53 protein-coding genes (1 of these 53 running past the window's edge) are annotated in these 57,671 nt (G+C 34.3%); 17 read left to right on the forward strand and 36 right to left on the reverse strand.

Translation table 11 applies throughout. From position 1 onward, the window contains the following. Positions 1-19 precede the first annotated feature (19 nt). Positions 20-397, forward strand: a complete 378-nt coding sequence (locus tag BST93_RS08975; protein WP_105018891.1) for a LysM peptidoglycan-binding domain-containing protein — start codon at positions 20-22, stop codon at positions 395-397. 36 nt (positions 398-433) lie between these two features. On the opposite strand, the gene BST93_RS08980 is transcribed toward BST93_RS08975, so the two are convergent. Then, positions 434-1,039, reverse strand: a complete 606-nt coding sequence (locus tag BST93_RS08980) for an acyl carrier protein phosphodiesterase (protein WP_105018892.1) — start codon at positions 1,037-1,039, stop codon at positions 434-436. Positions 1,040-1,099: 60 nt separating this feature from the next. On the opposite strand from BST93_RS08980, the gene glmM reads away from it, so the two are divergent. Then, positions 1,100-2,494 carry a phosphoglucosamine mutase gene (gene glmM, locus BST93_RS08985; protein ID WP_105018893.1) on the forward strand — a complete coding sequence of 465 codons (1,395 nt, stop codon included), beginning with the start codon at positions 1,100-1,102 and terminating at the stop codon, positions 2,492-2,494. Here the strand turns inward: glmM and BST93_RS08990 are convergent. Then, entirely contained in the window at positions 2,454-3,365 is a 912-nt protein-coding gene (locus tag BST93_RS08990; protein ID WP_105018894.1) for a lysophospholipid acyltransferase family protein, read from the reverse strand. The genes glmM and BST93_RS08990 overlap by 41 nt on opposite strands. A gap of 58 nt (positions 3,366-3,423) precedes the next feature. On the opposite strand from BST93_RS08990, the gene BST93_RS08995 reads away from it, so the two are divergent. After that, positions 3,424-4,050: a rhomboid family intramembrane serine protease gene (locus BST93_RS08995; protein ID WP_308736867.1), complete on the forward strand. Its 627-nt coding sequence runs from the start codon at positions 3,424-3,426 to the stop codon at positions 4,048-4,050. On the opposite strand, the gene BST93_RS09000 is transcribed toward BST93_RS08995, so the two are convergent. Beyond that, positions 4,047-5,171 (reverse strand): TlpA disulfide reductase family protein, encoded by a 1,125-nt coding sequence (locus BST93_RS09000; RefSeq protein WP_105018896.1) that lies wholly within the window; start codon positions 5,169-5,171, stop codon positions 4,047-4,049. The two genes, BST93_RS08995 and BST93_RS09000, sit on opposite strands and share 4 nt — an antisense overlap. Positions 5,172-5,286: 115 nt before the next feature. Between BST93_RS09000 and BST93_RS09005 the strand changes: the two genes are divergently transcribed. Beyond that, positions 5,287-7,647, forward strand: coding sequence for a GAF domain-containing protein (locus BST93_RS09005; RefSeq protein ID WP_219843745.1), 2,361 nt, complete (start codon positions 5,287-5,289; stop codon positions 7,645-7,647). On the opposite strand, the gene BST93_RS09010 is transcribed toward BST93_RS09005, so the two are convergent. Beyond that, complete coding sequence (locus BST93_RS09010; protein WP_042278761.1) at positions 7,628-8,827, reverse strand: Pycsar system effector family protein; 1,200 nt, start codon at positions 8,825-8,827, stop codon at positions 7,628-7,630. The genes BST93_RS09005 and BST93_RS09010 overlap by 20 nt on opposite strands. Positions 8,828-8,866: 39 nt before the next feature. Between BST93_RS09010 and BST93_RS09015 the strand changes: the two genes are divergently transcribed. Beyond that, positions 8,867-12,583 (forward strand): metallophosphoesterase, encoded by a 3,717-nt coding sequence (locus BST93_RS09015; protein WP_105018898.1) that lies wholly within the window; start codon positions 8,867-8,869, stop codon positions 12,581-12,583. 194 nt (positions 12,584-12,777) lie between these two features. On the opposite strand, the gene BST93_RS09020 is transcribed toward BST93_RS09015, so the two are convergent. The 9 genes from BST93_RS09020 to BST93_RS09060 all read right to left on the reverse strand — a co-directional run bounded on the left by BST93_RS09020 (position 12,778) and on the right by BST93_RS09060 (position 20,532). Next, positions 12,778-13,638 (reverse strand): hypothetical protein, encoded by an 861-nt coding sequence (locus tag BST93_RS09020; protein WP_105018899.1) that lies wholly within the window; start codon positions 13,636-13,638, stop codon positions 12,778-12,780. A 78-nt stretch (positions 13,639-13,716) separates the two neighbouring features. After that, a complete protein-coding gene (locus tag BST93_RS09025; protein WP_042278762.1) occupies positions 13,717-14,208 on the reverse strand; it encodes a Dps family protein in 492 nt (163 codons plus the stop codon). A 213-nt stretch (positions 14,209-14,421) separates the two neighbouring features. Continuing rightward, the gene (locus BST93_RS09030; RefSeq protein ID WP_105018900.1) at positions 14,422-15,306 is read right to left on the reverse strand and encodes a DUF1853 family protein; all 885 of its coding nucleotides are present in this window, start codon (positions 15,304-15,306) and stop codon (positions 14,422-14,424) included. Further along, the gene (locus BST93_RS09035; RefSeq protein ID WP_085774627.1) at positions 15,307-15,939 is read right to left on the reverse strand and encodes a WbqC family protein; all 633 of its coding nucleotides are present in this window, start codon (positions 15,937-15,939) and stop codon (positions 15,307-15,309) included. Between the two features lie 5 nt (positions 15,940-15,944). After that, positions 15,945-17,531, reverse strand: a complete 1,587-nt coding sequence (lepB, locus tag BST93_RS09040) for a signal peptidase I (protein ID WP_105018901.1) — start codon at positions 17,529-17,531, stop codon at positions 15,945-15,947. Between the two features lie 44 nt (positions 17,532-17,575). Next, positions 17,576-18,277, reverse strand: a complete 702-nt coding sequence (gene dapB, locus BST93_RS09045; RefSeq protein WP_105018902.1) for a 4-hydroxy-tetrahydrodipicolinate reductase — start codon at positions 18,275-18,277, stop codon at positions 17,576-17,578. Position 18,278: 1 nt separating this feature from the next. Beyond that, on the reverse strand, positions 18,279-18,875 hold the full coding sequence (locus BST93_RS09050) for a DUF5683 domain-containing protein (protein WP_181072584.1): 597 nt from the start codon (positions 18,873-18,875) through the stop codon (positions 18,279-18,281). Further along, positions 18,868-19,764: a ParB/RepB/Spo0J family partition protein gene (locus BST93_RS09055; RefSeq protein WP_105018903.1), complete on the reverse strand. Its 897-nt coding sequence runs from the start codon at positions 19,762-19,764 to the stop codon at positions 18,868-18,870. Before BST93_RS09055 ends, BST93_RS09050 begins: the two co-directional genes overlap by 8 nt. 3 nt (positions 19,765-19,767) lie before the next feature. After that, complete coding sequence (locus BST93_RS09060) at positions 19,768-20,532, reverse strand: ParA family protein (RefSeq protein ID WP_042278694.1); 765 nt, start codon at positions 20,530-20,532, stop codon at positions 19,768-19,770. A 137-nt stretch (positions 20,533-20,669) separates the two neighbouring features. Between BST93_RS09060 and BST93_RS09065 the strand changes: the two genes are divergently transcribed. Continuing rightward, the gene (locus BST93_RS09065) at positions 20,670-21,875 is read left to right on the forward strand and encodes a glycosyltransferase (protein ID WP_105018904.1); all 1,206 of its coding nucleotides are present in this window, start codon (positions 20,670-20,672) and stop codon (positions 21,873-21,875) included. Between the two features lie 199 nt (positions 21,876-22,074). After that, a complete protein-coding gene (locus BST93_RS09070) occupies positions 22,075-26,688 on the forward strand; it encodes a DUF8693 domain-containing protein (RefSeq protein WP_105018905.1) in 4,614 nt (1,537 codons plus the stop codon). A 93-nt stretch (positions 26,689-26,781) separates the two neighbouring features. Here BST93_RS09070 and lysA read toward each other — a convergent pair whose 3' ends face one another. From lysA to BST93_RS09100, 6 genes are all read right to left on the reverse strand, one after another. After that, positions 26,782-28,005 (reverse strand): diaminopimelate decarboxylase, encoded by a 1,224-nt coding sequence (gene lysA, locus BST93_RS09075; RefSeq protein WP_042278695.1) that lies wholly within the window; start codon positions 28,003-28,005, stop codon positions 26,782-26,784. A gap of 121 nt (positions 28,006-28,126) precedes the next feature. Beyond that, on the reverse strand, positions 28,127-28,798 hold the full coding sequence (locus tag BST93_RS09080; protein ID WP_105018906.1) for a YggS family pyridoxal phosphate-dependent enzyme: 672 nt from the start codon (positions 28,796-28,798) through the stop codon (positions 28,127-28,129). Continuing rightward, positions 28,791-30,017, reverse strand: a complete 1,227-nt coding sequence (locus BST93_RS09085; RefSeq protein ID WP_105018907.1) for a DUF1015 domain-containing protein — start codon at positions 30,015-30,017, stop codon at positions 28,791-28,793. The genes BST93_RS09080 and BST93_RS09085 overlap by 8 nt, the downstream gene beginning before the upstream one ends. A 12-nt stretch (positions 30,018-30,029) precedes the next feature. Then, positions 30,030-30,917 (reverse strand): 3-hydroxyacyl-CoA dehydrogenase family protein, encoded by an 888-nt coding sequence (locus BST93_RS09090; protein ID WP_105018956.1) that lies wholly within the window; start codon positions 30,915-30,917, stop codon positions 30,030-30,032. A gap of 4 nt (positions 30,918-30,921) precedes the next feature. After that, a complete protein-coding gene (locus tag BST93_RS09095; RefSeq protein WP_105018908.1) occupies positions 30,922-32,193 on the reverse strand; it encodes a serine hydrolase domain-containing protein in 1,272 nt (423 codons plus the stop codon). Next, a complete protein-coding gene (locus BST93_RS09100; RefSeq protein ID WP_060522560.1) occupies positions 32,190-33,158 on the reverse strand; it encodes a Gfo/Idh/MocA family protein in 969 nt (322 codons plus the stop codon). Before BST93_RS09100 ends, BST93_RS09095 begins: the two co-directional genes overlap by 4 nt. Before the next feature lie 109 nt (positions 33,159-33,267). On the opposite strand from BST93_RS09100, the gene BST93_RS09105 reads away from it, so the two are divergent. Beyond that, positions 33,268-33,909: a protein-L-isoaspartate(D-aspartate) O-methyltransferase gene (locus tag BST93_RS09105; RefSeq protein WP_060522559.1), complete on the forward strand. Its 642-nt coding sequence runs from the start codon at positions 33,268-33,270 to the stop codon at positions 33,907-33,909. A 204-nt stretch (positions 33,910-34,113) separates the two neighbouring features. On the opposite strand, the gene BST93_RS09110 is transcribed toward BST93_RS09105, so the two are convergent. From BST93_RS09110 to smpB, 8 genes are all read right to left on the reverse strand, one after another. Further along, the gene (locus BST93_RS09110; RefSeq protein WP_042278701.1) at positions 34,114-34,308 is read right to left on the reverse strand and encodes a cold-shock protein; all 195 of its coding nucleotides are present in this window, start codon (positions 34,306-34,308) and stop codon (positions 34,114-34,116) included. Between the two features lie 645 nt (positions 34,309-34,953). Continuing rightward, positions 34,954-35,163, reverse strand: coding sequence for a hypothetical protein (locus BST93_RS09120; RefSeq protein ID WP_060522557.1), 210 nt, complete (start codon positions 35,161-35,163; stop codon positions 34,954-34,956). 28 nt (positions 35,164-35,191) lie between these two features. Then, a complete protein-coding gene (locus BST93_RS09125) occupies positions 35,192-36,550 on the reverse strand; it encodes an NAD-dependent succinate-semialdehyde dehydrogenase (protein WP_105018910.1) in 1,359 nt (452 codons plus the stop codon). A gap of 84 nt (positions 36,551-36,634) precedes the next feature. Beyond that, a complete protein-coding gene (locus BST93_RS09130) occupies positions 36,635-37,594 on the reverse strand; it encodes a phosphoribosylaminoimidazolesuccinocarboxamide synthase (protein WP_105018911.1) in 960 nt (319 codons plus the stop codon). Between the two features lie 93 nt (positions 37,595-37,687). Continuing rightward, positions 37,688-38,434, reverse strand: coding sequence for a DUF1835 domain-containing protein (locus tag BST93_RS09135; RefSeq protein ID WP_105018912.1), 747 nt, complete (start codon positions 38,432-38,434; stop codon positions 37,688-37,690). An 8-nt stretch (positions 38,435-38,442) separates the two neighbouring features. After that, positions 38,443-38,733 carry a hypothetical protein gene (locus BST93_RS09140; RefSeq protein ID WP_105018913.1) on the reverse strand — a complete coding sequence of 97 codons (291 nt, stop codon included), beginning with the start codon at positions 38,731-38,733 and terminating at the stop codon, positions 38,443-38,445. Positions 38,734-38,816: 83 nt separating this feature from the next. After that, the gene (locus BST93_RS09145; protein WP_105018914.1) at positions 38,817-41,288 is read right to left on the reverse strand and encodes a DUF5686 and carboxypeptidase regulatory-like domain-containing protein; all 2,472 of its coding nucleotides are present in this window, start codon (positions 41,286-41,288) and stop codon (positions 38,817-38,819) included. A gap of 126 nt (positions 41,289-41,414) precedes the next feature. Next, a complete protein-coding gene (gene smpB / locus BST93_RS09150; protein WP_105018915.1) occupies positions 41,415-41,876 on the reverse strand; it encodes an SsrA-binding protein SmpB in 462 nt (153 codons plus the stop codon). A gap of 54 nt (positions 41,877-41,930) precedes the next feature. Between smpB and BST93_RS09155 the strand changes: the two genes are divergently transcribed. Further along, positions 41,931-42,671, forward strand: coding sequence for a DUF6503 family protein (locus BST93_RS09155; protein WP_105018916.1), 741 nt, complete (start codon positions 41,931-41,933; stop codon positions 42,669-42,671). Between the two features lie 39 nt (positions 42,672-42,710). Here the strand turns inward: BST93_RS09155 and BST93_RS09160 are convergent, their stop codons facing one another. Beyond that, positions 42,711-43,487 carry a M90 family metallopeptidase gene (locus tag BST93_RS09160; RefSeq protein ID WP_105018917.1) on the reverse strand — a complete coding sequence of 259 codons (777 nt, stop codon included), beginning with the start codon at positions 43,485-43,487 and terminating at the stop codon, positions 42,711-42,713. 151 nt (positions 43,488-43,638) lie between these two features. On the opposite strand from BST93_RS09160, the gene BST93_RS09165 reads away from it, so the two are divergent. Genes BST93_RS09165 through BST93_RS09180 form a run of 4 tightly spaced genes read left to right on the forward strand, consistent with a single transcriptional unit; the run spans position 43,639 to position 46,339 of the window. Beyond that, positions 43,639-44,967: a histidine kinase gene (locus BST93_RS09165; protein ID WP_181072586.1), complete on the forward strand. Its 1,329-nt coding sequence runs from the start codon at positions 43,639-43,641 to the stop codon at positions 44,965-44,967. A gap of 2 nt (positions 44,968-44,969) precedes the next feature. After that, positions 44,970-45,263: a 2TM domain-containing protein gene (locus tag BST93_RS09170; protein ID WP_042278710.1), complete on the forward strand. Its 294-nt coding sequence runs from the start codon at positions 44,970-44,972 to the stop codon at positions 45,261-45,263. A 4-nt stretch (positions 45,264-45,267) separates the two neighbouring features. Beyond that, entirely contained in the window at positions 45,268-45,555 is a 288-nt protein-coding gene (locus tag BST93_RS09175) for a 2TM domain-containing protein (RefSeq protein WP_060522549.1), read from the forward strand. Continuing rightward, entirely contained in the window at positions 45,551-46,339 is a 789-nt protein-coding gene (locus BST93_RS09180) for a LytR/AlgR family response regulator transcription factor (protein WP_105018958.1), read from the forward strand. Before BST93_RS09175 ends, BST93_RS09180 begins: the two co-directional genes overlap by 5 nt. Before the next feature lie 43 nt (positions 46,340-46,382). Here the strand turns inward: BST93_RS09180 and BST93_RS09185 are convergent, their stop codons facing one another. Together BST93_RS09185 and BST93_RS09190 are read right to left on the reverse strand one after the other, a co-directional pair. Then, positions 46,383-46,871, reverse strand: a complete 489-nt coding sequence (locus BST93_RS09185) for a YdeI/OmpD-associated family protein (protein WP_105018918.1) — start codon at positions 46,869-46,871, stop codon at positions 46,383-46,385. Between the two features lie 3 nt (positions 46,872-46,874). Then, a complete protein-coding gene (locus BST93_RS09190) occupies positions 46,875-48,086 on the reverse strand; it encodes a bifunctional alpha/beta hydrolase/OsmC family protein (RefSeq protein ID WP_105018919.1) in 1,212 nt (403 codons plus the stop codon). Between the two features lie 77 nt (positions 48,087-48,163). On the opposite strand from BST93_RS09190, the gene BST93_RS09195 reads away from it, so the two are divergent. Both BST93_RS09195 and BST93_RS09200 read left to right on the forward strand, forming a co-directional pair. Continuing rightward, positions 48,164-48,685: a SixA phosphatase family protein gene (locus BST93_RS09195; protein WP_105018920.1), complete on the forward strand. Its 522-nt coding sequence runs from the start codon at positions 48,164-48,166 to the stop codon at positions 48,683-48,685. Between the two features lie 3 nt (positions 48,686-48,688). Next, on the forward strand, positions 48,689-48,901 hold the full coding sequence (locus tag BST93_RS09200; protein ID WP_042278719.1) for a VF530 family protein: 213 nt from the start codon (positions 48,689-48,691) through the stop codon (positions 48,899-48,901). A 405-nt stretch (positions 48,902-49,306) separates the two neighbouring features. On the opposite strand, the gene BST93_RS09210 is transcribed toward BST93_RS09200, so the two are convergent. The 3 genes from BST93_RS09210 to prfB form a co-directional block, all read right to left on the reverse strand. Beyond that, positions 49,307-49,795, reverse strand: a complete 489-nt coding sequence (locus BST93_RS09210) for a hypothetical protein (protein ID WP_060522544.1) — start codon at positions 49,793-49,795, stop codon at positions 49,307-49,309. 90 nt (positions 49,796-49,885) lie between these two features. After that, positions 49,886-52,315 (reverse strand): TonB-dependent receptor, encoded by a 2,430-nt coding sequence (locus tag BST93_RS09215; RefSeq protein WP_258150510.1) that lies wholly within the window; start codon positions 52,313-52,315, stop codon positions 49,886-49,888. A gap of 83 nt (positions 52,316-52,398) precedes the next feature. Next, the gene (prfB, locus tag BST93_RS09220; protein WP_105018922.1) at positions 52,399-53,505 is read right to left on the reverse strand and encodes a peptide chain release factor 2; all 1,107 of its coding nucleotides are present in this window, start codon (positions 53,503-53,505) and stop codon (positions 52,399-52,401) included. Positions 53,506-53,653: 148 nt separating this feature from the next. Between prfB and BST93_RS09225 the strand changes: the two genes are divergently transcribed. Then, on the forward strand, positions 53,654-54,673 hold the full coding sequence (locus tag BST93_RS09225) for a threonine aldolase family protein (protein ID WP_105018923.1): 1,020 nt from the start codon (positions 53,654-53,656) through the stop codon (positions 54,671-54,673). A 137-nt stretch (positions 54,674-54,810) separates the two neighbouring features. Further along, positions 54,811-55,917, forward strand: a complete 1,107-nt coding sequence (locus BST93_RS09230) for an OmpA family protein (RefSeq protein WP_042278724.1) — start codon at positions 54,811-54,813, stop codon at positions 55,915-55,917. 49 nt (positions 55,918-55,966) lie between these two features. Here BST93_RS09230 and BST93_RS09235 read toward each other — a convergent pair whose 3' ends face one another. The 3 genes in view from BST93_RS09235 to BST93_RS09245 are tightly spaced (each overlapping or abutting the next) and all read right to left on the reverse strand, a layout consistent with a single transcriptional unit that may run on beyond the window. Beyond that, a complete protein-coding gene (locus BST93_RS09235; RefSeq protein WP_181072589.1) occupies positions 55,967-56,911 on the reverse strand; it encodes an alpha/beta hydrolase in 945 nt (314 codons plus the stop codon). Further along, positions 56,883-57,506, reverse strand: a complete 624-nt coding sequence (locus tag BST93_RS09240; RefSeq protein ID WP_042278726.1) for a response regulator transcription factor — start codon at positions 57,504-57,506, stop codon at positions 56,883-56,885. The genes BST93_RS09235 and BST93_RS09240 overlap by 29 nt, the downstream gene beginning before the upstream one ends. Further along, positions 57,506-57,671, reverse strand: partial view of an ATP-binding protein gene (locus BST93_RS09245; RefSeq protein WP_105018925.1) — the final stretch only. 1,595 nt of this gene lie beyond the right edge of the window; 166 of the gene's 1,761 nt are visible here — the last part of the coding sequence; its start codon lies off the right edge, out of view — the gene reads right to left on this strand; its stop codon occupies positions 57,506-57,508. Before BST93_RS09245 ends, BST93_RS09240 begins: the two co-directional genes overlap by 1 nt.

The raw sequence follows: 57,671 nt of genomic DNA on the forward strand, positions 1-57,671 counted from the left end.
ATTTAAAAATGAATTTAAAATGGTAAAGCAAAAATATCAGAGCGTTCTAGATTTAGGTGAAAAACTAAATATCGAGAACGGCGACGTACAAGTGAACGGCGACAAATTAGAAGTAAGAGGTACTGCAAAAACTCAGTATGAAAAAAACTTACTTTGGGATGAGATTAAAAAGGTAGGAGGAGAATCACCAGCTGATATAATGGCTGATATTAAAGTTGCAGATGAGTCTGTATATGCTTATCACACAGTAGAAAGTGGTGAGTCTTTAAGTAAGATTGCAAAACACTATTACGGTGACCCAATGAAATACCACCAAATTTTTGCTGCAAATGATGATGTTCTTAAAAATCCAGACGTGATTCATCCAGGTCAAGAATTGAAAATTCCTAATCTATAATTGTATTAGATAGAATATAAATATTAAAACCGCTCTTTAAGAGCGGTTTTTTGTTATCAATCCTTCTTGAATTTTCATTTGAGTGAAACTCTCTAATTCTTCCATAAAAGAAAAGAAATGAGATTTTAAAAGATCATAATGTTCCTCAAGTTCAATAGGAGCAAAGTTCATTTTACTTTTTCCTTTTGTGCGTTTGTTCATTTGATAGAATATACTGGAAATACCATCTATTGTTGCGTACTGTAACAGCCAGTTGTGCTCCATCATAATAGGTAAAAATCGTTGAACTTTCGGTGGTAGCACTGGATAATATTCCTTAAGATCTCGATAAAACTCTAGACTAAACTGCTCTAAAGGTGTAGTGTGAAATTCTTCCCAATTTGCCGCTAAAAAATGATCATAATATAAGTCAACAATTACACTGCTCCAAAGACCATATTGTTCTCTAATAAGTGATTTACTTTCCTTAACTATTGGGTGTGTATCGGTATACGTATCTATATGTCTATGTAGAATAATTCCAGCAGCAACCTCCTTTGGAAACATTTTGAAGTTTTTACCGCGCACGGAATCTGCTATAAAATTCCCTATTCTAAGCTCAGTATTTTCGCCTGATAAATAAATATGTGCGAGATAATTCATGTTCAATTTTTGAAAGCGTATAGACTAGCTTTACTTTTGCAGTAAATGTAAGGCTTTAATATGACGTTAATAAAATCAATATCAGGAATCAGAGGAACAATCGGTGGTAAACCCGAAGATAATTTAACACCACTAGATGCGGTAAAATTTGCTAGCGCCTATGCTATGTGGTTAAAGGATTATTCAGGAATTGATGCTCCTACAGTTGTCATTGGAAGAGATGCTAGATTAAGCGGTTCAATGATACAGGCCTTGGTGCAAAATACAATTATAGGTTGTGGTTGTAATGTTATAGATTTAGATTTAAGTACAACTCCTACGGTAGAAATTGCCGTACCACATTTTAATGCAAATGGTGGGATTATTCTAACAGCAAGTCACAACCCAAAACAATGGAATGCTCTTAAACTACTTAATAGCAAAGGAGAGTTCCTAGATGGTATTGAAGGGCAAAAAATATTGGATATTGCTGCTGCCGATGATTTTGAATACGCACAAGTTGACGACCTAGGTACGGTAACACGCGTAGATAATTTCATTGATGTTCATGTAAAGGAAGTGATTAACATGCCAATAACTAAGGTTGATGCTATCGCTTCTAAAAAGTTTAAAGTAGTAGTAGATGCCGTAAACTCTACTGGCGGTATTGCAGTTCCTGCCTTATTAAAGAAATTAGGAGTTGAGGTAATAGAAATGTACTGTGAACCTACAGGGCATTTCCCTCACAATCCAGAACCTCTTAAAGAACATTTGACAGAATTATGTGCTGCAGTAGTAGAACATAATGCAGACTTTGGTATCACCGTGGATCCAGATGTTGACCGATTAGCATTTGTAGATGAAAAAGGAGAAATGTTTGGTGAAGAATACACGCTTGTGGCATGTGCAGATTACATCCTAAGTGAGAAAAAGGGAGATACTGTTTCTAATCTTTCAAGTTCAAGAGCACTAAGAGATATAACTCAAAAACATGGTGGCACGTATCATGCAGCAGCAGTAGGTGAAGTAAATGTGGTAACCAAAATGAAAGAGGTTAACGCGGTAATAGGTGGTGAAGGAAATGGTGGAATTATTTATCCAGAATCTCATTACGGCCGTGATGCATTGGTAGGTATTGCTATGTTTTTATCCTTGTTATCAGGTAAAGAAAGCACTGTAAGTGAATTAAAAGCATCTTATCCAGCTTATTTTATGGCAAAAAAGAAAGTTGAACTGACTAAAGGAATGCCAGTAGATGCGATTTTACAAGAAATTCAAAACAACTATCAAAACGAAAACATTACCTCTATTGATGGTGTAAAAATTGATTTTCCAGAAAATTGGGTACATATGAGAAAGTCAAACACTGAGCCTATTATACGTATTTATACAGAAGCACAATCACAAGAAGTTGCTGATAAGTTAGCCGATAGATTTATCTCTGAATTGAAGGAGATAGCTCAACGTCACGTTTAACATCTTGAAGGGATGTCTTCCATCTTTTATGCGACCAGAGGTAATACTCTGGTTGCATTTTTATTTGATCTTCTAGTAAAGAGAAAAACTTATCCGTTACCAACCACTCTGGTTCTTTAGAGGCGTCGTCCGTAATTTTATGAAATGTTGTTTCATAATAACCTCTTTTAATTTTTTTAATTGCAAGGAAAAAGACAGGAAGACCATGCTCGGCAGCAATGCGTTCTCCACCTCTGAAAACAGCGCTAGGCTTGTTGAAGAAATTGGTAAAGTATTGAGATCTTGCTCGTTTTGGAGCTTGGTCTGCTACCAGCGCAAATAAACAACGCTCGTTATCTGCCTTTTCAGACATTACTCGAGTAGCATGTCTCATTGGAACCATGGTAGACCCAAATTTCTTTCTAATATCTGTAATCAGTTGATTAAATTTTTTATTCTTAATAGGTTTATAAATAGCATACACATTAAAATGTAAAACCTCGTCCAGTACCATGGACCATTCATAGCTACCTGCATGACCAAATAAAGCTACAATTGATTTGTCCGCTTTCGCGAAAGCGTTAACCATCTCAGCATTTGTACAAGTAAATCTTTTATGCATCTCTTCCTTACTTATATGTAAGGATTTCATCATCTCAATAAAAATATCACAAAAGTGTCGAGTACTTGCTTTAGCGATTCTGGTAACTTCTTTTTCATCAAAATGAGGAAAGGCCGTTCGTATGTTACTCTTTGTAACCTCTTTGCGATATCCTATAATGTAGTAAAGTATAAAATAAATGAAATCACTTAATCTATAAACCAGCCAAAATGGTAAGACAGATACCAATCTAATTAATGCATAAGCTATATAGAATAAGAGGTTTTGCATGTGCGTTATTTTTTAGCAAATATACTATCTTGTCCGTTCTCAAGATTTAATGAATTCTATGGATTTAGTCACTTTATTTGTTATTGGCGTTACATCATTAGTCAGCTTTAAGGCTTTTAATGATCGGTATTTCTTTGATCGCTTTAAATTTAATATTGCTGGAATAGAGCGTGGTGAACAATGGAGGTTTTTTACAAGTGGTGTTTTACATGCAGATTTGCAACATTTGTTTTTTAATATGTTTACCCTTTTCTTTTTTGCCGATGAAGTTGTAGGTTCTTTTAATAGCGTGAAATTTTTAATTATCTATTTGGCTAGTATGTTAGGTGGTAGTTTTTTAAGCTATATCATTAATAGAAATAATTATGCCTATAGTGCTGTAGGGGCAAGCGGCGCAGTTTCTGGAATTATATACAGTGCTATATTGTTGGATCCGTCAATGCGTATTTATTTTGGTATTCCAGGATGGATATTTGGAATAGGATACATGATTTATAGTATCATTGGAATGCAGCGCAAGGCCGATAACATTGGACACGATGCGCACATCGGTGGTGCCATTACAGGTTATCTTATTACTCTTCTATACGATTATAATATTATCCTCGATCGACCTTTTGTGGTAGGAGCGATGCTGTTACCCATTGTTGCCGTAATAATTCTTATAAAAATGAATAAGGTTTAAGAGCCCAATAGCTCTTCTAGTTTATTGTGCAACTGTTGGCCGCGTAAATCTTTGGCCACTATAACACCATTTTCATCCAATAAGAAAGCTGCAGGAATAGCATTAACATTGTATTGTCTAGCAATAGGACCAAAGTATTGAAGTCTACTTATATGATCCCACGTTAGATTATCTTTTTCAATGGCTTGTTTCCATTGTTCTTCAGCTCCTGGTTTATCTAAAGAAACTCCTAGTATACCAAAACCTTTGTCCTTATATTTTTGATAAGCATTTACAATATTAGGATTTTCTCTACGACATGGTCCACACCAACTTGCCCAAAAATCGATAAGTGTAACCTTATTTTTTGCAATTACTTCTTCAAGTTTTATGACCTTACCGTCAGGATTCTTCCCTTCAAAGTTAGGTGCTTTTCTTCCAATTCCTACAGACTCTATTTTACGTAAATAATCATCAATCCTAATTGAAAGTTCTTCACGTTGAACATCTGCACTGAACTTATTGAATTCTTGTCTTGCATCAATAGGATCGATTAATTTTGAACTCATTAAGTCACCTAAAATTATAGGACCTAATAGAGTGTTTTTATTTTCTGAAATATATTTTTTAGCTTCAGAAACATAGAGTTTTTCTTCTTCCTTCCATTGTTGCATTAACGTGTTTAATTCTTCTAATTGACCAGATCTTTGAAAATTAGAACGCTGCTGACTAAAGGTTTTTGACTCTGCTCGGTATTCATCCTGTATTGCTTTATAGGTATTAAACTGATCATTAAGTTTACTTCCCTTAACAGTACTACTAAATATAGAGTCTTTATTCACTTTAACTTCTACCGGATTATTATCATGTAAATAAACAATACTTCCATTTGAACCATCTACATTTAAAAAACGAATTTCCGGTTTTTCCACTTCGTCAACGGGATCAAAATGAAACGTTTCATTTATTACGACTGCTGTATCTATAAACTGTTGCTTTCCATTTTCACCTACTTTACCGTAATACACTCTCATACCATTTAACACACCTGGAGCATTTCCATTTATCATATGTTTATCGGTAGTTTCTTTATTACAACTTACCAATATGGTTACAATCATTAAACTGTATAAAAACTTCATCTTTTTATTTTAAGTGGCACAATATACAGAGCAAAGTTAAAACATGGGTTAAACTTATCTAAAACATCATCCTATTCTCACAAGTAAGATTAGCAAAAAAGTTAACTTTGCAATAATGAAAGAGGAAAAGGAATTTTTTCAAATAAAACTTAATTTTAAGTCTTTGCTTGATACTTATGTAGAAAAACTGGAGTTAGAAAGTTCTAATTTCAAAAGGCTGTATTTGTCCTCATTAATTCAATTTGTTGAGAAAAATGAAGCCCTTTATACTGAGGTACCTATTGATAAGATCGCTCATTATGAATCTGATATAGATACTGTTCTTACAGATCTTTTTCCTACCGCATTGACTTTAAATGAAATTAAAGCGGCAACCGTACCTTTTTCGGATCAGATTTTCAATTTGACTACAAGATTTAAAAATATTATCAGTGAAGCTGGTGATGATTTTAAATTTGATGTAATGGAATCATTTTCCCAGGATAAATACCGAATGGCATGCGGTGCGATCCTTAAAATTTTCTACGGAAGATTTGTAAATTTTTCCAAACCCTTACAAGTAAGTATTAAAAATGCATCGGGAGCACTTAGAACTTATCGCATTACTTATAATGCCGATTTTGTTAGGATTAGTCTCAATGATGAGAAATACAGGTTGAGTGAAACACAAATAGCTCAATTATTAAGAGAACATGATAACATGGAACTGTGGAAAGAATATTTTCCACCGCAAGCATATTCTTTTGAAGGTTTTGGAATCATTTCTCTTACCGATGTTACCATAGATAATGCAATTTCAGAATTAAAAACCATTTTCCTTAATGGTAAATCAATGGGTGATACCCAAAATGATAAAGTAGAATCAATTTTTCGAACTATGTTTGGAATTGAGGATTTAAGAGCTGGGTTTACAAGCTTTAATCACTACGATAAATCATTTGAAACATTAATGTACGGTGATGTAGTAAGTTATTTATTGGGTCAAAGTCATGAGAAAAACTGTGAAAATGCCTTATGTAGAGGAGCTTATAAAAATTTAATCAACGATTTCACTCCACTAGTCATTTCTGATGTTGAAGAGTACTTGAACACAGTTCAAAATACTTTCCTTGCAGAAAACCTTATGAATAATGGCATTAAAAGTGCCACCTTTTATCCTGTTCATGAAAACGATCGCTTACTAGGTATTTTAGAATTAGTTAGTGGTAAAGAATACGAACTCAATAACTTCAATGTAAGCTTGTTAGATGCCGTAGCTCCTTATCTTAAGGCGGTTTTATTAAACTCTGAACGTGAATACGAAAATAGTATTAATGCCATAATTCAAACAGAATGTACATCCATTCACGATAGTGTAAAATGGAAATTTGAAAATGAAGCCAGGCGTATTCTTAAATCACGTAGCGATGGTGGATCTGCACAATTTGAAGATCTAAAGTTTGAAGACGTTTATCCTTTATACGGTCAAATTGACATTGTTGGTAGTAGTGACACGCGTAACAAAATGATCAAGGATGATCTTTTGAGTCAACTTGAAGAGGTTGAAGATATTTTCGCTTTCGCGAAAGCGCAGCAACCATTACCACTTTATGAACAGCTTGAATACCGAGTACACAAATACGTGAAAGAGCTAAGAAAAAAAGAGCTAGATGCTAATACAGAAAGAAAGATCATAAAATTTCTAGCAGAAGAAATTCATCCTGTATTTAATCACTTCAAACAAATAAATCAAGAGATAAAACAACAGATTGAAACTTATGAAAGTTTCTTGGATCCTAACGAAAATGTAAAACATAGTCGTAGAATTGATTATGATAAATCAGTTCAAATTATGAATGATGCAGTAGCTGGTGTTTTGGATAAAAGACAAGTAGAAGCACAACGTATCTATCCTCATTTCTTTGAACGTTTTAAGACTGATGGAGTAGAACATAACATTTACGTAGGTAACAGCATTACCACTGAAAATGACTTCAATCCAGTATATCTTTATAATTTAAGGCTATGGCAACTACAAGTTCTTGTGGAACTTGAAAACAAATTTTACGAGCTTCAAAAGGAATTACCTGTAAAAATAGAAGCAGCTTCCATGATACTGGCATTTGAGAATACCCTTACTATACGCTACCGAATTGATGAGAAAAGATTTGATGTTGATGGTTCATACAACGCTCGTTATGAAGTTGTGAAAAAAAGAATAGACAAGGCTTTAATCAAAGGAACTAATGAGCGTATTACACAACGTGGTAAAATAGCTATTGTTTACGCAAGTAAGGATATGGAAAGAGAGTATTTACGCTACATAGATTTCCTTAAACACAACAACCTTATTGAAGATAAAGTTGAAAAGCTAGAACTTGAAGATGTTCAAGGAGTTGCAGGATTAAAGGCATTACGGGTAAGTGTACTCTATAACTTTTCAGACAGTCAGACTACACTTACCTATAACGATCTTATTAAGGAATTGCAGTTCTAATTTGTTGAAAATCGGTTGTATAAAAGGCAATTACAAATGATATTACGCTCACGATAATTCCAACCATGAAGATGGTATAGGTCCATCTTAATAAGGTATACTTTCTATTAAGAACGACACCTAGTAGCCATAAATCTTTAAGCAAGCTTTCATAGACCTCTTCCTTGTTATCTAAAAGCCCCATTAACGCCTCTCTATATTTTTTAAAAGGGACCTTATGAAAATTACCAAAAAATAATAAGTTCACTTCTCTATTACGGACTTGTTCGTCAGTAAACTCACCTGATGTGACATTAGGTCGCGTACTCATAATAGATAGTATAATACTCGCGACAGAGAATAGTATCAATATTAATGTAGGAAACAACAAGTGTCTATTTGTTGGGGCGTCTAGCTTTGGAATTATATTAGCCAGTGCAAGAGATATAATAATGGCATTGACTGATAATAGAATATTGGCTTTAGTATCTGCTATATCAGATAATTTGATATGATTACGTAACGTCGTTCTAAAAAGGGTTTGGATAGCTCTTTCTGGAGATTGATTTTTTAAATCCACCTTAAGCTGCTCCTTTTTAATTTTATTTTTACTCTTCTTTTTCTTTTTAAGCAGCCTAAGCAGGTTTTCATTCTTTGATTTATTCCAATTTTTAATAGCGTAATCACTATAATATCTATGAAACTGTGTAAAAAACTTAATGTTTTCTGCTCGCCACTCTTTATTTGTATATAATTGACCTCTTAATTCTAACTCCTTTTTTAATAACTCGCTCGTTTCCTTATAATAATCCTTGGCAAAATGCGAGCTGTCGGCATCTAGAATGATTTCCTCTAATTTATTTTGAGGTAATCTATCGCACTTTGTGACCTTTATAAGTGTTACAATTTGTTCAATAATAGCCTGATCGACGTTATGTTGTTTCAGGTAAGCCTCTGCCATTTCAGCACCAACTTCCTCGTGATTTTCATCACTTTGAGTATAACCTATATCATGAAGTAACGCTGCTAAAGTAAGTATCTGGGCTTCTTTAACATCTATTTCGGAATTGTCAATGATTTCCTTTATACTTTTAACTACGCGTTTGGTATGGGTATAGTTGTGATACACATATCTTTCGTCTAGGTTTTTCTTGAATAAATTCAATACGTAATCGTCAGTAATTTTAATCAGGTCATCCATAAAAAGTGTTTGCATAAAAATAGTAGTAATATTCACTGCATGAAAAAAAATAACATATTCTTAGGTCTTATAGCTTTAATACTCGCCTCATGTGCTAGTTTCAAAGCTCAATATAAGGAAGAAAATCAATCAGTTTTTCCTAACAATGAATCCATAGATAAAAGTTTTTATTTAATAGGTGATGTAGGACTATCTCCTATGAACGGTAAAAGTGATGGTTTATTAGCCTTGGAGTCTTATTTAAAAGATCAATCTATTTCAAAAGATGATCATTTAGTTTTTCTAGGTGATAACATTTATCCTACGGGAATGCCTAAAAAGGATGATGAATTTAGACCTTATGCCGAAAATCATTTGAATGCTCAAATAGAGGTAGCAAAACAATTCGGCGGTCAGGTATTGTTTATTCCAGGTAATCATGATTACTATAATGAGGGACTTGATAATGTTGAACGAGAGAAAGAGTATATCGTTGAGGCCATGGGTGATAAAGAAGTATGGCAGCCCAAAGTAGGTTGTCCTATAGAACTTAGAGAAATAGAAGACGACGTTCTCATGCTTATCATCGATAGTCAATGGTATCTCGCAAAATGGGATAATTTACCTACTATCAATGATGACTGTGATCAAATTAAAACAAGAGAACAATTTTTTCTAGAAATAGAGAGCGAACTAAAAAAAGCTCAAGACAAAACAATTATAGTTACGTTACATCACCCGTTATATACTAACGGTATACATGGTGGTCAATATGCAGCAATCAAGCACTTATATCCATCTCAAAACAATATTCCGGTACCGGTTCTAGGATCTTTAACATCACTTATAAGAACAAGTGGTGGAGTAAGTGCACAAGACAGACAAAACAAAAGGTATCAACAAATGGCCGACCGTATTGCAACACTTATACGTGCAAGTGCGGCAAATCGTGTAATTGTAGCAAGTGGTCATGAACACACTTTACAGTATATTGAAAATGATGGCGTACGACAGATTGTTTCAGGCTCTGGAAGTAAACAAGGATATGCCGCACTCAGTAACGATGGTTTGTTTTCTTATGGAGGTAAAGGTTTTGCTAGACTAGATGTAATGAAAGACGGTAGTTCCTACGTTAGGTTTTACAGTTTTGAAAATGGTACTTACAATCTGTTATACACCAAACAGGCAATTGAACCACAGGAAGATTTTGATTTAAAATCATTACCTGAAGATTATCCCGCTTTCGCGAAAGCGAGCATCTACACCAAAGAACAGGTTGATAAATCAGGATTACATGAATCTATATGGGGTAATAAGTACCGCGATCTTTATGGAACAGAATTGAATGTTCAAGTAGCTATGTTAGATACTTTAATGGGTGGACTTACAGTAGAACGAGGTGGTGGTGGCCATCAAACAAGATCATTGCGTTTAGTAGCAAAAGATGGTAGAGAATACAACTTGCGAGCATTGAAAAAAAGCGCTGTTCAATTTTTACAAACCACTGTATTCAAAGAAGATAATATAGCGAGTAGTTTTGAAGATACAGGAGCAGAAGATCTTATTTTTGACTTCTACACAGCTGCACATCCCTATGCTTTTTTGACGGTTCCTACACTCGCTAGTGCCATTGACGTGTACCACACAAATCCGGTGCTTTACTACGTACCAAAACAACCGGCACTAGGCAACTACAATAAGGAATACGGTGATGAATTATACATGCTCGTTGAACGACCAGAGGAAAATCATAAAGATTTAGAATCATTTGGTAAGCCGGATGATATAGAAAGCACTGCCGATGTCTTTGAGCGATTAAGGAGAGATGAGAAATATAAAATTGATGAAGAATCCTATGTAAGAGCCAGATTATTTGATATGCTTATAGGCGATTGGGATCGTCATGCAGATCAATGGAGATGGTCTGAATTTGAATTGGAAGATGGAACTCATTTGTTTAAACCAATCCCTAGAGATAGAGATCAAGTATATTCCAATTTTGACGGTGCATTGTTTGCCACATTAAGAGCTATGATAGGAATTACTAATCAATTTGCTACTTATGATGAAGATATTAATAACCTAAAATGGTTTAATACAGCTGCCACCTATCTAGATCGTAATTTATCTCAAAATTCTGGGAAGGAAGTATGGCTAGACCAAGCGGTATTCATCCAGCAAAACCTGACTGACGAAGTCATTAATGAGGCATTTGATAAGTTACCACAAGAAATAAAAGCTGCTGAGAGTACAGAAGTCATCAAGAAGAATATGCGAACTAGACGTGATAAAATGGTCAAAATAGCTACAAAATACTACGATATTATCTCTGATCTAGCTATTCTTACCGGTACTGATAAGGATGATTTTATAGACATTGAAGTGATAGACAAAAACTCTACAAGGGTTTCCATATACAGAAATAAGGATGGACAACGAGCAGATGTTGTGGCCCAACGTACCTTTTATAAAAATGAAACTGATGAAGTATGGGTTTATGCGCTCGATGATGATGATGTAATCACTTCAACTGGATCAACAAAATCAAGAATTAAAATTCGAGTAATCGGTGGTCAAAATAATGATATTTATAAAATGGATAATGGTAAAAATGTATCTATCTATGATCACAAGTCTAAACCAAATAGCATCGAGAAGAAAGGGAATGCTAGATTAAGATTGACAGATTCATATGATGTTAATTTATATGATCCAAAGAAACAAATAAGTACAGCAGGAGCTTTTACGCCAGGTATTGGATTTAATCCTGATGACGGTTTTAGAATAGGTATTCAAACAAGTTATATCGTCAAAGGATTTAATAGAAACCCAAATACTCGGGAGCATAGATTTAAAGCCGGTTACTATTTTGCTACACAAGGATATGATATTAATTACAACGGTGTTTTTGCTGGAGTTTTTAATCACGGTAATTTAATCGTTAAGGGAAGATTTGCAGGTCCAACATTTGCTGAAAACTTTTTTGGATTTGGTAACGAAACCGTAAATCTTGATGATGAGTTGGATTTTGATTACAACCGTGTGCGATTAAGTGAAATTTCTGGAGGAATTGGTTACAGTTACGTAGGTGAATACGGTTCTAATTTATCTGCGACTTTTGAAGCACAAGGATTTCAAGTAGAAAGAGATGAAGAACGATTTTTAGCACAATCAGGCTTTGATAATCAAGAAGATTTCTATGAGCGCAATTGGTATGCCGATTTAAGTGCAAGATATAATTATGAAAGTTATGATGTTAAATTAAACCCTACACGAGGTATGATCTTTGACCTCGTGGCAGGTGTTAATACTGAATTTGATGATTTAGAAGGTTCTTTTGGGTACGTAAAACCAAAATTAGGATTTCATAATGCTATTAGTCGTGACAGAAAGTGGGTTTTAAAAACTCTTTTACAAGGTCAGGTCAATATTGGTGATGATTTTGAGTTTTTTCAAAGTGCTCAATTGGGTCAAAACACAGGTTTAAGAGGTTACCGTTTACAGAGATTTTCAGGAGAAAGCGCCATGGCTTTCAGTGGTGATGTAAGGTATAGTTTCAATGAATTTAATTCAGGTTTTGTTCCTCTACAAATTGGAGTATTTGTAGGTGGTGATGTAGGTAGAGTATGGTTAGATGGTGAGGATAGTTCAAGATGGCACAATGATTATGGTGGTGGATTCTATGTTAACAGTGCCGAGGCAATAGGAGCAACCTTTAATTTATTTCATGGTGCTGATGGATTTAGATTCAGTTTTCAGGTTGGATTTAGCTTCTAACTTATATTTTTATCACTTGATATAGATAATCTTTACATGATAAACAAAAGTACCAGCATTTCACTTATTGCAATAGGTAGTTTACTAGTGCTAATAGGTCTTTTATTTTACGCTTTTAACATTGCAGGATCTATCGGTATGTTTGTGTTGGGTGGAATATCCGAGGTTTTAGGGATTGTATTTTTAGCCTTACACTATAAGTCAAAACGATAAATATTACCATCGCTGTGTTTGTTCTCTTCGTCTGCTATAAATAGTTCGGAGTCATTAATAAAACTAATTGCTTCCTTTTGTGAGAAGTGATCCAATTTATATTCGGTCACCTGGTACTCCTTAAAATCCCTATCATAATCTGTTAGTATGATTACCTTATCGTAGGTTAGTAAAGCTATTTTGGTTTTAAATACATCAGCAGCCGTTACTTGACAATCATCTTTATCATTGCAAATTTCAATTTCTGTTAGTTTTTTTGCTTTTTGTGGTATAGTTGATATCGGGAATGTATATACCGAAGTTTTTCCATTAAAGTCTTTAGATCGATTACGGGTAAAGATGTAAAAATTGTTATTTAATACAATTAACGATTCAGCATCAAAAAGTCTCTCTTTCTTTTTTGGAGGAAACTCATCTTGATCTTCGTAGTAAAAAGGATGTGAAACAGCATTCAATTCAACTTTACCAGATAGTTGTTCTATATTTTTAATAGAAGCCTCATAAATGACTAGATCCTTTCTTTTATTATAATTATTACCGGTATCGGCAATATATATATTAGTGGTACTTCCATTTTTTACAACAGCCATATCTTCCCAATCTACATTATTCCATTGATTACTATGTAACTCTGCAACAACACCTTTATTGATATCGCACAAGTAGATTATTGATTTTCCACCGCTATCGTTTAATGCCAAATACATAGTATTGGAAATAAATTCCATTCCACTACATTCATCTATAACATCGGGCAAGTTTGCAACAACTTGAAGCTTATCATTTTTTAGGCAACTTGTAGAAATAAAAAAGGATAATAGAAGAAGGAAATATGCTTTCATGGGTGATTTTAATTAATTAAAAAAAGAAACCGAGCTAGACAGTTAGTCCAGCTCGGTAGTTTTATAATTTCAAAAGTATTAGATAGATTTATGAGTATCGCTTGTATTCATAACCCATGCATCTAACATCCAACTTTCTTTTTCTAGTTCTCTAATGTAAGCTCCTATTAAATCAATAGTACCTTCATCACCAGCAGCATCGGCTACTTCAACAACCTTTCTCATTTGAGTAATCAATTTTCCATGATCGGATAACAGTTGTTTAACCATTTCAACATCTGTATGTTCAGATTTTGATTCTTCAATCGAAGATAACTCTAAATATTCTGATAGGTTAGAGGTAGGTTGATATCTCAAAGTTAAGATACGTTCTGCTATCTCGTCTACTTTGATTTTAGCCTCATCGTACATCTGTTCAAACTTTTCGTGAAGATCGAAAAAGTTATGTCCAACTACATTCCAATGAAAATTACGTAGTTTTTGGTAGTATAAGTGGTAATCTGCCAGTAACACGTTTAATTCTGTAACGGTTGTTGCTGTTTTTTGTTTATCTAAATTTAAATAACTCATATTTGTATTTGTTGTTTGGTTTTTTGTTGAATTTGATTCGGTATGTGTAGTAGTAACAGGCTCTTTTAAATCAAATTGCTCTGGTCTACTACGATCTCCAAAATCACTTAAATATTGTTCTCTATTTTTAGGTTCAAATTTCCTTTCCATGTTTTTATTTTAAAGATACATCATCATAACGTTTAACATCCGTAAGGTAACGTTAAACGTTGTTTATATTATCCTAATGCCATCTTTAGGCATAGTCACAAAAAACCTTTCGTAGCTGTTTTCCGCGACTTGTTTCCATAGCATGGGCGCATATCCTCTTTTTAGACTTTCTTGGACTATGGGAAGTATGGTTGAATGATTGTAGAAAACTTCTAGTTCATGAGCATGTGATTTCCATAAATGCTTGTGAGGTAAAAAATAGGTGTGTGATGAGTACGCTTTCGCGAAAGCGTTATAATCCAAATAGTATCCTGAGATACATGCTTTATTTATAAATGGAAATGGTTTGTTCCAATGATCTTGCGGAATAAATACATGGGCAAGAAAGCAAACTTGCTGTTTTAATGCATCAACATTAATATCTAATTTCTCAAGAATTTTTCTAGTTTCTTTACGATATAAAAGTGGTAATTGATGCTGCTGTAGTCGGTGAAACTTTTTAAGAAAAGTATCGCGTCTATTAGGTCCTACATAACGAGATAGCTCCCTAACCCTAGAATCGTCCAATAGGTTTGATTTACCTATTGCGCAAGGATCATAAATATAAAATTTGTAAACCAACTCAACGTGTAAGTGCTTGCCAGTGATTTTGTTTTGAAGTATGTAGTCTAGTTCACCTAACGTCTCCTTATTACTGAAGATTTGTTCGTTTGAAAGTAAAACATCATAATTTTTAGATTGCTCTACGCAAAACTTAAAAAAATATTCTGCTCTTTTTCCTAGTACAGTATTAGGTGGAATATTGGGTAAATCTATTTTTGAAGTTGACTCCTTAAGATGTGAGAAATCTAGGCTATCCAGAGCAAACTGTTCCATTCCCGATAGATTACCCTTCCAAAAATTTCTGGTTGTGAAAAAGGCTTCAAATCGTTTGTAGGTGTCGTTCATTTACTTAAAGTCGCATAAAGCTGCTTGAGATTTCAAAAAGCTGCGACTGCTAGGTCCTAAGTTAAATAACAAATCTAGACCAGACAAGGGTTGCAAAAACCCGTGTTTCTCTTGAAAAACTTGAATGTAAGACTGATATATGGGATGTTTATTACCCTTGGCGGTGATCAGTTTCTGAGCCTTGATATCTCCTTGATAGTTACTGGTGTAACTTATTTTTGGTAAAATTTGTAATTGTTCTAATAAAAACTGTGTACAGCTTAAATTCCATTTCATCAAAGAGGACTCCTCTTTGGCATAGAGTTCTAATAGATCCTGCTCATAATATTCATAGTAAGGACTGTTTTGATAAGCACTTTTAATAGCCCTTAAATGATTGAGTTTCCATTTTTCAGAATAGTCAATTTCAATACTTGAGTACGGCACCGATGAACCTGACTTTTGATGAATTATGGGGATGCTAAGAGCGTTTTTGCCATTGGTAGTTGCAATAACACACCTGTTGCGATAGGTTTGTTTTACGTAATTGTCGTGAATTTCAAAAACAAGTTCATCACAGTGATAGGTGTTAATTAGACTGATAACATCCATAAAATAACTAGGATGTACAATCAACTGTGCCCTGGATTCCATCACTATTACTTGTTACCTTTCTTCTTTTTGTAAAGGTATCTACCTACAAAATATATACCTATAGCTATTACTACATACAGCAAGTATGATTTTGGTTTTCCGTCACCATTAACGGTTTGAATCATACGATCAGTTCTTAGGGCTGAAGGGAAACTTTTACTTGTATCATAACTTGCCCAAATAAGAACTGGCTTACCTACTATGTGCGTTTCTGGAACGTAACCCCAATAGCGACTGTCCAAGGAGTTATCTCGGTTATCTCCCATAAGCCAGTAGTAATTTTGCTTAAAGGTGTAACTAGTAAGTGGTTTTTCATTTAATAGAACCTGATTTCCTTTAAATGAAATTGTATTAGAAATGTTCATTTCGCTTCCCTCGTACACCTCAATTATTTCTTTATAGTAATCGATGTTTTGATTATTGATTTCTACAGTTTGATTTTTTGCAGGAACTAGAAATTCTTTTCTTGTACTACTGTTATTACCGGTCGATGCGTTGTATGGGAAAGCTCTATAATCAGGAATTCCAATTTCAATTTTTTGGTAATTAGATATTACGCCATCTGCCTTTAGCTTTTCCATAGATGCCTTGGTAGCAGAGTTAAAACCTATACTATCAGGATATTTATCAGGATGTATAGTTGCATATCTCAAACCATCAGTTATATCATACTTTTCTCTTAATATCGCAGGATTACTAAGAACATTACGGTCAATAGGAGCGAAGGCATACGCATTTTGAAGTTTTGCGCGTTCTGGCATTTCAAGTAGTTCACCATTGATATAAACTTCACCATTTTTCATTGAGAGTAAATCACCAGGGATTCCTACACAACGTTTTACATAATTTGATTTCTTATCAATAGGTTTATAATGATATTTACCGTCATCTTGGCCATAAATATTTACACTGTCTACAGGCCAATTAAAAACTACAATGTCATTGCGTTTTACGTCTTGAAAACCTGGTAATCTAGTATAAGGCAGTTGTGGTCTAGGTATATAACTTTTTACATTTGCTACTGGAATCGTATCGTGCACCATAGGAAATGCAATAGGAGTCATAGGAAGTCTAGCACCATAATGAAACTTACTTACAAATAACGCATCACCTATTAATAAGGTTTTTTCTAACGATGAAGTCGGAATAATAAAAGGTTGCATGACATAAGTGTGAACTATGGTCGCTGCAATTACTGCAAAAAGAATACTATTTGTCCATTCACCAGCTGCCGTTCTAGGTTTAAGCTCTCTATCTTTAATATGATTAAGTGGTAGTGCATAATTAACGTAAAACAAATAAAGCCCTAGTGTAAGGATAACCAGTACGGTATGTTTAGTTTGATTGTATCCAAAACTGCGCAGTAAATCTACCCAGATAACAATAAACATAATTAGGTTAACCACTGGTAGAAATAATAGCAATACCCAGTACCAAGGTCGGTTAATAATCTTAGTTAGTATATAAGCGTTATAAACAGGTACAAAAGCTTCCCAAGGCTTACGACCTGCTGCCACATACATCTTAAAGGTAGCTAACCCATGAATAATTTGTATTACTATAAAAAACAGGAACCATTCTGTCCACTCCATAATTTAAATATCTTGGTATGTAAGTAAGGTTGTAACTATATAAGTTACAATCCTAATACATCTTTCATTGTAAAAACTCCTTTTTTGCCGTGTATCCATTCTGCGGCTATTACAGCACCTAGTGCAAATCCATCACGACTGTGAGCTGTATGTTTAATTTCAATTTCATCAATATCGCTACTGTAAAAAATACTATGTGTGCCTTTTACATCTTCTTCTCTAATAGCGTCAATAGTCACTATTTGTTCATCGCTAGTTTGTTCCAGTGACCAATTAGTTTTTTTAAGAGGATCTTTAAGACCTTCAAATAAAGTGATTGCTGTGCCGCTGGGCGCATCCTTTTTTTCGGTATGATGAATTTCATTCATACTCACTTTGTACTCGTTAAATGTACTCATCATAGCTGCCAGCTTCTTGTTAAGTTCAAAAAATAGGTTAACACCAAGAGAGAAATTTGATGCGTGAACTAAACTACAGTTCTCCTTTATTACGAGGTTTGAAATATCATCCAGATTGTCATTCCAACCCGTTGTTCCACAAACGGTTGGGATATTCAACTTAATCAATTCATTTAAGTTGTTAAGAACTGATTCTGGCGATGTGAATTCGATAGCAACATCGGCGATTTGTGCTTGTTTCATTTGATCATTCCTGCCTAAACGAGCTACAATTTCATGTCCGCGACTTGTTGCAAGACGTTCAATTGTTTTACCCATTTTACCATAACCAACTAGAGCTATCTTCATTTTAAAAATTATAGGTTAGAGAAAATCCAAAATTGCTACCTGCACTTAGATTATTATAATCAATATAGGGTAAAACAGCAAGATTGCGATCTACACTAAACTGACTTAAATGGCCATCAACATTGGCATCGATAATTTGTAGGACATAAGCTGCTGCTGCTAGCAACAAACTTAATTCTTTGTTACGTTGTGATAATTTTTGGGCACGTTCTAATCCTTGAGTAGAAATGATAGGATTACCATTCTCGTCAGAGAATTCATCATTGGTACCTCCGGCAAGCCTTATTTTAAAAGCATCTCTTAATCTGTTGTATTCGTTGTCATTCCTTATGTAGAAATATACACTGGTACCTATAAGGCCATAGGCTATTGGTACTTTCCAATATTTTTTATTATAAACTTGTCCCATACCAGGTAATATAGCACTGTAAAATGCCGCTTTACTTGGTCGGTTTGCATCGTATACAATTGGTAGCGTATCGTTGGCAACAAGTAGGGTATTTAAGTCCTGTTTTTCAGGTGTATCATTAGAGTCATCCTGGGCATGACACCATGCAGAACTTAAAATTATAAATATGTAAACGAGGTGCTTAACCATTAATCAACTTGACAATACGTTCAAAATCAGCCTTTGAAGCATAATTAATGGTAATTTTTCCTTTCCCAGAACTATTCATGGTAGTAGATACCTTGGTGTCCAAATGTTCTCCTAGCTTTTTAGTTTGAGATTCTACTTTTTCTGGAAGAGAATTCTTTTTAGTTTGCTTTCGCGAAAGCGTACTATCCTTAAGCCCTTTAACTAGTTTTTCAGTATCTCTTACCGATAAATTATCTGAAATTATACGTTGATATATATCCAGCTGATCATCTAGGCTATCGACATTAATTAGAGCACGACCATGACCCATTGAGATAAAACCATCCCTCATACCAGTCTGAATAATTGGATCTAATTTTAATAGTCGCAAATAGTTTGCGATAGCACTACGTGATTTTCCTACACGTTCACTCATTTGTTCTTGCGTAAGACTGATCTCGTCGATAAGTCGCTGGTAGGATAATGCAATTTCAATAGGATCTAAATCCTGACGTTGAATATTCTCAACAAGCGCCATTTCTAGCGATTCTTGATCATTTGCAATACGTACATAGGCTGGAATCGTGGTGAATCCTAGCATTTTTGAAGCACGACAACGACGTTCTCCCGATACTAATTCATATTTTCCAAACCCTTTTTTACGTACCGTAATGGGTTGAATAACACCTAATTCTTTGATAGAAGAGGCAAGCTCTTTTAAATGCTCTTCATTAAATGAGGTACGTGGTTGAAACGGATTCATCTCTATGTCTTCAAGAGGTAAATCAACTACGTTTCCTACAATTTTGTCTGCGTTTTTATCTTGTGCGGTATTTATTTCATTTGTCTTATCATTTAATAAGGCAGATAAACCGCGACCTAAGGCCTGTTTTTTTGTTGCTTTGGCCATGAGTTATGCGTTTTTATTTATCAATTCGTTTGCTAGACTCAAATAGTTCTCCGATCCCTTGCTGGATGCGTCATAATTAATAATACTTTCCCCATAACTAGGAGCCTCACTTAAACGAACATTTCGTTGTATAATTGTTTTAAAGGTCAAACCTTCAAAATGCTGATTAACTTCTTCCACTACTTGATTGGATAATCTTAATCTACTATCGTACATGGTAAGTAGTAATCCTTCTATATCTAAATCTGGATTGTGAATTTTTTGAACACTCTTAACTGTGTTTAATAATTTGCCTAATCCTTCAAGAGCAAAGTATTCACATTGAATAGGTATTAACACAGAGTCACTTGCCGTAAGAGCATTTAAAGTAAGTAACCCGAGAGAAGGAGCGCAATCTATAATTATAAAATCAAAATTATCCTTAATAGAGGATAAGGCTTGCTTCATCATGTATTCTCTTCGGTCAATATCTACTAATTCAATCTCTATAGCGACTAAATCAATATGAGCTGGAATTATGTGTACGTTAGGAGCGTTAGTTTCCTTAATTAATGACATGGCCGGAGTAGAATTTTCTATCAACTGGTAGGTTCCTGCTTCTATAGTCTCTACATCGAGTCCTAATCCCGATGTCGCATTAGCTTGTGGATCAGCGTCTATCAATAAAACCTTTTTTTCCAATACGCCTAACGATGCCGCTAGATTTACTGCTGTTGTTGTTTTACCTACACCACCTTTTTGATTAGCTATTGCTATAATTTTACCCATGCTTTTGTAAAGAAAATGTGAGCGATAAAAGTAATTATTTAGTTCTTATTTTTACTAGTCTGTGACGGCTATTTATTAACCTAGGTTTAAGCTGTTTTAACTCAATCGTTTATATAAACCTTAAAAACGTAAATCTATTGCAATCTAATAAAAAGCTATTAATTATTGGTGCTCATTGGCCTAACCCAAATGGATCGGGTACTGGTACAAGGATGATTCAATTAATCGAGACTTTTCAGTCTCAATATGAAATTCATTTTGCAACTGTTTTACCCGTTGATGATAACTTTTGTAATCGTCATACTATATATGGTCATCGTATTGAATTAAATAATCAATCTTTCAATGAATTTGTGGCAGATTATTCTTTTAGTCATGTTCTTTATGATAGGTTTATGATTGAAGAACAATACAGCTGGAGAATAAGAAAAGTTTTACCAGAGTGTATTCATATACTAGATACAGAAGATTTACACTTCTTAAGGAAGGCTAGGGAAGAGGCTTATTTAAAAGATGCTACTGTAAATTTTGATAATGAATACACTTATCGAGAGATTGCTGCAATTCTTAGAGCTGATTATTCTTTAATCATAGCTAATTATGAAATAGAGTTGCTCAAGTCACACTTTAATATTCCATTAGAAAAATTAGTATTTGTCCCTTTCTTATTTGAAAATATTGAATGTCCAATAGTCAATTTTGATGAACGTGAGCATTTTGTTTTTGTAGGCTCAGGAAAGCATAGACCGAACATAGAAACGATAAAATTGCTAAAAAATAGTATTTGGCCCTTAATAAGGCAATCTCTTCCTAAAGTAGAATTACATATTTATGGTTATGAATTACCGGCATTTGTGAATCAAATGTATTCAAAAGAAGAGGGCTTTATCGTTAAAGGATACTGTGAAAATATAGAGGAAGAGTTAACCAAATATAAATTAATGTTAGCTCCTATTCCATATGGTGCAGGTATTAAGACAAAAATATTTGATGCACTAAAGTGCAGTTTACCGATAAACGGGTCGGTATATTTATGGGAAGGGATTTCATCTGAAAAAATAGCTTTATACAGTATAGAAACAATTGATAAACAGTTATTTGTAAGTGAATCTGTTAAATTGTATAAAGATCATTCTTCATTAGTTGAACTGTTAATTTATCAGCTTGAACTATGTAATACTTTGTTAAAAAGACAAACAACTGTTAAAAATTTACTATTACATACAGTACTAATTGGTAGTTCGTCGAAAATATCAATAGAACAACGCATGATCAGATATTTTAGTCAAAAACAATACGAATTTTTCTCACGTTTTTTAGAACAAAAAAATATAAATTCTTAAAACCCTTAAACTTTTTATCGATGAAATGCATCGATAAACTGTTATGCAGTGAATAATAAAAACAAGATAAAAAACTGTATATCAATATTTTAAACTTGTTTTTTGCGTTTTTTTAAGAAAAAATAATTTTAATTCAATTTGCAAAATCCATTTTCTCCATAGCCTGAAATTACTTTGTACAGTAGTTAATTATTAAGGTATGAAGAAGTTTTACTTAATTCTAGTTTTATTATCAGGAATAGCAAATGCACAGGTTACTATTTTCAATGCGGACTTCACGACCGGCCTTGGGGATAATGCTTGGACTGATGCTGCCAATCGCGGGCAATGGAGAAGAGGTTCTGATCTTGCAGCTCATGGAGTAGGTTTTTACAAATACATACGTAGAACGAGGTCTAATGTAACTTATGAGGAATTTGCCAGAATGTCAACAACAACTCCATTGATTGACTTATCCGGTTATGAAAGGATGGTGTTAAGTTTTCGATATAATCTAGATGTTATTCCAAATGGAGCTGATGGATTTAGAATTGAATTTGATAATAACGATGGTTTAGGTTGGAGAACCTTAGGTAGAGTAGGTGAGCCTGATTCTGTTAATTGGATGACAACTGATGACGCTAGTGCAGTAGGTGGTTATGGTGCATGGGCAAATGATTCTAACGGTTGGACAACTGCAAGTGTGAACTTGCCTTCACAAGCCTTTGATGATCAAAGTGATGTGCGTTTTAGAGTTTGGTTTCAGTCTGACGGTGCTGCCTATTCTGCTGATGGTCTAGCTATCGATGACTTTAGGATTGAAGGATACTTACAGCTTGCAAAGGTTTATGTAGATTGCGGTAACGGAGTAGGACCAGACTTAGAACTTTGGTTAAATCCAGCAACTTTAGCAGATAATTATAATGATGGTGATCTGATTAGTGAGTGGAGAAACTCTGTTGCAATAGGTAATGTGACAATTGATGGATCCTATACTAATGCCACATCGAGTGGATCACAACGTCCTATTTACCAAGATAATGCCGCTGCAAATGCAAATTATAATCCAGTAGTGTCATTTGACGGAAGCAAATCTATGTTTGGTAAAGGTGGTTTTTATTATAACGATATTTATGTGGTAATAAATCCTACCCAAGGCCTTAATGCTTCTCGTGGAACTGAAGATGTTTTCATGGGTGATGATTATAATACAAGCGGAAATAATCAAGACGTTACAGGAATCTCTATCAATAATACAAGTAATAGATATGGAACAAATCCTGATATTGTAGCTTACAACCAAGGTGCACAAAATGATTATGGTAAGGCAATTGTACATCCTACTCTTAATTATGACAGGCCAGTTATTTTTAATGTAAGAGTTAATGATTCAGGTGATGGAATGGAATTATATCTAGATGGAGTCAATCTTGAAAATATTCCAGCTTTATCTGGTTTAATTCAAGAGGTTAATAGTACAACTATAAAGGAAATTTTAAATTCGAGATATTGGTTAGGTAGATCAGAATTTTTCGGGTCTAGTTTCAATGGAGATATTTTAGAAATCATGTCTTTTTCTGAAAAGAAGTCAGATGATGAGCGTGAGAAAATAGAATCCTATTTTGCTATGAAATATGGAATAACTTTAGGGTTATTTCCTATAGATTCTATAGGTCTGCCTCATGTTCCAGGTTCTTATTATGATAGTTCAGGTAATGAATTGTGGAATGCTTCTATAGATCCTGGTTTTACTTATAATGTTACCGCGATAGGAAGAGATGATTGTATGCGATTAAATCAAAAACAGGCTAGAAGTATAGATCCAAATGCTTTTGTCTCAGTTGGTTTGGGTGATTTATATAATACGAATAACGCTAACCCTAATACATTTGAAGACGATTACGACTTCTTGGTTTGGGGAAGTACGTCAGAGGATCTTGACCCAATGCCAAGTCCTTTGGCTGTTACATTAGGTCCTGATTTAGTTACTACGTTTACTGATGTTACTAAAAGAACATGGAAATTTAAAGAAGTTTCTGAACAAGGAAATGACATACCTGAAGTAAAGGTAATCGTGGAAACAGCAGGTTTCTCTAGCTTGCCAGCCTTAGTTGGAAATGATGCTTACGTAATGATAGTTGCCAATGATGAAAATTTCAACGATGTATTGGAAACTATCTTTTTAGATGAAAATGGCGCTACACTTGAAACTACTTATGATTTCGATGGTGAAAAATATGTGAAATTTGGAGTAGCACATGAAGAAATTGAGCCTAGACATATTGATTTTGATGGTGAAAATGATTATGTACAAGTTGGAAATGAAATACAATTAAACGGAGCCTACTCAATTTCTGCTTGGGTTTTATCAAGAGGTGCTAATTCAGATGGAAATAATAGAACAATAGTATCTAAAAAAGGAACCGCAAATAATGGTTATTGGTTATTCCTTGATGCTGATAATCGAGTATCTATGAGACATCAAACCCAAACAAGAAAAAGCAATACTAGAATCGCCGATAATGTTTGGACATATATCACAGTTGTTTATAATGGGACATCAATTAATTTTTACATAGATGGAGTTCTTGATAAATCTCAAAATATAGCTGCGCTTACAACTAATAGTGAAGATTTTTGTATAGGAGCGAGATACATATCTAAAACAGATGTAAGAAATCAGTTTTATGGAAATATTGATGAAGTTAGAATTTTTACTACTGCTATAAATCAGGATCAAATTAGGTTTATGATGAATCAAGAGATTGAAGAGTTTGGTGGTGGAATAAAAGGAGCTATTATTCCTTCTAGTGTAACAAAGAATGATATAGCAGCACTATCTTGGTCAAACCTAGAAGCATATTACAATATGAATACCTACATAGGTACGCACTTAAATGACGCTTCTGGTAACAAACACCGTGGTAGTTTGAGACAACCTTCGAATTTTACCATTATTGACCAAACAGCTCCTCTTCCATACATTTCTCAAACTAATGGAGATTTCTCTGATAATAGTACTTGGCAAAACGGTGGTGAACTATATAATCCAGGCAGTACTAGAGTTGTAGCAGGAGCTGTTTATGATATTGATTGGAACATCGTACAGTCATCTCATAATATAGAAATAACCGATAAGAACATTACACTTCTAGGCTTAAACCAACAGTCTAACGAACTTTCAGTAAAAAATGATTTAGGTTTAACAGTAACGCATATTCTGGAACTTGATGGTCTAATTGACCTGGAAGGTGAAGCACAATTAATACAAACTTTAGATAGTGATTTAATTGGTTCTAGTACAGGATCGTTAGAGGCAGATCAACAAGGAACTTCTGATAAGTACAACTATAATTACTGGAGTTCACCTGTTAGTTCAACTACTAATGCTTTGAATAACGATGGATATACCATTCAAGGTTTTATGCATGATGGAACATTTGCCGATAATCCTAGACCTATGAATTTTACAAGTAGAAATGTAAGAGATGGAGCTCCTGGAACGGCTAGTACTGCTGCAACAATCTCTGGTAGATGGTTGTACAAATATTCCAACTTAAGTTCAGGGAATTATTCCAATTGGGAATATGTAGGCCCTACTGGATCCCTAAAAACAGGTGAAGGATTTACAATGAAAGGTAATAGTGACAACATTTCAGGAGAGCAGAATTATGTTTTTATAGGTCGACCTAACAATGGTTTCATTGACTTACCAATTAACAATGGTAATGACTATTTAGTTGGTAATCCGTATCCATCAGCATTAGATGCTCATGAGTTCATAAGAGATAATCCTCAGTTGGACGGTACGCTGTACTTCTGGGAACATTGGGGCGGAAACAGTCACGTGTTACTTCAATATCAAGGTGGTTACGCAACCTACAATTTCTCTGGTGGAGTTCCTAACGCTAGTATAGGAACAAGCAGTCCACAAGTAAATCAAGGTGGAGTTCCTACAAAAACTCCAGAGCAATTTGTACCAGTAGCACAAGGCTTTTTTGTAAGAGCAACTTCTAATGGTACTGTTAGATTTGAAAATGATCAACGTCAATTTATTAAAGAATCTACAGGTCCTAGTGTATTTGTTGCTGCACCTGGCAGTGGCGCTGCTGCTATTAGTCCAGACTTAGATTACAATGGACCTAATGATACTAGACAAAAAATACGATTAGGTTTTGATAGCCCAGGGACAATACATAGACAACTGTTAGTTACTGAAGATGTAAGTGCTACGATGGGTTACGATAGAGGATTTGATGCTAAGCAACAAGATAATCAAATGGACGATATGTCTTGGTATTTCGGTGGAGACACTTATGTGATACAAGGTGTAGGTAGTTTTGATAACAATACCATCCTACCTTTGTCAGTAAAAATAAGTAACCCAGGTACAATCACTATTGGTTTAGATAATCTAGAAAATGTTAATCAAGATTTAAATATATTCCTGCATGACAACCTTACGGGTATGTATCATAATTTACGTAATGCTGATGCTTTAATCGATAATATGAGCGCAGGAACTGTCAATGATAGATTTGAACTTGTATTCAATGATCCTTCTACTTTGTCAAATAATACTGTGCAATTGGATAATCAAATTACAATCTATCAACCAGTTAATACTGATCAAATTCATGTTAAGGTTTCAAATGAACTTTTAGTAAATGGTATAACCTTATACAACACATTAGGACAAAAAGTAGTTCACATCGACAGTCCTGATTATCAAGATGTGATTACTATAGATACAAATGAAATGAGCGCAGGAGCTTATATTGTAACTATAGATTCAAATAGTGGCTCTTATAGTGAAAAGGTAATTGTAAAATAACCCAGAGAGTATATATAATAATTAACTACAAATGAAAAAGCCGCTTCTTATTGAAGCGGCTTTTTCTATTTATATAAATTATAATTTTATGGACTATACCTCTTGTTCAATGGATAAAGAAACCTCAACCTGATTACGTAAAATATCATCCATAGTTTCACGCTTTCTTATGACATGTGATTCTCCATTATACCACAAAATTTCGGCAGGTCTATATCTACTATTATAGTTACTCGCCATTGAAAAACAGTAAGCACCGGCATTTGAGAAAGCTAGTATATCACCTTCTGTAACCTCAGCAATTTGACGGTTATTACCAAAAGTATCTGTCTCACAAATGTATCCTACAACACTGTAATACCTCTTACGTCCATCAGGATTAGAAACATTTTCAATTTTGTGGTACGATCCGTATAACATAGGTCTAATTAAGTGATTGAATCCAGAATCAACGCCAGCAAACACGGTACTCGTTGTCTGCTTTACCACATTTACCTTAGTTAAGAAATAACCAGATTCACTAACTAAAAATTTACCAGGTTCAAATGCTATAGTTAGATCTTTACCATACTCCTTGCAAAAGGTATTAAAACGTTCAGTCAATTGTTCACCTAATTCTTCAATGTCGGTAGATACATCTCCTTCTTTGTAAGGAACTTTAAAACCGCTACCAAAATCTATGAACTCTAAATCATCAAATTTTGCTGCGGTTTCAAATAAAATCTCAGACGCATATAAAAACACGCCAATATCTAATATATCGCTACCTGTATGCATATGAATTCCATTAACACGCATACCTGTATTCTTGACAATTCTTAATAAATGAGGAATTTGATGTATAGATATACCAAATTTTGAATCTATATGACCTACTGAAATATTAGCATTTCCACCAGCCATCACATGTGGATTTATACGCACACATACAGGTACATCAGGATGTTTAGACCCAAATTGTTCTAGTATGGATAAATTGTCAATGTTTATTTGAACACCTAGAGCGGCTACTTGCTCAATTTCTTCGAGAGAAACACCATTAGGAGTGTAAATGATTTTTTTAGGATCAACACCAGCTGCTAGCCCTAGTTTGACTTCCTGCACACTCACGGTATCGAGTCCAGCGCCTAACTGTTTAAAAAGCTTCAAGATTGAGATGTTTGACAGGGCTTTTACAGCATAATGAATTCTTAGATTTTTCGCTTTCGCGAAAGCGGACTCTAATCGTTCATACTGTGATATAATGCGCTGTGCATCATAGACGTAGACAGGACTACCGTGCTCCTGAGCTACTGCAACTAAATCTTGTGCATTCATTTTATTAATGTTAAATTATTTAAGCTCACAAAAATAAGTGCACAGAGGTAGTTGATGTGAAAAAAAACTCTAATTTTTTACTAATCCTAGTAATTTACTAGGTAATATATGTATGGGTAACCTAATGTGTGTTTCTAGACCCAAAAATGGCACTACCTATACGTACCATCGTACTACCTTCTTCAATAGCTATTTTGTAGTCACCAGTCATTCCCATGGATAATTCTTTGAATTCATCATGAGTAAAGTAATCTTCTTTTAATTTGGAAAACAAGCTGCTTAACGATTTGAATTCCTTTCTAATTTGATCTAGATCATCTGTAAATGTAGCCATTCCCATTAATCCTGTGATTGAAACATGGGATAACTCCTTGAACGCTTCACTTGTGATGTAATCCAGTAATTCTTGTTTGTCAAATCCAAATTTATTCTCTTCTCGGGCAATGTGAATTTGAAATAAACAGTTAATAACACGATCGTTATTTTTTGCTTGCTTATTAATTTCCTTTAGTAACCTAGGTGAGTCTACACTATGAATTAAATGCACGTAAGGAGCCATGTATTTAACCTTATTCCTTTGAACGTGCCCAATCATGTGCCATTTGATATCTTTAGGTAAGTGTTCCCATTTTGACGTCATCTCTTGGACTTTATTCTCACCAAAATGTCTCTGACCAGTCTCGTAGGCTTGTTCTAGATCACTGATAGGTTTTGTTTTACTTACGGCAATAAGTGTAGCCTTGGGTTCTACGCTTTCGCGAAAGCGTAATATGTTTTCACTAATATTACTCATTTTCAAATTCGTAAATTAATAGTCCGCTAGGAAGTTTAGGTTTTATATAGGTGCTTTTAGGAGGCATTACAAGATCTGCATCGGCGATTTTTTTTATTTGTTCTACCGTTGCAGGAAATAGACCAAAACCTACCGCGTATTCATTATTATCAACTTGCTCCTTCATGTCTAGTAGAGCATCCTTCCCATAATTGTAGGATAATCTGCGATCATTTCTAGGATCTTTAATATCTAAAATCGGTTGAAGCAGATAATCATATAACATTTGCGTATCAAGATCATCTAAAGGACTATCAATTGTCATGACCTGTTTACGCCAATATAGGCTGTAGAATTCTCCATCCAAATACATACTGAAGTGGTGCTTTTTGGACGGTTTATACATTTCCTTACCTCGATTTTGAATTCTAAAATGTTGATCTAGTTTCATGAGAAAATTTTCCTTTGTAAGATCATTGAGATCTGTCACTAGTCTATTAAATTCAAAGATTTGTAGCTGACTTTCTGGGATTAGAAAACTCATGAAATAATTGTAGGAATCATGTTTGTTACCTAAATCCTGAGATAGTAAATACGAGCTAGCGCTGCGGTGATGACCATCTGCAATGTATAAATGGGGTAGAGCTGCAAAGGATTGTTCAATTTTATCACAATCCTTTGCATCATCTATGATCCACACTTTATGTTCATTGCGATCAGTTGTTTTAAAATGATATTCAGGCTCACGTTGTTTTATACGTGAAACGATATCATCAATATCTTGTTGATCAGGGTAAGTGATCAAAACAGGCTCTGCATTAAAGCCTACTGTTTTTAAATATTCTTTAAACAGTGTTTCCCTTACTTTAAGTGTATTCTCGTGCTTTTTAATCACATTGTTGTTATAGTCATAGGTGCTTGCGGCAGCAATAATTCCTACATACTCGTGACCGTTTTCTGTACATTGATACAGATAAAAACTGGGAACTGATTCACCTTTAAGAAATTGATCCTCTTTGAACTCTAAGTACCTGTTGCGAACTAGTTGAAAACGTTCATTCCCTGTACTTTCATGATTAAATTTATAACCAGGATTCAAAATATGCAGAAAACTAAACGGATTATATTTTAAGGTGCTTTTTAGCTCCTTTCGTTTGTAATCCTGATACGATCTGGATATTAAATGAGTAGCAATTTCTTTTGAGGCTCTTACACCTTTGAAGGGTTTTATTTTTGGCACAATTATGAGATCTTAAGCAAAACTTGAACTTACCTTTTCTGCTTTTTTAGATTCTGAATAATCGTAAAAGCCTTCTCCAGATTTTACTCCTTTTTTACCTGCCATCACCATATTAACTAATAGTGGACAAGGAGCATATTTAGGGTTTTTAAATCCATCATACATAACCTCAAGAATTGATAGGCATACGTCTAGACCTATAAAATCTGCAAGCTGTAATGGTCCCATAGGATGTGCCATACCCAGTTTCATTACAGTATCAATTTCTTGTACTCCTGCAACACCGTTGTATAAAGTCTCTATAGCCTCGTTAATCATAGGCATAAGAATTCTATTTGCTACAAATCCAGGATAGTCATTAACCTCAGTAGGCGTTTTTCCTAATTGAATCGACATATCCATAATAGATTTTGTAACCTCATCACTGGTTGAGTAGCCTCTAATGATTTCAACTAGCTTCATGATAGGTACAGGATTCATAAAGTGCATTCCTATTACCTTTTCAGGTCGTGAGGTAGCAGCACCTATTAGTGTGATGGAAATTGAAGATGTGTTTGAGGCTAGAATACAATCTGCTGGAGCAAACTCATCCATTTGCCCAAAAATTTTCAATTTCAAATCAACATTTTCTGTAGCTGCCTCGACCACGAGATCAGCCTGTTGTACACCTTCTTTAAGATCTGTATAGGTGGTGATGTTATTAAGAGTATCTTGCTTGTCGGCCTCAGTAATTTTTTCACGGGCAATCATACGATCTAGATTTTTACTTATTGTACCTAGACCACGGTCCAATGCTTCTTGAGAGATATCTACAAGTGATACATTAAATCCTTTTTGGGCAAATGTGTGTGCGATCCCATTCCCCATGGTTCCTGCGCCGATTACTGTAATATTTTTCATTTTTTTATTCAAAATTTGATTCTAATAATTCTGTTATGTTGACAAAGGTTTGCATTGCCTCTTTTGAGTTAATATCTGTGTTTACAAAATAAATAATTCCAAAATCATTTTCAGGTTTGAAGAACATGACTGTACCTACACCTGGATCTCCACCAGTATGGCCTATTCTTCCTTGTTCATAACTTAAGAAAATACCGTGATTTTGCTCATTTTTGAGATTTTTTAAGTTTTCCTTATTAGATAAATGTGTGGAATCTAAACTTTTATTGAAAAAGAGTTTGTAAGTATCCTTATTAAGTAATGTACCTTCTCCTTGATACGCAGCTATTATTTCTGAAAATACTAATCCTAAATCATGAACACTGGTATACATTCCTCCATCAGCAAAGGTGATAAGTTTGTAGTCAGGATATCTTAAATCTATGGTGCTATATAGCTTACTGCGCAATGTAGTATCTAGATCTGATAATCTCCAGCTCGTTTCTTTGAGTTTTAACTCATCAATCACATGCTGCTTACTATAATCTTTAAAGTCTATTTGTGTAGCTTTTTCAACAACATAGGCAGCTAGTGCTGCACCTATGTTTGAATATTCATGAATGGTACCAGGTTTATACTCGTTAAAAATATAATCTGAATGGGTACTGTCAGTGACTGTAAGTCCAGACTTAAGAAATTCTTCTAGACTGCGATCTTCTTCAATAGGCAGAAAGTACTCTAATTCTTCTTGATCAAGCAAAGGATTTCCATTAGTGTCCTTTTCTAAATTTATATAGGAAGAACTGTAATATTCCCTATCACTAATTCCGCTTGTGTGATTAACTAAATGTTGGACTCTTATTGTATCGTTAGGAAATAAAGGATGCTTAACAGTAAATGGTAAGTATTTATTAATATCATCATCCAACTTTAGTTTTTCCTCTTCAATAGCCTTGGCAAGTGTAAGTCCTACAAATACCTTTGAAATAGAAGCTATGTTTTGAATGGTGTGAGAAGTATAAGGTAAGCTTTTTTCAAGATCCCTATAACCGTATCCTTTGGTAAATAATATGGAATCTTTGTTGACAACCGCTACTCCAAAACCGTTAAAATAATTTAGATCGTTTATACTATCTAATTGTTTATCAATTCGTGATTCAAGTATCTGAAACTTATTCTCTACTGTATTTGAATTTGAAACAGAGGATTCGGTATTATTTTGAGTTGCGGTATTCTTTTCTTGTTTACAAGAAAAACAAAGAAGCACTAAAAAACTACCTATTAAAATTCGTATCATAATGATTTAAAATTCTCAATCACCTTAAGAGCTACATCTAGTGCGCGAGTACCATCTTCAAGATTTACGATAGGTCTGGTGTTATTTTCAATAGCATCTGCAAAGGTTTCTAATTCGTCTAGAATAGCATTATTGGCACTTACCTCTGGGTTGTCAAAGTAAATTTGTTTGCTTTCACCTTCTGCATTTTTAAGAATCATATCAAAGTCGCCAGGCGTTTCAGGAGCGTCTTTCATTCTAACGACCTCGACAGCTTTTTCAAGAAAATCAACAGATATATAGGCGTCCTTTTGGAAAAATCTTGCCTTACGCATTTTCTTTAAACTTATGCGACTAGCAGTAAGGTTTGCTACGCAGCCGTTTTCAAATTCTATACGTGCGTTGGCAATATCAGGTGTTTTAGATATTACCGCAACACCACTCGCATTAATTGATTTCACCTCACTTTTGACGACACTCAATATAGCATCAATATCGTGAATCATTAGGTCTAGTACTACACTTACATCGGTACCTCGTGGATTAAATTCTGCCAGTCGGTGTGACTCTATAAACATAGGTTGGTCGATGTTATCCTTAACAGCCATAAAAGCAGGGTTAAAACGTTCTACCTGACCTACTTGACCTTTTACATTATGCTTTCGCGAAAGCGAGATTAAATCATTAGCTTCATCAACTGTTACTGTGATAGGTTTTTCTACAAACAAATGTTTTCCTGCCTCTAGAACTTTCACAGCACTGTCATGATGAAATGAGGTAGGAGTGACTACATCGATCATGTCACAGGCCTGGATAAGTTCATCAACATTAGAAAAGTATTTGTAACCAAATTCTTTTTCAACTTGTTGAGCGTATTCTGGATTTGCATCATAAAAGCCTACTAGTTCGTAGCGCTCACTTGATTGAAGTAGTTTAAGATGAATTTTTCCAAGATGTCCTGCACCTAGTACTCCTGCTTTAAGCATATGAAATATGGTTTTCCACAAAAGTAACGAAAACAGCTCTTTATAAAATTGTAAAATTTGCCTAGTTTTTAAGGTATTTTATTAGAAACAGAAGTTTAAATTTGCCACCATCGAGGATAATTATATACATAAAGGTAAACGCAGGCAGTTAGTAAATTTACTAAGAGAAAAGGGTATTACTGATGAAAGAGTACTTGATGCTATTAATGAAGTGCCAAGACATTTATTTTTAGACAGTGGATTCCTAGAGCACGCCTACCAAAATAAAGCTTTTCCTATAGGAGCAGGACAAACCATATCTCATCCCTATACAGTTGCTTTTCAATCTCAATTACTGGAAGTGATGCCAGGCCAGCGTATCCTTGAAATAGGAACAGGTAGTGGATATCAATGTGCGGTATTGATCAAAATGAAAGCGCAAGTATATACTATAGAAAGGCAGAACGAGTTGTATAAAAAAACTACCCAATTATTTAAAAAACTGTTTTATCGACCTAGAAAATTTGTTTTTGGTGATGGGTACAAGGGTTTACCAGATCAAGGTCCTTTTGATGGTATAATTGTAACCTGTGGTGCTACCGATATTCCAAAAGCCTTGCTAGCGCAATTGAAAATAGGCGGAAGAATGGTTATTCCTGTAGGTGACGATTCTCAAATTATGACACTTATTATACGCGAATCCGAATCGAAGTTTGTTAAGAGTACATTTGGAGAATTTAGGTTTGTACCGTTTCTTGACGGAAAAGAATAGAGTGTTTAAATAGTAGTTGCTGATACTGTCCTAACTCCATCTAAACTTAATAGTTTATAGAAATTCATTGATTAAAAACATTACAGAAAACTTTACTGATAGGTAAAACCTTTTTTGTAATAGGGTAGAAGTTACCTAATACAAAACATAAAAAAAACCGCCTTATTAAATAAGACGGTTGAACTTTTATAAAAGAATTAGAAATTATCCGATCACTTTTACATTAACGGCGTTGATTCCTTTTCTACCTTGTTGAGTTTCATACTCAACTTTGTCGTTTTCTTTGATTTCGTCGATTAAACCAGAGATGTGTACAAATACATCTTCTCCAGAATCATCAGAGGTAATAAACCCAAAACCTTTTGAGTCATTAAAAAATTTTACTTTGCCTTCTTGCATTGTTATTGAATTAAATTAAAAAAATGTTCTTCAGAACTTTTCACTCATGAGATACCGCAGTAATTGCAGAAAAAAAGTAATGATTGAATGAATAAGTAATGAAGAGAAGGCTCCTCTAAATACACCAATAAATAAAATAACTACTTTGAAAACAAGGTGTCAAGATTCCTAAGAATCATTGCAAAACTAAACTAATTTAATTGCCATACCTAGAATAGTATGTTTTATTTATGTAATTAAAGGGTTTTATAATTCTTAAGTTTTGTTTGAACCAGGTATTTTAATGATTAAGGAAATCGTTGTAACAAATAAAAAATGAATCCTCCTGTTGAATAGCATACTAGATCCCATACATCGCCAGTATATCTTTCATTTACCTGTGGTAAATACCATTCAAAATAAATACTGACAACAGGACTAGACTGGCTATACTCAAAGCGTCCAGTCTTAAGCTTTTATTTCCTTTTATAAACCATAACACATGTAAACATATGACACTCACTATAGGTATTACCAATATATCATTCACATATCCCGTCACAAAATCACTGGCAACTTGATAAGATTTAGCGAGTTCAACTATTAAAAAACTAACGACACTTAATAAAAAATAGAGGTGTACTATTTTTAAAGGAAGTTTTTTGATCATGTTGCTAGTAAGGCTATTAACCAAGCTAAAAACATCCCTATCGCCATAACAACAGTCCAAATGGATTGTAAAACTTTATAAGAAAAACGAGCCAATGGGTTGCTACTGTTTTCCCACCTATCCAAGAATGACTCATTCTTGGTAGGCTGCTTTGAGTCATTCTCACTATTCTTTTCGGCCGAATTAAGCATGTCAGAATCTTGCATTACATGGTTTTAAAACTAATTCAAAATTTTATTTGTGTACCACTACTGTTTTCACATTACAAAATTCTCTTATTCCATGATGGGATAATTCTCGTCCGTATCCTGATATACCTGTACCACCAAAAGGTAGGTTAGGGTTACTGGCAACTTTGGCGTTGATAAATACGGCGCCGTCTTTTATTTTTTTAGAAAGTTCTTGCATTCTACTTATGTCCTGACTAAATAAACTTGCGCCTAACCCAAATTTTGAATCGTTTACCATTTCTATAGCTTCCTCTTCCTCTTTAAAGGACAGAACAGCCATTAAAGGTCCAAAGGTTTCATCTTTAAAAACTGGCATGTCGCGAGTAATATCGGTCAAAATAGTAGGCTCAAAATAGGCGTTTTTACGACTTCCACCTAGGTGAACCTTAGCACCCATATTTACAGACTGATTCATGAGCTCTTCCAGCTCTTCTGCTAGATCTTTTCTAGCCATAGCTCCAATGTAGGTATCGTCATTTAACGGATCACCAGACTTGAGCTCTTTCACTTTATTGGTAAACTTATCTAGGAACTCATCGTAAACCTTTTCATGGATGATAAGTCTTTTACCTGCGATACAACTTTGTCCAGTGTTTTGATATCTAGCGTTAACGCAAGTTTCAACAGATTTATCTATATCGGCATCTGGAAATATAACTAGTGCGTTATTACCACCTAGTTCTAGTACAGTTTTCTTAATTTCTGAGCCAGCAGTACTTGCCACAGCGCTTCCTGCAGGTTTTGAACCAGTTAATGTCACTGCCTTTATAATATCATTTTTAATAATATTTTCTACAGCCTTACTACTTATTACAAGATTTTGAAAACACCCTTCTGGAACACCTGCTTCAAGTAAACATTCTTCAATCATATTTGCTGTTCCCATCACGCTACTGGCATGTTTAAGAACGCCTACATTTCCTGCCATCAATCCAGGAATTATAAATCGCATTACTTGCCAGAACGGGTAATTCCATGGCATCACTGCAAGAACAACGCCTAGTGGTTCATAACTTACATATGAAGAATGTGCATCATCTATATCTATGTGTTCACTAGCTAGGTAATCTTTTGCCTTACTAGCGTAGTGATCACATAACCAAGCGCATTTTTCAAGCTCAGATCTTGATTGAGAAATAGGTTTTCCCATTTCCAGTGACATCTGCTTGGCATATTTCTCAATATTCTTTCTCAAAGTGTCACCTATAGATCGCACAGTAGCTGCCTTTTTATCATAGGAAGTAAATCTCCAATCATTAAATGCTTTTTGAGCTTTCTCTAGTTTTGATTGAATTTGGTCTTCGGTAAGTTCTTTATATTCTGCTAGCTTTTCTCCTGTATACGGATTGTAAGTAGTTATCATTTTTTATTTTAAAAGTACGATTAAAGCCAATAAAAAAGACTTCCTTTTGGAAGCCTTTAACTCGTTTTAGCATAGGTTTAGCGCTTACTGATTGGATAGCCATTGGTTCACGTTAGTTTCTATACGTGAGAGTATGTTTTCTGTGTCCGCTTTCGCGAAAGCGTGACCCGTTATATTTTCATACAACTCTACATACCTATCACTCACAGAGTTTATATACTCATCGCTCATGTGAGGTATAGTTTGACCTTCTTTACCTTGAAAATCATTTGAAATTAACCATTGACGTACAAACTCTTTACTGAGCTGTTTTTGAGGTTCGTTATTTGCTTGTCGTTCCTCGTAACCATCGGCATAAAAATACCTAGAAGAATCTGGTGTGTGAATTTCATCAATTAGAACGATTTTTCCATCTTTAGTTTTACCAAATTCATATTTAGTATCTACCAAGATAAGCCCACGTTGTGCGGCAAGTTGGGTTCCTCGTTCAAATAAAGCTCGTGTGTATTTTTCCAATATCTCGTAATCTTGTTCACTTACAATACCTCTTTTAAGAATGTCCTCGCGAGATATGTCTTCATCATGATCTCCTTTTTCTGCCTTGGTAGCTGGTGTGATGATAGGTTGAGAAAATTTATCATTCTCTTTTAAGCCTTCAGGAAGTGGTACGCCACATAGCATGCGCTTTCCTGCTTTATATTCACGAGCTGCATGACCGCTCATATAACCTCTAATAACCATTTCTACTTTAAATGGTTCACATAAATGACCGATAGCAACATTAGGATCTGGGGTGTCTATTAACCAATTAGGCACGATGTCCTCAGTGGCTTTCATCATTTGCGTGGCAATCTGATTCAATATTTGGCCTTTATATGGTATTCCTCTAGGCATGACTACATCAAAAGCGCTGAGACGATCTGTAGCAATCATTACCAATAACCCATTATCAATGTTATAGACTTCTCTTACTTTACCTTTATAAACATTTTTTTGTCCTTCAAACTCAAACTGAGTATCCATTAAGGTATTAGGTACGCTCATGATATTTTAAATATAATTATAGAGCAAAGGTCTTATTATTTTATAAAAATTGAAATAGGATAACTGGATATTATAAAGAAGTTATATTAAGTTTTAAACAAGTTTTTGATACTGGTCAAACCATTTTCTTACTTGAGTATCGCCATACCCATATTGTGGGAATTTATCCTGAAATGCTATAAAGACTTGTTTAAAACTAATGTCGGGATTTTGTTTAATTAGATTTTTCACAAACTCCTGTGGCTGCCCGTCACTATTGTCGTTAGGTAATCTATTAATGTGAGAATCTACCGCTGCTCGTACATGAGAATAATTGCTTTTTAACTGTGTTGCAATTTGTAATAGGGTAGTGGTATTTCCATCCACGTAAGATTTCCATAGATTACTCCATAATTCGAGTTGTTCTAATTTTTGTCTGTTTGTATAAATATGAATCAATTCATTATTTGAATGATGTCCATAACTATAAGGAAATGCGTTAAGTGATCGAACCAAATAGAGTTTAATATTCTTTTTATTGATCTGATGGAACCTGTGTAAAACAAACCATAAATTAGATTGACAAAATAGATCATCTTCAAACCAAAGATTCACCTCACTATTATCACGTATATTCGACAGCTTCTCAAGTTCCTTAATCACAAGATCGTTGTACTCTTGATATGTACTATTATACTCCTGTTTTATATACTGTGAACGATCAATTAATAATTGTTCGTAAGATTGTGCTTTTAAAGGGCCATCAATAAAACATTCTCTAAAAGTGATACACTTACCTTTAAGTTCCGCAGGGAATCTATTTCTTAAGGCATCACCGTTGAGAATATGATATTCTTGCATCAATAAGTTTAATCTAATCTAAATTCGCCGCGAATATCCTCTACTTCCTTTTCTGGTAGTGAATTAACAAATAAATACATGCAGCCGTAAGCGATTGCTCCACCACAAATTCCAACTGGAATTAAGGTTAGGTTATTTTCAACAGAAAACAACATTATGAAAATGAGTATCATTACAAATTCACAGAAAATCCATGAACCTACAAACATGGCTATATACCATCCTTTTTTATAGCCTTTCTCTTCAAGAATCTCTCCTAGCTTTTTAGAAAGCCAGATGACTAAAAATATTTCTAGCATTTTATTTGGGTTGTGTTAGTTGACTCAAATTTAGGCTATTAAAATTTTTAAAATACACAATTGTTAAAAGAATTAACAAATTTTTAAAATCCTAGATTGAATCCTAAAACAAAAGCGCCGTAGTTTCTTCCAGATGTCATGCTGTACACGTAGTCTATTCTGAAAGGTCTAAAATTTCCAAAACCAATATTGTCGATCCCTGCACTTAATTCAAAATAAGGTTTGCGTTCTGTAAAAAGTGCTTTTCCATTCAAAATCAAATCGTAATTTAATTGATTAAGCACTGGTACTTTTCCTAAAATAAACCCTTTGAAGTCATGTTGAACATGAAGTTGAGCATAATCCTTATTTGTACTGTAATCGTAATAGTTTAACAATCCAAAACCATAGGGATTAACTGCTTGTAGTTTATACCTTAATCTATTACCATTAAAATGTTGGTAATCCACAAATGAAATATTATCGGCGTTAAGAAATGTACCAGCATTGGCATAATAGCTCGTTCTACCTAAATTTCCCAAATCAAAACCTTGGTACAAACTTGCCTTGAATTGATGGAAGTTGTAATTATCATTACTTGAAGCAAATCCACCTTCATAATTTAAAACAATCGTTGGGTATTTTTCATTGGAGATGTTGAATTTTTGGTTGGGGTAACTTTGATACTTTTGACCTGGACGTAAGGTTAACGATACACCAGTTTTTAAAATTTCATGATCGTCTATTATCGCTTGTCTTCCTAAATCCAAACTCAAAGGATTATTGCTAGTGTAATCTATATCATCTTGAGGAAACCATACCTGATCTTCAGTATTTGTTAATGGTTGACGTCTTTCATATGAAACTGAGGTATTTACAAAAACACCATTTACGACTTCTTGTCCAAAGTTGATACTAGCAAAATCAACTTCATAGAACTTGGCAAAATTTCTTTCAAATAATAAACTACTTAATGAATTTTCTAGATTAGAAATAGGGTTGCTATTATTTATTTGACGTACTTCAGTACCAGCTTTAAATCCTAAATACCTACGATTGGTTCTATTAAACCTATAATTTCCCGTAAAGGTGTACCTTAACCTATCGTCACTAAATCCATAGTTGAATTTTGTCCCTAGGTATAAAGTTCTATTATAATCCTCGTCAAAGCCTTTAAAATAAGAGAGCCCAGAATTTATGGAAAATCCTTGTACTGTATTAAAACCAGAAAAGTTTGCTATACCATCGTATGTAATCGAGTAGTTTTTATTGCTATTTCGGTAGGAATAACCTGTAATGGGATCTAATAATCTAAACTTATTGTTTACAGCATCAATTGAATCCTTGTATTTAGGATCGTTGCGTACTGCTGCAATACTGTCTTTTTTTATGTATTCTTTACTTTCTTCTGTATTTAAAGGAACAGGTCTTTGTTTTTTCCAAAATAGACTGTCTTTTTTATTGGCACCTTCTTCAAAACTCAAAACTTCAGCACCAAAAAAATCTTTTTCAAATTGTGGATTGAAATTATAATCCGTGTAATTTGCGATAAATCGACCATTCCCTTTAAAACCTAAGAATTTAAAAGAAAAGTCAATGCTTTGTGATCGCTTTACCCAATCTTTATTACTCTCTTCATAAGAAAAGTCTTGTTTAAAGGTTATCTCTTTAATGACAGGTACATTTATATTCATACCAGTTGTGGTAAGCTCAAGGCCGTAAATCGTCCATTGATCTTCTACTATGTATATAATACCTTCAAATGTATTGTCATTAGGCCTTTTACTTTTAACCTCTATTTTATTGATCAAAAAATTATTATCATCAAAAAAGGTTCCTAACAATTTATATTTATAATATCCAAAAGCATAATCTGCAATAGGAGATACGATTCGATTATTTAAGTCTATATTATTGTTGTAAAAATTAAAGTCGGCACTTTCGGCACTATTGGCACTAAAACCGTTATCGTCACCACTTATCTTACTTGCTATAATGTGTTCCTTAAAATTATCAGGTGCTTCATAGGCAATTTTTGAAACCGTTTCAGATAGGTATATAATACCCGATCTAGTTATAGAATCTAGTGATCCGTCAAGATCTCCTATCTCTTGTCCCATGAAACTTTCTGGAACATCATTCATACGCCATAAACCACGCGAATAAAAATTTGCTTTATAACTGGAGAATTTTAATCTATTCTTTTCTCTATTATCAATAGCAGCTTGAATAACTCTATCTGCTGGGTTTTCATCACTATTTACAATTACTTCATCTAGTGAAGTGGCCTGTTCTTTTAAAATGACGTTTTGTACCTGGTTTTCCTTTTGATAGTTGACTTTTATAGTTTCAGGAGCATAGCCTAAAGATTGGTATACAATTTCATAATTACCAAATTTGGGAAGTTTTAAAGTGTAAGCACCTTCATTATTAGTAGTTGTTCCCGTATACGAACCTTTAATATAAATAGAGGCAAAGGCCAGCGAATCTCCTTGTGTTCCTGTAAGAGTTCCTATTAGTTGCGCTTTGGCGAAAGCTAAACTGAAAACAAAAATGAGAGTAATATAATATTTCATAGAGTTGGTTTATGGATCCCAAAGTTAATTCAGAACCATAAAACTCTATGTCTTATAGAAGGAACTTAACCTTGTTTAACTACATAGACGTATATTGTTAAATAAGGTTGCCTAGATTGCATGAAATTACTTGAATTGTTTTTTTATTGCGTCTAGACGGCGTTTATTATCCCGATCTTTCATGGTTTCACGCTTATCGTAAAGTTTTTTACCCTTTGCTAGCGCTATGTCCATTTTTGCTAGACCATTTTCATTTACAAACAAGCGTAATGGAACAATGGTATTACCAGAATTAGTAACATCCTTTTCTAGTTTTTTAAGTTCCTTGCGGTTTAATAAAAGTTTACGCTCTTGTTTAGGTTGATGGTTAAAATAGGTAGCATGTGAGTATTCTTGTACTGTCATATTGATTACCCAAAGCTCGTTGTTTTGAAATTCACAAAAACTTTCGGCTATACTAGCTTTACCTAACCTTATAGCTTTAATTTCAGTTCCAGCAAGCACAATACCAGCAGTATACCTATCTAGTATCTCATATTCAAATCGTGCCTTACGATTTTTAATTTCTATTTTTTTGTTAATCTTCATATAATACTGCAAATATAAACAGACCAGCACATGCATGTCTTATATATTTGTGAAATGAAAAAGATTGTACTATTACTACTGTTGACAGCACTTGTTGCTTGTAAAGTTGATGATAAAGATTATACTGGTAAGGAGTTAATTCATAAGAGTATTCAAGCGCATGGCTCTCCTTTTTTGGACCAATCTACGATGGAATTCAAATTCAGAGGAACACAATACGAGGCTATAAGAAATAAAGGTGTGTTTCAATATTCTCGTGAGTTTATTCAAGATTCCTTAAGGATTAAAGATGTATTGAGTAACAATAAGAAAGAGCGCTATATAAACGATTCCTTAATTACCGTTGCAGATTCTTTACTTAACGGTTATGCCAGTAGCCTTAATAGCGTAGTGTATTTTGCACAATTACCGTATAGTTTAGATGGAGATGCTATAATCTCTAAAAAAATAGGGATTGATACGATTTTAAATAATAAATATTACGAGGTCAAGGTTACTTTTAAAGAAGAAGGTGGTGGCGAGGATCACGACGACGTTTTTGTCTATTGGATAAATAAGGACAATTATTTAATTGATTACCTGGCTTATTCTTATTGTGAGGAAGAATGTGGATATCGCTTTCGCGAAAGCGTAAATCGTAGAACGGTAAATGGTGTAATCATACAGGATTATAAAAACTATAAAGCAGTCAAAACAAATCCTGATTTATTGCAGTTGGATGATTTATTTGAAAAAGGTCAACTGGAGTTAGTCAGCGAGATTAAAACAGAGCAAGTAAAACTCACGTTAGATTAATACGAATATTAACATGTTGAATAGGTAATTCACTGCTCGTTACATAGTAGTTTCTTGTAAAAAGCATGATTCTAGCATTTGGTAAATATCTGGATGCTTACGTTTCATAAGTTTTGGTCTAGAAAAGAAGTATTCACAAGCAACGGCAAAGAATTCGGCTTCACTTGTTCCACCGTAGGACCTTATGTCTGACTTGTCGTTATTGATTTGCTCCATTTCATGATGCATGATCTCTAACCAAGCTGCAACCATAGGTTGGTTCATCAATATTTGCGGAATGCCGTCTATTTTACCATCCATTTTATCTATGAGGTGAACAAACTCATGAACTGCGGTATTTAGTTTATCGGTATTGTTGCGAAAACCGTGATAAAGCGCTTTTTGCGATAATATCATTTGATTCTCAAATCTTCCTGTACCTACTAATCCTAGGATATTACGGTTTTCATCTTTTTCGGCAAAGCCTAGTTCTTGATTGAATCGATCTGGATACAACCAGACGATTTTTAAGTTATTGTAATGCCAGTCTGGAAAATGAAATACAGGAATTACAGCACTTGCCGCAATTAACATTTTATCCTTGTTTGCAACTTCAATGTGCACTCCTTCTATTTGAATCTCCTTTAAGAACAGTGCCATACGATTTTTAAATACAGATTGCTGCTCGTGATTCAAGGATTTATAAAAAGGTACATATTTTAGTAAATCAACATGCCAAAAATCAGGTATTGATAATGCTGGGTTTTTCCTAGTGGTATTGAATTTAATTACAAAATAGATTAGAATAAGAGCTACAATAAATAACGTAGTTATCATAAGGTCATTTTACCTTGTAAAGGTACTAGCTACATTTCAGTCCACCTATTTTACAATTCGGTAACCTCTATTTTAAACTCATGTAGTTTGAATAGATATTTGTCACAGCTTTAAAGGAAAGACTTACTTTTAAGCTAGAAAAAAAGAACTCATGACCTTAAAAAAGTTTTTTAAATATTTTATTTATAGCATTTTACTTGCTTTTATTATCTTATTAATAAACGCATACGCTCGTGGTTATTTCTTCAACTTTCAAGAAGAAGCAATCAACTTTGGAATTAATTTCATGTTCACTGTAGTGTTAACAGCTGTAAATCAATGGTGGTTTAATTTCATATCAAAGTACTATGATTGGGAAACTCACACAGTAGGAAGATTGATTTTTGGTGCACTAGGTTCCATCATACTAACTATGATAGCCTTGTTTGTATGTTACATTATTGTGGTACTAGGATTTTATCAAAAGTCCTTAGAGTTCTTCTGGGCAAATCAAAGTGCCGAGTATTATTGGTTGGGCCTCATAATTACGGTGATTGTGAGTTTGATTTACCACGCAGTTTATTTCTATAGACTATCATTAAATAAAAAGGTAAAGGAGCAGAAGGTAATAGCGCGTAGCGCCACAGCACAGTTCGATGCTCTTAAAAGTCAACTGGATCCACACTTTTTATTTAATAGTTTGAACGTTCTAGTTTCATTGATCGAGGAAAACCCCAAAGCAGCTACAAAATTTACAACGTCATTATCCAAGGTGTATAGATATGTACTAGAACAACGTAACAAAGAATTGGTAACCATTAATGAGGAATTACAATTTGCACGTACTTATGTGAATCTTCTTAAAACTAGGTTTGAGAATAGTATCGAAGTAATTATACCCAATGAAGCTAGCAATCCAGATGCACAGGTTGTTCCTTTATCTCTTCAATTACTACTAGAAAATGCAGTTAAGCATAACGTGGTTAGTGATACAAAACCACTTTTAATTGAGATTTTTGAAGATGGAGATATGCTTGCCATCAAAAATAATCTACAACCTAAACAAGTAGTAAAGCGCAGCAGTGGTGTAGGTCTTAATAATATAGCTTCTAGGTATGCCTTATTGAGCAACCGTAAAATGAGTATCGATAAACAGGATGATAACTTTAGGGTAAACATACCTATAATAACTGAAAAAGAAACAATTATGAATACAGTAGAAAACACAAGTGTCGAAGATATTAAACTAATCAAGGCAAAAAGTAGGGTTGCTGATATAAAAGGACTCTACGATAATGCTTTTAGAAGCGCAGCGATTCTAATCTTCCTGTGTGCGGTAAACTATTTTACAAGTGATTTTCCTTGGATTATATTTCCTACCGTTGGGATGAGTATTGGATTAATTTACAATTATGCCAATGTTTACGATTATAAAATACCACTAGGTAAAGAGTGGGAAAATCGAAAAATCGAACAATTAATGAACGATAAAAACTTTTAATTATGAAACCACAAGAAACATATGAAGAACGCTACAAAAGGGCAAAAGAAAGAGTAGGAGAGATCCGTGGATTTTATTCTCACAGTGTGGTCTACATCCTAGTAAATATAGGAATAGCGGGATTAAATTACTATCAGAATCAATGGGAATTTCCTTGGTTTTTGTTCACTCTTGGTGGATGGGGAATAGGATTAATTGCACATGCATTTGCTATTTTTGGCACTAATCCATTTACAGGTAAAAAATGGGAAGAGCGCAAAATTCAAGAAATTATGGAAAAAGAACTTAACTCATAACAAAATGGAATCATTTACAACCCAAGAAGAGGCTCGTCAGAAAGCCGTAAAAAGAGTAAAAGAACTCAAAGGTTTCTACAACCATCTTATTTCATTTATGTTGGTTAATGGTGGTATTGCATTGCTAGTATGGTATTTTGGTGGTTCAATGGCATTTTTTATTTGGACCGTGACAATTTGGTGGGGTTTAGGACTGCTTATTCACGCTTTAAATACTTTTAAACTAAATCCATTTTTTGGTAAAAAATGGGAAGAGAAAAAAATCAAAGAATTATTAGAAAATGAGCATTAAAACCATAATAATAGAAGACGAAAAACCTGCTGCTCGTAGATTACAACGCATGTTGCACGAACTAGGTGTTGAGGTTATGATCATGTTACATTCTGTAGAAGAGGCTGTTAACTACTTTCATAACAACAGTTCTCCAGATTTAATTTTTCTTGACATTCAATTAAGTGATGGATTATCTTTTGAAATCTTTGATGAGGTTCAATTGGATAGCGCCATTATATTCACGACTGCCTATGATGAATATGCCTTGCAGGCATTTAAACACAACAGCGTAGATTATTTACTTAAACCTCTAGATGAAGATGACTTACAGGCTGCAATAAATAAGTTTGAATTACGCTTTCGCGAAAGCGGAAACGCATCATCCCAATCACCTCAAAATAGCCTAAGTAATATAGACTTTTCTCGCATAGCCCAAATGTTGGGCAATCCTATTGATAAGAATTATAAGAAACGATATACAGCTAAAGTAGGAGAACATTTAAAACTGTTTCATGTTGATGATATCCAATTGTTCTTTTCTGAAAATAAAGGAACCTATGTTAATCTTTCGAATGGACGTAATTACTTAATAGATAATAAGTTAGAGTCTGTAAGTAACGAGCTTGATCCCGAACAGTTTTATCGTATTTCTAGACAAGCTATTATCAATATAAACGCTATAAAGGATATGATTTCATATACAAATTCACGTTTAAAGGTGAAAATTGATTCCTTTAATGAATTTGACCTTATCGTGAGTCGTGAGCGAGTAAAGGATTTTAAAAATTGGATGAATCAGTAAGACTTACAATTACAAAAACTAAGAATGTAACGACTACCGATTTTTAGATTAACTTTTCAAATTTATAAGGATCTCGATTTCCTATTTTTAAATTTTCCATAGCGTTTAAAGCAATATCCACCCTTTTTTGTTCTCCTTTTGCATTGTAAACCATAAAAATTATGTTGCGTTGTTTACCAGGTGTAAGTGTTTCAAAAATTTCATAAGCCTCAAAATCACTTAACAAAACGGCTTCCAGCTCTTCGGTCATGGGAGCTTGATATTTGCTAGTGTCTTCTTGCATTTTTACGTTTACCGTGTCTCCTTGATCAACATCGAGTAATTTACGGTTTGCTTTGGAAAACATGAGATACACAGTCCCATGCTTTTTTGAAACGCCAGCATGTAATTTTAACTCATTATTATTGGAAGTAATGGTTGCAACTACGCGTTTTATTTTACCTACTGCTAATTGATCGGCAATGTCCTCAGGAATTAGGATAGCTCCCATAAAGCCATCTGTTCCTAGAGTTGCTTCAAATTCAAAAACCATCTATTATAATCTATTTGTGATTACTTGTGTCTCACTGTGCAAGGTACGATGTACGGGACATTTATCTGCAATTTGTAACAAACGGTCAATTTGTTTTTCATCCAGGTCTCCAGTGATTTTTATATCTCTTTTAAAGGTGTCAATCTTGGCAGATTTTTCCTCACAGTGTTCACAATCAGCTGCGTGTTCTTTACTATATGAAACATGACATTCAACATGATCTAGTGGCCATTGCTTGCGCCTAGCATACATGTGCAAAGTCATCACCGTACATGCAGCAAGACCTGATGATACTAGTTCATAAGGTGTAGGCCCAAAGTTATTGCCACCTACAATCAAAGGTTCGTCTGCTGTGATGTAGTGATCGCCTGCCTTAATAGAAGTAGTGTAGTCGTCACCAGCTTTTAAACTTGCAACAATTTCATGTTCGGATTTGAGTGATTGTTTTTCAGGAATGTTTAGATATCGCAAGGCCCATGCTGCGATTACTCTTCCTGTATAACTGCTATCTTTTTTGTTCATGAGTAGATGGTGAGCACCGTCTAGACTAATGAAGCTTTTAGGATGCCAGGCATTGACATACAATTTTTCTGCATGTTTAATACTTACATAATCGTCCTGTGGACTGTGCATGATGAGTACAGGTTTGCGTAAATTTTGTAGTACCTGAGTGAGATGATTTTCATTAAGACTCTTTACAAAATCGCTAGATATTGTAAATTCTCTTCCTGCTAATTGAACTTTTGCATTTCCTTTTGATTCAATTTCTTCCACTTTATCAGCAAATAAATGCTTCACATGTTTAACATCACTAGGAGTACCAATAGTAGCAACAGCTTTTATAGAGTTCGCTTTCGCGGAAGCAAAAATCGCAGCAGCACCACCCAAACTATGTCCAATAAGAAGTGAAGGCGCTTGATAGTGCTCTTCTAAATACTCAACGGCAGCCAGTAAGTCGTCAACATTACTCGAAAATGTCGTATCAGCAAAATCACCGTGAGAAGCTCCTAGACCGGTAAAATCAAATCGTAACACACCAAATCCTTGTGCGGTAAGCTCTCTCGAAATAATACGCACTGGAGTAAGATCCTTACTACACGTAAAACAGTGAGCAAATATTACAAAATTATGGGGTTTTTGAGAACTGGGTAATTCGACTATCCCAGTGAGTTTGTATCCTGTAGGACTATCAAAAGTTATGGTAGTAGCTTTCATATCTTTAAAAATACCAACTTTCTATTACAGGCTTAAAAACTTAACGTAATATTGTGAACGGAAAAAGACTTGAAATTATGAAATTGAAATCTCTTTGGGTGATTGTTATTATGATCGTTGTGAGTTCTTGTGGTAACACTAGTAAGCAAGAAGATAATAAGTTAACCACTTTTTATTTTATTAGGCACGCTGAAAAAGTCAAGGATCAAGGTAATGATCCAGAACTTACACCGAGCGGTATTTCAAGAGCAAATCAATGGGTGAATTATTTTTTCTTAAAAGATGTTGATAGAATATTATCCAGTGATTACAAGAGAACTAGACAGACTGCGGCACCACTAGCTAAATCAAAGAAACTACCCATAGAAATTTATGATGTAAGATCTTTGAATGGTGATAGCTTATTAAATAAATACAAAGGAGAGACAGTTGTGTTATATGGTCATAGCAACACCATTAATTCCTATACCAATGACTTACAATCGGATAGTATTTATAAGGAATTAGACGAGAAAGATTACAATCATTTTTTTAAAGTACAAATCGATAATAACGGTAAATCAAGGGCACAAAAGCTAGCCATGGATTTTATTGAATAACTTATGGAGCAACCTAATAATCCTTTACATGGTGTTAAACTAGCAGATATTCTAGAAAAACTAGTAAATCATTATGGCTGGTACGAGCTAGGTGGTTTAATACGCATTAATTGCTTTAATACAAACCCGTCAATTAAATCTAGTTTGAAGTTCTTAAGGCGCACACCATGGGCTCGTGAAAAGGTGGAGCAACTCTATTTAGATACTTTTCACTAGAATTGATTAAATGTATAATGTGTATTAAACGTATGGATCAAAAAGATTACAAAGACGCTTATTATAGCTGCTATTATTGTAAAAAATAGAATACTTTTAAGAAGGTTATAATTGTTATGACTTCTTATTCTAGAAGCTATTTTATTAAGGTCTTTTTTATCAATTGCTTTAGTTGCTATTTTAGCGTTCAGCTTTGATTTAGTCTTGCCTAAAGGTGAATTGTCAAACCTTGATTTTCTTTCACGTTTGTTATTTTTTAAAGACAGCTGCATTGCAGAAAAGGAACTATGTTTCATAACGTGAGTTTAGTTATACGTAGCTTTTAAGCTTTAATTGTTACTTTGATAGATAAAAAAAACCTCAGAATAAAATCCTGAGGTTTGAGTTTTTTTATTGAAGTACAGTTTAAAACTGATAGCGAATACCTAACGCAACATCAAAATCATTTCCATCCCTAAAATCACCAAAATAAAATTCTGGTCTTACATCTAATGAAAGTATTAGAGGAATATCGAAGTTATATTCGATTCCTACCTGTCCACCTACAAATAATGAGGTTTCACTATCGTCAAAGCGATCACGTCCTGGAAAATCATCATCAAGATCTATAAAAGCAATTCCTGCACCTGGTCCTGCGTACCAATTAAAACCGCCATCGATATTCCAAACCCAGTGGTAAATACCACTAGCCTTGAACCCATCAAAATTGTTTCCTGATTCAATACCCAAATCAATTTCTAAACGGTTGTTTCCTCCTAAATAACGTTGATAGGATATTTCAGTACCAAAACCATCACCATCACCAGCTCTAATTCCTATAGCATTGTTTGAGATTTCTTGTGCACTAATTAGACCACTTACTAGTAATCCAAAAAATAAAAATATTCTTTTCATGTTTATTGTTTTAACAAAAATCTTATTAAATCAATTTATTTATGGATATAAAAAGTTAATATTCTTAAATGTATTGTTAACCTTCAAACTCTATATCATCACCGCCGTCGTTGTTGAAGTTATTACGATCACGTCTTTTTTGTTCATTAAATCTGTAAACAAAGGTGACAATAAATTGACGCTCACGCCATTGGAATTCACTTTCTGAAATAAAATTTGGGTAGTAACAGTTCCTTGTCTACGACGACTGTTTAATAAATCACTTACACTAGCTGTAATAGAAGCTCTTTCATCCCAAATATCTGTACTTGCAGCAAGGTTTATAGTTACAATACCATCGTTAGTTCCTTGAGCATTTTCACTTGCTCCACGATAATTAATTCTATTTTGAAGGTCTATTTTTCCAGGTAAGGTGAATTTTTGATTTAATCTGGCAAAATATGTTGTGTTATTAAAATCAAAACTTTGTCCGTTGAAATCTCCATCTGTCTCAACATTGAATACATTAAAATCAGAATTAATGGTCCACCATTTAAACGGTCTGTATGTTAAAGTAAGTTCGTAACCTAATCGATCTTGTGTAGAAAGGTTTACAGGAGTTCTTCTAATTATAGGATCTCCATTGTCTGTAAGCTCTCCAGTTTCTTCTTGAATAAATTCCCAATTGTCTTCACTACGATTAAAATAGACAGCAGTACTCAATGTAACTTTATTCCATTTTCTTAGGTAGGTAAGTTCTAAACTATTTGCAAAACTAGGATCAAGATCTACATTACCCTGGAAGATATTTGACTCGCTACTTCGACTAGGAAATGGGTTTAAAAATCTTCCTCTAGGTCGTCTAACTCTTCGGTTATATCCCAAAGTTATATTCTCACCATCTCTAAACTCGTAACCTAAGTTTAAAGTAGGGAATAGGCTTCCGTAATTTTTTTCTGAAGTTACATTAGTTGTTTCTTGAAAAATATCAACATCTGTTATTTCATATCGCAACCCAGCTAGTACTGAAAATTTAGTCCATTTATGCCCATATTGCGAGTAAAAGGCATTAACTAATTCCTCATATTGGAATGTGTTATTTAAACCTGGATCTGGCACTAAGGGAGAATCTGGCGTAGTAAAGTCTAGTCTTTCAGCAAAAAATAAAGAAGTCGTAATATCCCTATAGTTTCCTCTATAACCAGCCTCAAAATTGGTGTTTTCACCAATCGGAAGCTCGTAATCTATTTGTAATAAAGCGTTTTGTTCTTCTGTTTCTTGATCTTGAAACTCAACATCATTAATTGTACTTGTAGTAGTTTCTTGTTCAATAATGTTAGCGATTTCCTCTTCAATTTCACCACCGTATTGAAAACTTATAGAAAGCTTTTGACCATCCTCATCAAGATCATTCAAATAATCTAGTGTGAACTGATAATCATCCTCATTTTCACCTTCCATTTCTCGTCGCAATGTAGCCTCATTCAAATTTCTATTAATATCAAATCTATCTATGGTATTAGTAGTTACATCGTCATCATTACCATAGCGATAAACAAAGTTTGCAACAATATTACTGTTGTCATTTATATCATATCTAGCTCCTAAACTGGTAAAGAAATTACGTCCTAGTCTATCGAAATCTCTACGTTCATCCACAAACCTGTTGGCAGCATCAGGAGAAAAGAATTCTGTACTAGAGCTAGCATTTCCTGGAGTTGTTCTATAGCGCCATCCGGTATTTGTGAAAAAGTTCCAGTCGCCCGTGCGATAATTTCCATTAAAAGAAACTCCTAATCGTTCTGGTACACCTGATTCTAATTGTAAATTTCCATTGAAACCTTCCAAAGATTTTTTTCTTAAGATAATGTTTAAAATACCAGCGGTACCTTCGGCATCGTACCTTGCACTAGGCGAGGTGATTACCTCTATTTTCTCGATAGCCTCTGCTGGAATTTGTCTTAACGCTTCGGCGCCATTTAAACCGACTAGAGCACTAGGCCTACCATCTATAAAAATGGTTACGTTTTCATTACCACGTAAAGCGACATTTCCTTCTACGTCTACACTTACACTAGGTACATTATCTAATACATCACTAGCAGAGCCACCTCTTACAGTAAGGTCACTACCTATATTATAAATCTTTTTGTCTAGTCGTATGTCTACGGTTGTTTTTTCGGCAATTACCACTGCAGCATCCAATTGTGCCACATCTACCACCATTTCCATGGTGCCAAAATCTTTGTCATTTTTAATAACAACATTTTGCTTTTCTATTGTTTTGAAGGTAATGTAATCCCATTTTACAGTATAGGTACCTGGACTTACTTTAAATTCATAGTTACCATCTAGATCTGTAACACCACCTTGAGCAGGAACATTTGGATCATTGCTTATAAAAGATATGGTAGCAAATTCCAATGGAGCTTTAGTGTTAAGGTCGACAAGAGTTCCTTTAATAGTATATTTTACTTCTTGTTTTTGAGCAATCGCAAATGATCCTATTAAGATCATTAATAACGTTAAGGTCTTTTTCATTTTTAGGTTTACAACTTTTGTGCAATGTATATCACGATAAGTTGACAAAAGCCTAAACTTAGGTTAAAGGAATATCAAATTATTTATAATTCGTCGCTAGGTTTATCCTGACCTTGACTCATTAAGAAGGCCTTTAGAAAAGCGTCAATATCACCATTAAGTACAGCATCGGTATTTCCTGTTTCTTCATTAGTTCGTACATCCTTTACCAGTTTATAAGGATGTAAAACATAATTACGTATTTGAGAACCCCATTCAATTTTCATTTTACCAGCTTCAATTTCATCTCTGGCAGCATTACGTTTTTGTAATTCAATTTCAAAAAGCTGTGATTTCAGCATTTGCATGGCTTTTTCCCGATTTTCTAATTGTGAACGAGTTTCAGAATTGTGAATAACAATTCCAGTAGGATGGTGAGTTAGAATGGCCTTGGTTTCTACCTTGTTTACATTTTGACCACCAGCACCGCTACTACGTGCAAAATCCCAAGAAATATCAGCAGGATTAATATCTATTTCGATAGAGTCATCTGCTAGTGGATAAACATAGACTGATACAAATGAGGTATGTCGTTTTGCATTACTATCAAAAGGAGATATGCGTACCAATCTATGAACGCCATTTTCTCCTTTTAACCATCCAAAGCTATAATCACCATCAATTTCAAGAGTAACTGTTTTTACACCAGCAACATCACCAGCTTGAAAATTTAATTCCTTAACCTTGAAACCATGTTTTTCTGCCCACATCATGTACATGCGCATGAGCATCTCTGCCCAATCACAAGATTCTGTTCCACCAGCACCAGCAGTTATTTGAAGTACTGCACTCATGTCATCACCTTCATTGGATAACATATTTTTAAACTCAAGATTTTCAACTAATGAGGTTGCTTCATCAAACTTTTGTTGAACATCTTGTTCGGTTGCATCGTCCTCCTTAAAAAATTCATACAATACGTCCAAATCTTCTACTAGTGTAACCGCTCGTTGATAATCTGTGGTCCATTGTTTTTTATTACGTAACTGTTTCATAATAACTTCGGCCTCTTTCGGATTGTTCCAAAAGTCAGGAGAAAAGGTTTTCTCTTCGAGATTTGTGATCTCGATTTGCTTTGCTTCAATTTGTAAGTAGGATTTTAGATCTTTTACTCGATTCTCAAGATCTTTAATCTGTTCTGTAGTTACCATAAAAATTTATTGGACTCGCAAAAATAAAATTTTAAATATTAAGGGTACTATTATCCTCAATATATAAATGACAGTGTTTTTAGTATTCGCTTTCGCGAAAGCGTAATCCCACTTAGTATCTTTACATTTTAAATGTAATAAATAGAACATGATAGATTTACGTAGTGATACCGTTACCAAACCTACAAAAGGAATGCTAGAAGCTATGATGAATGCCGATGTAGGTGATGATGTTTATAAAGAAGACCCTACGGCAATAAAATTAGAAAACCGTATTGCCGAAATGTTCGGTATGGACGAGGCATTGTATTTTCCTACTGGTAGTATGGCAAACCAAGCTGCAATCAAATTACACACGCAACCTGGCGAGCAGCTTATATGCGATAAGTATGCACATGTTTATCATTATGAAGGTGGTGGCGTTTCCTTTAATAGTGGTGTAAGTTGTAAGTTATTGGATGGTGATAGAGGAAAGATCACCGCTTCACAAGTAGAAGCCGCAATTAATCCTCCTGATTTTTATCATAGTCCTCTTACGACCTTAGTAACTCTTGAAAATACAACTAATAAAGGCGGTGGTGCTTGCTATGATTTAAATACCATTAAAGAAATTAAAGAAGTTTGCAATAAGCATGGGTTAGGTCTTCATCTTGATGGGGCTAGATTGTGGAATGCCCTAGTTGCTACTGGTCAAGACCCTAAAGAATATGGCGAATTATTTGATACTATATCTGTTTGTTTAAGTAAAGGATTGGGCGCACCTATGGGCACGGTACTTTGTGGTAAATCTTCATTGATGAAAAATGCAATGCGAGTGCGCAAGGTGTTAGGCGGTGGTATGAGACAAATAGGTTATATGTGTGCTGCTGGATTATATGCTGTTGAAAATCATATCGATCGATTAAAAGAAGATCATCATAAAGCGCAAGAGCTTAAAGAAGTCTTACAAAAAATGTCATTTGTTAAAAAAGTTGAGCCTGTAGAAACTAATATCATCATTTTTGAAGTAAAAGATCAAAATGAATTTATGACATTTTGTAATGCAAAAAAAATGATAATTAGTAACATGGGTGAAGGTAAAATGAGAATTGTTACTCATTATGACTACGATTCTTTACAACATCGTGAAGTAATTAACAATTTGATTGAATTTAATTCAATTAGTTAATCTTAAATATTGTGTATTTCACCGATAATTTTTGTCTTTTAACTAATGTAAAGTTTTTTTATTCTTAAATTTATGTTATAATAACCTGTAAATGGGACTTTTGTATCTCATTATTTAATTATCAAATTTCAATCAAAATGAAAAAATTATTACTATCAGTAGTAGCAATGGCGGCCGTAACAGCAGTTACCGCTCAGGATCTTCCTACAAATCCAGAGCCAGGTAAGTGTTATGTACGTTGTACTACACCAGATGTTTACGAAAACGAAGAAGTTAGTATCCAGTCGACTCCTGCTTATAAGAAGTTAAGAGTGGTTCCTGCTACTTATGAAACTGTTACAGAACGTGTTCTTGTAAAAGAAGCTTCAAAAAAATTACGTGTGATACCTGCAACTTATAAAACTGAGACTAGATCTTATGTTAAGAAGCAAGCAGGTTCTACCATCTCAATTGTTCCAGCTAGTTTTGGAAAGTCAACAGAGACTATCGAGATCAAACCTGCATACGCACAGTGGGAAATGAGTTCAGTACCACCAGCAGAATGTACATCTTCTAATCCAGATGATTGTCGTTACTGGTGTTATAAAGGTTACCCAGCAGAATACCAAACTGTATCTGTAACTACTCTTACAAACGACGCTTCTTTTAATAGAACAGCTGTACCAGAGCAAATGGGAACTTACACTGTACGTGTGGTTGATCAACCAGCTAGAGTAGAGGAAATTGAAATTCCTGCAGAATATGCAAATATCACAAAGACAATCCTTAAGTCTGATGCTTCTACAACTGAAGAAACAGTACCATCTACTTCTAAAACAATTACAAGAGAAGTATTAAAGCAAAAAGGTGGTCTTACTGTATGGAGTGAGGTTGACTGTAAGCTTGTAGAGTATAACGGTCTTCAAATCAACTGGAGATTAGGAAGTGCTACATTAACTGATGCTGATAAAGCTGAAATCGATGCTAAATTACTTTCTACTCTTAACAATACTCCAGGATCAAAAGTAGAGATCGCTTCTCACACTGACTCTAGAGGTTCTAAAACTTCTAACCAGGCTTTATCTGAAAGACGTGCACAAGCAGTTGCTAATTACCTTATCTCAAAAGGTATCAACGCTTCTCGTATTGTAGCAAATGGATATGGTGAGTCAAGATTAAAGAACAGATGTGCAGATGGTGTATCTTGTACTGAGCGTGAGCACAGAGCAAACCGTCGTACTGAATTCCGTTTAATCAATAACTAAGATTAAACTTTAATACATTAGAAAGCCTGGCTTTTTAGTCAGGCTTTTTTTATTTTAATAAAAACTTTAAAGGGATTTCCATTCTTCTTTTCCAATTTACAGAATCCTCTATGAAGTTTTTATATTCAATCGAAAGGAGATTATCATCAGAATATCCTTTTTGCTTAAACTCCTTAAGGACTTTATTATTATTGCTTTTGTAATGGCTATCGGTCTTTAATGAATTGTGATCAAAATAGAACTTACTTGATGATGGGCTAGGAATATATTTTGGTAACGTTTCAACAAACGCGTCTCCTAAAATCGGAATATTCCAATAGGGTTCAAAGCAAGCAGCATTGCCAAAAATATCAGGATGCTTAATTGCTGCATACAAACTGAGTAAAGCGCCCATTTCATTTCCCATGATGACAGAGTCCTCTTTATTCGATGTAACTTGAAAATTCTTGATAATAAAAGGTCTTAACTCGTTTACTAAAAAATCTAAATATTCATCACTGTATAATTCCTTATATCCTGTTTGTTTTTTTAATTCTGCTTTCGCGAAAGCGGAATTTAGAAGAGACTTAGGTTGCTCAGGCATATATTCATTAAATCTCTTGTCGCCAGAACTCCAAATTGCCACAACGATAGTTGGGGAGATGGAATTAGTAGCTTGTAGAGATCTAATTTGATTTCTAAAGTTTAGGGATTTATTAAATGATATAGTATCATTTTGAAATAGGTGTTCACCATCTTGGATATACAACACTTTATACAAAGTTTCTTTTTTAGGATACTGAGCTGGAAGTAATATTTCAATTCTCCTATCAGAAACGAATTTGGAATTAAATTTAGGAATGGTTACTAGTGTATCGCTGCTTGTTCTAATATTCTCGTAATGAGGTGTGAGTTGCTTAATTTCATAGGTATTTGATGGTGAAGGATTATTAACGCAACTTATAAGAAGTACAAGAAGGGAACTACTAATAATGGCCGTGCTCCTGAATTGCATATTGAAGTAATTCACCTTTACCATGGAGATCTAATTTTTGCATCATGTTTTTACGATGTTTAATGATCGTACTTACAGCAGTACCTCTGAAGTCGGCAATTTCTTGGTTGGTTTTACCTTGCGCTACTAGCTTAAGAATTTCCTTTTCACTACGAGATAACAACTGTTTACGTGAGGAGAATAACTTCAAATCCTTGATATTGAATTTAAGTTCGTTATCATAGTAATTTTTACCATCTGCTATTGTAAAAATTGCTTTTTTTAACTCGGTAAGTGGACTGCTTTTAAGCATGTAGCCGTCAACTCCAGCGTCAATCATATCTCTAACTGCACCTTCATTTTCAAACATACTTAGGGCGAGAACTTTCGTTCTTGGATATTCTTTTTTAATTCGTTGACACAGTTCAACACCATTCATTTCTGGCATGCTTATGTCTGTTAGAATTACCTCAGGCCTCATGCGTTCAAGTTTTAATAGCATTTCCTTGCCATTAGGAACTGTGAACATTACCTTGATGTCGTTATCTTGTTCTAAAAATAATTTGAGACCATCGCTTAGGGAAACATGATCTTCTGCAATTGCAATATGAATCATTATTTAAGGGGTATTTCTATCATTATAGTACTACCTTTTCCTGGTGCACTGTCAACTTCAAACGAACCATTCATGTTCTCAATTTTACGAGCTATGCTGTGTAGACCTATTCCATCTGTTTTATAATTAGGGTCGTAATTAAACCCTATACCATCGTCTTCAATG

The organism is Nonlabens tegetincola (genome assembly GCF_002954355.1).
Lineage (GTDB): Bacteria > Bacteroidota > Bacteroidia > Flavobacteriales > Flavobacteriaceae > Nonlabens > Nonlabens tegetincola.

Bases quoted from the DNA above. Each gene is read 5' to 3' on its own strand.
- BST93_RS08975 (WP_105018891.1), top strand. From the start codon at position 20: ATGGTAAAGCAAAAATATCAGAGCGTTCTAGATTTAGGTGAAAAACTA.
- BST93_RS08980 (WP_105018892.1), bottom strand. From the start codon at position 1,039: ATGAATTATCTCGCACATATTTATTTATCAGGCGAAAATACTGAGCTT.
- glmM (WP_105018893.1), top strand. From the start codon at position 1,100: ATGACGTTAATAAAATCAATATCAGGAATCAGAGGAACAATCGGTGGT.
- BST93_RS08990 (WP_105018894.1), bottom strand. From the start codon at position 3,365: ATGCAAAACCTCTTATTCTATATAGCTTATGCATTAATTAGATTGGTA.
- BST93_RS08995 (WP_308736867.1), top strand. From the start codon at position 3,424: ATGGATTTAGTCACTTTATTTGTTATTGGCGTTACATCATTAGTCAGC.
- BST93_RS09000 (WP_105018896.1), bottom strand. From the start codon at position 5,171: ATGAAGTTTTTATACAGTTTAATGATTGTAACCATATTGGTAAGTTGT.
- BST93_RS09005 (WP_219843745.1), top strand. From the start codon at position 5,287: ATGAAAGAGGAAAAGGAATTTTTTCAAATAAAACTTAATTTTAAGTCT.
- BST93_RS09010 (WP_042278761.1), bottom strand. From the start codon at position 8,827: ATGGATGACCTGATTAAAATTACTGACGATTACGTATTGAATTTATTC.
- BST93_RS09015 (WP_105018898.1), top strand. From the start codon at position 8,867: ATGAAAAAAAATAACATATTCTTAGGTCTTATAGCTTTAATACTCGCC.
- BST93_RS09020 (WP_105018899.1), bottom strand. From the start codon at position 13,638: ATGAAAGCATATTTCCTTCTTCTATTATCCTTTTTTATTTCTACAAGT.
- BST93_RS09025 (WP_042278762.1), bottom strand. From the start codon at position 14,208: ATGAGTTATTTAAATTTAGATAAACAAAAAACAGCAACAACCGTTACA.
- BST93_RS09030 (WP_105018900.1), bottom strand. From the start codon at position 15,306: ATGAACGACACCTACAAACGATTTGAAGCCTTTTTCACAACCAGAAAT.
- BST93_RS09035 (WP_085774627.1), bottom strand. From the start codon at position 15,939: ATGGAATCCAGGGCACAGTTGATTGTACATCCTAGTTATTTTATGGAT.
- lepB (WP_105018901.1), bottom strand. From the start codon at position 17,531: ATGGAGTGGACAGAATGGTTCCTGTTTTTTATAGTAATACAAATTATT.
- dapB (WP_105018902.1), bottom strand. From the start codon at position 18,277: ATGAAGATAGCTCTAGTTGGTTATGGTAAAATGGGTAAAACAATTGAA.
- BST93_RS09050 (WP_181072584.1), bottom strand. From the start codon at position 18,875: ATGGTTAAGCACCTCGTTTACATATTTATAATTTTAAGTTCTGCATGG.
- BST93_RS09055 (WP_105018903.1), bottom strand. From the start codon at position 19,764: ATGGCCAAAGCAACAAAAAAACAGGCCTTAGGTCGCGGTTTATCTGCC.
- BST93_RS09060 (WP_042278694.1), bottom strand. From the start codon at position 20,532: ATGGGTAAAATTATAGCAATAGCTAATCAAAAAGGTGGTGTAGGTAAA.
- BST93_RS09070 (WP_105018905.1), top strand. From the start codon at position 22,075: ATGAAGAAGTTTTACTTAATTCTAGTTTTATTATCAGGAATAGCAAAT.
- lysA (WP_042278695.1), bottom strand. From the start codon at position 28,005: ATGAATGCACAAGATTTAGTTGCAGTAGCTCAGGAGCACGGTAGTCCT.
- BST93_RS09080 (WP_105018906.1), bottom strand. From the start codon at position 28,798: ATGAGTAATATTAGTGAAAACATATTACGCTTTCGCGAAAGCGTAGAA.
- BST93_RS09090 (WP_105018956.1), bottom strand. From the start codon at position 30,917: ATGAAAAATATTACAGTAATCGGCGCAGGAACCATGGGGAATGGGATC.
- BST93_RS09095 (WP_105018908.1), bottom strand. From the start codon at position 32,193: ATGATACGAATTTTAATAGGTAGTTTTTTAGTGCTTCTTTGTTTTTCT.
- BST93_RS09100 (WP_060522560.1), bottom strand. From the start codon at position 33,158: ATGCTTAAAGCAGGAGTACTAGGTGCAGGACATCTTGGAAAAATTCAT.
- BST93_RS09110 (WP_042278701.1), bottom strand. From the start codon at position 34,308: ATGCAAGAAGGCAAAGTAAAATTTTTTAATGACTCAAAAGGTTTTGGG.
- BST93_RS09120 (WP_060522557.1), bottom strand. From the start codon at position 35,163: ATGCAAGATTCTGACATGCTTAATTCGGCCGAAAAGAATAGTGAGAAT.
- BST93_RS09125 (WP_105018910.1), bottom strand. From the start codon at position 36,550: ATGATAACTACTTACAATCCGTATACAGGAGAAAAGCTAGCAGAATAT.
- BST93_RS09130 (WP_105018911.1), bottom strand. From the start codon at position 37,594: ATGAGCGTACCTAATACCTTAATGGATACTCAGTTTGAGTTTGAAGGA.
- BST93_RS09135 (WP_105018912.1), bottom strand. From the start codon at position 38,434: ATGCAAGAATATCATATTCTCAACGGTGATGCCTTAAGAAATAGATTC.
- BST93_RS09140 (WP_105018913.1), bottom strand. From the start codon at position 38,733: ATGCTAGAAATATTTTTAGTCATCTGGCTTTCTAAAAAGCTAGGAGAG.
- BST93_RS09145 (WP_105018914.1), bottom strand. From the start codon at position 41,288: ATGAAATATTATATTACTCTCATTTTTGTTTTCAGTTTAGCTTTCGCC.
- smpB (WP_105018915.1), bottom strand. From the start codon at position 41,876: ATGAAGATTAACAAAAAAATAGAAATTAAAAATCGTAAGGCACGATTT.
- BST93_RS09155 (WP_105018916.1), top strand. From the start codon at position 41,931: ATGAAAAAGATTGTACTATTACTACTGTTGACAGCACTTGTTGCTTGT.
- BST93_RS09160 (WP_105018917.1), bottom strand. From the start codon at position 43,487: ATGATAACTACGTTATTTATTGTAGCTCTTATTCTAATCTATTTTGTA.
- BST93_RS09165 (WP_181072586.1), top strand. From the start codon at position 43,639: ATGACCTTAAAAAAGTTTTTTAAATATTTTATTTATAGCATTTTACTT.
- BST93_RS09170 (WP_042278710.1), top strand. From the start codon at position 44,970: ATGAAACCACAAGAAACATATGAAGAACGCTACAAAAGGGCAAAAGAA.
- BST93_RS09175 (WP_060522549.1), top strand. From the start codon at position 45,268: ATGGAATCATTTACAACCCAAGAAGAGGCTCGTCAGAAAGCCGTAAAA.
- BST93_RS09185 (WP_105018918.1), bottom strand. From the start codon at position 46,871: ATGGTTTTTGAATTTGAAGCAACTCTAGGAACAGATGGCTTTATGGGA.
- BST93_RS09190 (WP_105018919.1), bottom strand. From the start codon at position 48,086: ATGAAAGCTACTACCATAACTTTTGATAGTCCTACAGGATACAAACTC.
- BST93_RS09195 (WP_105018920.1), top strand. From the start codon at position 48,164: ATGAAATTGAAATCTCTTTGGGTGATTGTTATTATGATCGTTGTGAGT.
- BST93_RS09200 (WP_042278719.1), top strand. From the start codon at position 48,689: ATGGAGCAACCTAATAATCCTTTACATGGTGTTAAACTAGCAGATATT.
- BST93_RS09210 (WP_060522544.1), bottom strand. From the start codon at position 49,795: ATGAAAAGAATATTTTTATTTTTTGGATTACTAGTAAGTGGTCTAATT.
- BST93_RS09215 (WP_258150510.1), bottom strand. From the start codon at position 52,315: ATGAAAAAGACCTTAACGTTATTAATGATCTTAATAGGATCATTTGCG.
- prfB (WP_105018922.1), bottom strand. From the start codon at position 53,505: ATGGTAACTACAGAACAGATTAAAGATCTTGAGAATCGAGTAAAAGAT.
- BST93_RS09225 (WP_105018923.1), top strand. From the start codon at position 53,654: ATGATAGATTTACGTAGTGATACCGTTACCAAACCTACAAAAGGAATG.
- BST93_RS09230 (WP_042278724.1), top strand. From the start codon at position 54,811: ATGAAAAAATTATTACTATCAGTAGTAGCAATGGCGGCCGTAACAGCA.
- BST93_RS09235 (WP_181072589.1), bottom strand. From the start codon at position 56,911: ATGCAATTCAGGAGCACGGCCATTATTAGTAGTTCCCTTCTTGTACTT.
- BST93_RS09240 (WP_042278726.1), bottom strand. From the start codon at position 57,506: ATGATTCATATTGCAATTGCAGAAGATCATGTTTCCCTAAGCGATGGT.